The 56737-nt window shown below is 67.1% G+C and carries 50 protein-coding genes, 1 other RNA gene, 1 pseudogene and 1 riboswitch (1 of these 53 cut by a window edge); of the genes and pseudogenes, 18 read left to right on the top strand and 34 right to left on the bottom strand.

Annotated features, from left to right (window positions below; genetic code table 11):
- Together metK and N5D91_RS11955 are read left to right on the top strand one after the other, a co-directional pair.
- Positions 1-184, top strand: the end of a protein-coding gene (metK, locus tag N5D91_RS11960; protein WP_010481882.1) for a methionine adenosyltransferase. Its footprint begins 1028 nt before the window's first position; only the last 184 of its 1212 coding nucleotides appear in the window; the start codon falls outside the window, past its left edge; its stop codon occupies positions 182-184.
- Between the two features lie 139 nt (positions 185-323).
- Positions 324-830, top strand: coding sequence for an acyl-CoA thioesterase (locus tag N5D91_RS11955; RefSeq protein ID WP_010481883.1), 507 nt, complete (start codon positions 324-326; stop codon positions 828-830).
- Positions 831-855: 25 nt separating this feature from the next.
- On the opposite strand, the gene N5D91_RS11950 is transcribed toward N5D91_RS11955, so the two are convergent.
- The 3 genes from N5D91_RS11950 to N5D91_RS11940 form a co-directional block, all read right to left on the bottom strand.
- Entirely contained in the window at positions 856-1317 is a 462-nt protein-coding gene (locus N5D91_RS11950; RefSeq protein WP_180854796.1) for a hypothetical protein, read from the bottom strand.
- A 168-nt stretch (positions 1318-1485) separates the two neighbouring features.
- Positions 1486-4197 carry a phosphoenolpyruvate carboxylase gene (gene ppc / locus N5D91_RS11945; protein WP_180854799.1) on the bottom strand — a complete coding sequence of 904 codons (2712 nt, stop codon included), beginning with the start codon at positions 4195-4197 and terminating at the stop codon, positions 1486-1488.
- Positions 4198-4369: 172 nt separating this feature from the next.
- A complete protein-coding gene (locus N5D91_RS11940; RefSeq protein ID WP_180854800.1) occupies positions 4370-6886 on the bottom strand; it encodes a prolyl oligopeptidase family serine peptidase in 2517 nt (838 codons plus the stop codon).
- A 120-nt stretch (positions 6887-7006) separates the two neighbouring features.
- Positions 7007-7090: riboswitch (S-adenosyl-L-homocysteine riboswitch) on the top strand.
- Positions 7091-7126: 36 nt separating this feature from the next.
- Here N5D91_RS11940 and ahcY point away from each other — a divergent pair.
- The 3 genes from ahcY (at position 7127) to N5D91_RS11925 (ending at position 9708) form a co-directional block, all read left to right on the top strand.
- The gene (gene ahcY / locus N5D91_RS11935) at positions 7127-8572 is read left to right on the top strand and encodes an adenosylhomocysteinase (RefSeq protein ID WP_164161608.1); all 1446 of its coding nucleotides are present in this window, start codon (positions 7127-7129) and stop codon (positions 8570-8572) included.
- A gap of 177 nt (positions 8573-8749) precedes the next feature.
- Positions 8750-9223, top strand: coding sequence for a Cys-tRNA(Pro) deacylase (gene ybaK / locus N5D91_RS11930; protein WP_110714254.1), 474 nt, complete (start codon positions 8750-8752; stop codon positions 9221-9223).
- Positions 9223-9708: a hypothetical protein gene (locus N5D91_RS11925; protein WP_180854801.1), complete on the top strand. Its 486-nt coding sequence runs from the start codon at positions 9223-9225 to the stop codon at positions 9706-9708. Before ybaK ends, N5D91_RS11925 begins: the two co-directional genes overlap by 1 nt.
- Positions 9709-9736: 28 nt before the next feature.
- On the opposite strand, the gene N5D91_RS11920 is transcribed toward N5D91_RS11925, so the two are convergent.
- Positions 9737-10372, bottom strand: a complete 636-nt coding sequence (locus N5D91_RS11920) for an energy transducer TonB (RefSeq protein WP_180854802.1) — start codon at positions 10370-10372, stop codon at positions 9737-9739.
- Positions 10373-10479: 107 nt separating this feature from the next.
- Entirely contained in the window at positions 10480-11037 is a 558-nt protein-coding gene (locus N5D91_RS11915) for a DUF3228 family protein (protein ID WP_049425078.1), read from the bottom strand.
- Positions 11038-11142: 105 nt separating this feature from the next.
- Here N5D91_RS11915 and N5D91_RS11910 point away from each other — a divergent pair, with 105 nt between their 5' ends.
- The 3 genes from N5D91_RS11910 to N5D91_RS11900 are packed head-to-tail and all read left to right on the top strand — an operon-like array spanning position 11143 to position 14254.
- On the top strand, positions 11143-12273 hold the full coding sequence (locus N5D91_RS11910; protein ID WP_180854803.1) for a type 1 glutamine amidotransferase domain-containing protein: 1131 nt from the start codon (positions 11143-11145) through the stop codon (positions 12271-12273).
- 2 nt (positions 12274-12275) lie between these two features.
- On the top strand, positions 12276-12965 hold the full coding sequence (locus N5D91_RS11905) for a response regulator transcription factor (RefSeq protein WP_032129701.1): 690 nt from the start codon (positions 12276-12278) through the stop codon (positions 12963-12965).
- Positions 12962-14254, top strand: coding sequence for a HAMP domain-containing sensor histidine kinase (locus tag N5D91_RS11900; protein ID WP_164161605.1), 1293 nt, complete (start codon positions 12962-12964; stop codon positions 14252-14254). Before N5D91_RS11905 ends, N5D91_RS11900 begins: the two co-directional genes overlap by 4 nt.
- A gap of 47 nt (positions 14255-14301) precedes the next feature.
- On the opposite strand, the gene N5D91_RS11895 is transcribed toward N5D91_RS11900, so the two are convergent.
- The 3 genes from N5D91_RS11895 to N5D91_RS11885 are packed head-to-tail and all read right to left on the bottom strand — an operon-like array spanning position 14302 to position 17042.
- A complete protein-coding gene (locus tag N5D91_RS11895) occupies positions 14302-15033 on the bottom strand; it encodes a LytTR family DNA-binding domain-containing protein (RefSeq protein WP_153856301.1) in 732 nt (243 codons plus the stop codon).
- Positions 15030-16079 carry a histidine kinase gene (locus tag N5D91_RS11890; RefSeq protein ID WP_153856300.1) on the bottom strand — a complete coding sequence of 350 codons (1050 nt, stop codon included), beginning with the start codon at positions 16077-16079 and terminating at the stop codon, positions 15030-15032. The genes N5D91_RS11895 and N5D91_RS11890 overlap by 4 nt, the downstream gene beginning before the upstream one ends.
- Before the next feature lie 36 nt (positions 16080-16115).
- Complete coding sequence (locus N5D91_RS11885) at positions 16116-17042, bottom strand: alpha/beta hydrolase (RefSeq protein ID WP_180854804.1); 927 nt, start codon at positions 17040-17042, stop codon at positions 16116-16118.
- 203 nt (positions 17043-17245) lie between these two features.
- Here N5D91_RS11885 and metF point away from each other — a divergent pair, with 203 nt between their 5' ends.
- Positions 17246-18073: a methylenetetrahydrofolate reductase [NAD(P)H] gene (metF, locus tag N5D91_RS11880; RefSeq protein WP_049399801.1), complete on the top strand. Its 828-nt coding sequence runs from the start codon at positions 17246-17248 to the stop codon at positions 18071-18073.
- A 40-nt stretch (positions 18074-18113) separates the two neighbouring features.
- Entirely contained in the window at positions 18114-18698 is a 585-nt protein-coding gene (locus N5D91_RS11875) for a DUF4124 domain-containing protein (RefSeq protein ID WP_180854805.1), read from the top strand.
- Between the two features lie 100 nt (positions 18699-18798).
- Here N5D91_RS11875 and N5D91_RS11870 read toward each other — a convergent pair whose 3' ends face one another.
- The 3 genes from N5D91_RS11870 to N5D91_RS11860 all read right to left on the bottom strand — a co-directional run bounded on the left by N5D91_RS11870 (position 18799) and on the right by N5D91_RS11860 (position 23821).
- A complete protein-coding gene (locus N5D91_RS11870; RefSeq protein ID WP_110711054.1) occupies positions 18799-19755 on the bottom strand; it encodes a Nudix family hydrolase in 957 nt (318 codons plus the stop codon).
- A gap of 101 nt (positions 19756-19856) precedes the next feature.
- Positions 19857-22589, bottom strand: a complete 2733-nt coding sequence (secA, locus tag N5D91_RS11865) for a preprotein translocase subunit SecA (protein ID WP_110711053.1) — start codon at positions 22587-22589, stop codon at positions 19857-19859.
- Between the two features lie 275 nt (positions 22590-22864).
- On the bottom strand, positions 22865-23821 hold the full coding sequence (locus tag N5D91_RS11860) for a M23 family metallopeptidase (protein WP_033834438.1): 957 nt from the start codon (positions 23819-23821) through the stop codon (positions 22865-22867).
- 12 nt (positions 23822-23833) lie between these two features.
- Here N5D91_RS11860 and N5D91_RS11855 point away from each other — a divergent pair, with 12 nt between their 5' ends.
- Entirely contained in the window at positions 23834-24283 is a 450-nt protein-coding gene (locus tag N5D91_RS11855) for a DUF721 domain-containing protein (protein ID WP_005408086.1), read from the top strand.
- Positions 24284-24565: 282 nt separating this feature from the next.
- On the opposite strand, the gene lpxC is transcribed toward N5D91_RS11855, so the two are convergent.
- The 15 genes and pseudogenes from lpxC to mraZ all read right to left on the bottom strand — a co-directional run bounded on the left by lpxC (position 24566) and on the right by mraZ (position 41426).
- Positions 24566-25477 carry a UDP-3-O-acyl-N-acetylglucosamine deacetylase gene (lpxC, locus tag N5D91_RS11850; protein ID WP_004143722.1) on the bottom strand — a complete coding sequence of 304 codons (912 nt, stop codon included), beginning with the start codon at positions 25475-25477 and terminating at the stop codon, positions 24566-24568.
- 206 nt (positions 25478-25683) lie between these two features.
- A complete protein-coding gene (ftsZ, locus tag N5D91_RS11845) occupies positions 25684-26919 on the bottom strand; it encodes a cell division protein FtsZ (RefSeq protein ID WP_164161599.1) in 1236 nt (411 codons plus the stop codon).
- Positions 26920-27089: 170 nt separating this feature from the next.
- On the bottom strand, positions 27090-28325 hold the full coding sequence (ftsA, locus tag N5D91_RS11840) for a cell division protein FtsA (protein ID WP_005408083.1): 1236 nt from the start codon (positions 28323-28325) through the stop codon (positions 27090-27092).
- A 71-nt stretch (positions 28326-28396) separates the two neighbouring features.
- Positions 28397-29071: pseudogene (locus tag N5D91_RS11835) on the bottom strand (cell division protein FtsQ/DivIB); the annotation flags it as partial.
- A complete protein-coding gene (locus N5D91_RS11830) occupies positions 29068-30030 on the bottom strand; it encodes a D-alanine--D-alanine ligase (protein ID WP_180854806.1) in 963 nt (320 codons plus the stop codon). The gene N5D91_RS11830 and the pseudogene N5D91_RS11835, both read right to left, overlap by 4 nt.
- Positions 30027-31463: a UDP-N-acetylmuramate--L-alanine ligase gene (murC, locus tag N5D91_RS11825; protein ID WP_012510048.1), complete on the bottom strand. Its 1437-nt coding sequence runs from the start codon at positions 31461-31463 to the stop codon at positions 30027-30029. Before murC ends, N5D91_RS11830 begins: the two co-directional genes overlap by 4 nt.
- A 40-nt stretch (positions 31464-31503) precedes the next feature.
- The gene (gene murG / locus N5D91_RS11820; RefSeq protein ID WP_153856295.1) at positions 31504-32592 is read right to left on the bottom strand and encodes an undecaprenyldiphospho-muramoylpentapeptide beta-N-acetylglucosaminyltransferase; all 1089 of its coding nucleotides are present in this window, start codon (positions 32590-32592) and stop codon (positions 31504-31506) included.
- On the bottom strand, positions 32589-33908 hold the full coding sequence (gene ftsW, locus N5D91_RS11815) for a putative lipid II flippase FtsW (RefSeq protein WP_153856294.1): 1320 nt from the start codon (positions 33906-33908) through the stop codon (positions 32589-32591). Before ftsW ends, murG begins: the two co-directional genes overlap by 4 nt.
- Before the next feature lies 1 nt (position 33909).
- Positions 33910-34995, bottom strand: a complete 1086-nt coding sequence (mraY, locus tag N5D91_RS11810; protein WP_010481929.1) for a phospho-N-acetylmuramoyl-pentapeptide-transferase — start codon at positions 34993-34995, stop codon at positions 33910-33912.
- Positions 34985-36379 carry a UDP-N-acetylmuramoyl-tripeptide--D-alanyl-D-alanine ligase gene (murF, locus tag N5D91_RS11805; protein ID WP_180854807.1) on the bottom strand — a complete coding sequence of 465 codons (1395 nt, stop codon included), beginning with the start codon at positions 36377-36379 and terminating at the stop codon, positions 34985-34987. The genes mraY and murF overlap by 11 nt, the downstream gene beginning before the upstream one ends.
- Complete coding sequence (locus N5D91_RS11800; RefSeq protein WP_110711047.1) at positions 36376-37884, bottom strand: UDP-N-acetylmuramoyl-L-alanyl-D-glutamate--2,6-diaminopimelate ligase; 1509 nt, start codon at positions 37882-37884, stop codon at positions 36376-36378. The genes murF and N5D91_RS11800 overlap by 4 nt, the downstream gene beginning before the upstream one ends.
- Complete coding sequence (locus N5D91_RS11795; protein WP_153856291.1) at positions 37881-39725, bottom strand: penicillin-binding protein 2; 1845 nt, start codon at positions 39723-39725, stop codon at positions 37881-37883. Before N5D91_RS11795 ends, N5D91_RS11800 begins: the two co-directional genes overlap by 4 nt.
- The gene (gene ftsL, locus N5D91_RS11790; RefSeq protein ID WP_005412242.1) at positions 39722-39985 is read right to left on the bottom strand and encodes a cell division protein FtsL; all 264 of its coding nucleotides are present in this window, start codon (positions 39983-39985) and stop codon (positions 39722-39724) included. Before ftsL ends, N5D91_RS11795 begins: the two co-directional genes overlap by 4 nt.
- Positions 39982-40965 (bottom strand): 16S rRNA (cytosine(1402)-N(4))-methyltransferase RsmH, encoded by a 984-nt coding sequence (gene rsmH, locus N5D91_RS11785; RefSeq protein ID WP_110711045.1) that lies wholly within the window; start codon positions 40963-40965, stop codon positions 39982-39984. Before rsmH ends, ftsL begins: the two co-directional genes overlap by 4 nt.
- Positions 40966-40979: 14 nt before the next feature.
- Positions 40980-41426: a division/cell wall cluster transcriptional repressor MraZ gene (gene mraZ / locus N5D91_RS11780; protein WP_004143635.1), complete on the bottom strand. Its 447-nt coding sequence runs from the start codon at positions 41424-41426 to the stop codon at positions 40980-40982.
- 323 nt (positions 41427-41749) lie between these two features.
- On the opposite strand from mraZ, the gene N5D91_RS11775 reads away from it, so the two are divergent.
- Complete coding sequence (locus N5D91_RS11775; protein WP_180854808.1) at positions 41750-42538, top strand: NRDE family protein; 789 nt, start codon at positions 41750-41752, stop codon at positions 42536-42538.
- 316 nt (positions 42539-42854) lie between these two features.
- Positions 42855-43334, top strand: coding sequence for a DM13 domain-containing protein (locus N5D91_RS11770; RefSeq protein ID WP_110711043.1), 480 nt, complete (start codon positions 42855-42857; stop codon positions 43332-43334).
- Between the two features lie 114 nt (positions 43335-43448).
- Here the strand turns inward: N5D91_RS11770 and rnpB are convergent.
- Together rnpB and rsmI are read right to left on the bottom strand one after the other, a co-directional pair.
- Positions 43449-43800, bottom strand: an RNA gene (gene rnpB, locus N5D91_RS11765) — RNase P RNA component class A.
- A 155-nt stretch (positions 43801-43955) separates the two neighbouring features.
- Positions 43956-44774, bottom strand: coding sequence for a 16S rRNA (cytidine(1402)-2'-O)-methyltransferase (gene rsmI / locus N5D91_RS11760; protein ID WP_005408070.1), 819 nt, complete (start codon positions 44772-44774; stop codon positions 43956-43958).
- Positions 44775-44855: 81 nt separating this feature from the next.
- On the opposite strand from rsmI, the gene N5D91_RS11755 reads away from it, so the two are divergent.
- From N5D91_RS11755 to N5D91_RS11740, 4 genes are all read left to right on the top strand, one after another.
- Positions 44856-46577 (top strand): penicillin-binding protein activator, encoded by a 1722-nt coding sequence (locus N5D91_RS11755; protein WP_180855605.1) that lies wholly within the window; start codon positions 44856-44858, stop codon positions 46575-46577.
- Complete coding sequence (locus tag N5D91_RS11750; protein WP_180855606.1) at positions 46567-46935, top strand: YraN family protein; 369 nt, start codon at positions 46567-46569, stop codon at positions 46933-46935. Before N5D91_RS11755 ends, N5D91_RS11750 begins: the two co-directional genes overlap by 11 nt.
- Positions 46936-47045: 110 nt before the next feature.
- On the top strand, positions 47046-47690 hold the full coding sequence (locus N5D91_RS11745) for a metal-dependent hydrolase (RefSeq protein WP_180855607.1): 645 nt from the start codon (positions 47046-47048) through the stop codon (positions 47688-47690).
- The gene (locus N5D91_RS11740; protein WP_180855608.1) at positions 47687-49072 is read left to right on the top strand and encodes an FAD-linked oxidase C-terminal domain-containing protein; all 1386 of its coding nucleotides are present in this window, start codon (positions 47687-47689) and stop codon (positions 49070-49072) included. The genes N5D91_RS11745 and N5D91_RS11740 overlap by 4 nt, the downstream gene beginning before the upstream one ends.
- A gap of 100 nt (positions 49073-49172) precedes the next feature.
- Here the strand turns inward: N5D91_RS11740 and N5D91_RS11735 are convergent, their stop codons facing one another.
- The 3 genes from N5D91_RS11735 to N5D91_RS11725 form a co-directional block, all read right to left on the bottom strand.
- Positions 49173-51140 carry an acyltransferase family protein gene (locus N5D91_RS11735; protein ID WP_180855609.1) on the bottom strand — a complete coding sequence of 656 codons (1968 nt, stop codon included), beginning with the start codon at positions 51138-51140 and terminating at the stop codon, positions 49173-49175.
- Between the two features lie 262 nt (positions 51141-51402).
- Positions 51403-52152 (bottom strand): Imm52 family immunity protein, encoded by a 750-nt coding sequence (locus tag N5D91_RS11730; protein WP_164162123.1) that lies wholly within the window; start codon positions 52150-52152, stop codon positions 51403-51405.
- The gene (locus N5D91_RS11725; RefSeq protein ID WP_180855610.1) at positions 52149-52949 is read right to left on the bottom strand and encodes a Tox-REase-5 domain-containing protein; all 801 of its coding nucleotides are present in this window, start codon (positions 52947-52949) and stop codon (positions 52149-52151) included. Before N5D91_RS11725 ends, N5D91_RS11730 begins: the two co-directional genes overlap by 4 nt.
- Positions 52950-53729: 780 nt before the next feature.
- On the opposite strand from N5D91_RS11725, the gene N5D91_RS11720 reads away from it, so the two are divergent.
- Positions 53730-54140 carry a hypothetical protein gene (locus N5D91_RS11720; protein WP_153856285.1) on the top strand — a complete coding sequence of 137 codons (411 nt, stop codon included), beginning with the start codon at positions 53730-53732 and terminating at the stop codon, positions 54138-54140.
- 507 nt (positions 54141-54647) lie between these two features.
- On the opposite strand, the gene thiL is transcribed toward N5D91_RS11720, so the two are convergent.
- From thiL to ribH, 3 genes are all read right to left on the bottom strand, one after another.
- Positions 54648-55610: a thiamine-phosphate kinase gene (gene thiL, locus N5D91_RS11715; RefSeq protein ID WP_180855611.1), complete on the bottom strand. Its 963-nt coding sequence runs from the start codon at positions 55608-55610 to the stop codon at positions 54648-54650.
- Between the two features lie 120 nt (positions 55611-55730).
- Positions 55731-56210 (bottom strand): transcription antitermination factor NusB, encoded by a 480-nt coding sequence (gene nusB, locus N5D91_RS11710; protein ID WP_005408062.1) that lies wholly within the window; start codon positions 56208-56210, stop codon positions 55731-55733.
- Complete coding sequence (ribH, locus tag N5D91_RS11705) at positions 56207-56674, bottom strand: 6,7-dimethyl-8-ribityllumazine synthase (RefSeq protein WP_012479138.1); 468 nt, start codon at positions 56672-56674, stop codon at positions 56207-56209. Before ribH ends, nusB begins: the two co-directional genes overlap by 4 nt.
- Positions 56675-56737 lie beyond the last annotated feature (63 nt).

Genomic DNA, 56737 nt, shown 5'->3' with positions numbered 1-56737 from the left:
CATCAAGATGCTGGACCTGGTGCACCCGATGTACCAGCAGACTGCGGCCTACGGCCACTTCGGCCGCAAGCCGAAGGAGTTCAGCTACCTCAACGGCGAAGGCGAGACCGTCAACGCCACGGCCTTCTCCTGGGAGAAGACCGACCGCGCCGCCGCCCTGCGCGCCGATGCGAAGCTGAAGTAAGAAACACGAAGGGCCGCGCAAGCGGCCCTTCTCTTTTCTGGTAGAGCCGGCCGCTGGCCGGCTTTTTCATGGCCTCCGGAAACAGTCGCGTGGTTGCCGGCCAGCGGCCGGCACTACCGGTTGCCGATACAATCGCCGCATGTCGACCGAACTCAAAACCCACCAGCTGTCCATGACCGTGCTGATGTCGCCGGAGATGGCCAATTTCTCCGGCAAGGTCCACGGTGGCGCCATCCTGCGCCTGCTCGACCAGGTCGCCTACGCCTGCGCCAGCCGTTACGCCGGCAGCTACGTGGTCACCCTGTCGGTGGACCAGGTGATGTTCCGCCAGCCGATCGCGGTGGGCGAGCTGGTCACCTTCCTGGCCTCGGTGAACCATACCGGCACCTCGTCGATGGAGATCGGCATCAAGGTGGTGGCCGAGGACATCCTCAAGCGCAGCGTGCGCCACGCCAACAGCTGCTTCTTCACCATGGTGGCCGTGGATGAGGAAGGCCGGCCGACGCCGGTGCCGCCGTTGCAGCCGGCCACCTCCGACGAGAAGCGCCGCCAGGCCGCCGCACAGATCCGCCGCCAGCTGCGCCAGGAAATGGAGCAGCGCCATCTGGAACTGCTGGCGTCGAATCCGCCGTCGCCGGAAGAATGAGGGCTTTGCCGGCCAGCGGCCGGCACTACCCTTCCCGTTCGGGCAGATAGGGAGAGCAGAACCGCTCGATGTTCAATAACGGGTTGGCGTCTGCCAATGCGGCCGAGGCGTCCACCGACGACACCGCATACATGTAGTAGTCGTAGCCGAAGTGCACTTCGGCGTTCTGACAGACCAGCTTGCACCAGAAGGCGTTGCGCAGCACGCCGCGCGCCACCCGCTCAATCTCGTGCAGGCCGAGTTGCTGGCCCTCGTGGTACTGACACGGGCCGTGCGAAGAAAGCGACTGGATGCGAAGGGACTCGACACCAATGCCGACACAGAATCGCCTGATCGCGTCCAGATAGGCATCCTCGACAACGAGGTAATCCTCGATGCTCACGCGCTTGCCGACATCGCTGAAGTCAGTCCACTCCTCGGGCGGTGACCATAGGTACCCCTCAGGCGTCCGCTGCCAGTATTTGCTGATACGCCAGGAATGCTCCATGGGACGAGAGGATACCGGAAGGTGCCGGAGGCAGCCGTGCATCCGACATCGTGGTAGTGCCGGCCGCTGGCCGGCAACCTCGTGCGTGTTGCCAGACACCATGAGGTTGCCGGCCAGCGGCCGGCACTACCATTTCGAATTCGCCGGGCAACGCCCGGCGGATGCATTTCACCCGGTGTTCTGCACACCCTGCGAAACACCGTTCACGCAGGCCACCAGCGCGCGCAGCAGGTCCTCATCCTCGCGCCCGCTGGTCCGCCAGCGCTGCAGCAGATCCACCTGCAGCACGCTGATCGGATCGACGTAGGGATTGCGCAGGCGGATCGACAGCGCAAGCCGCGCATCGTGGTCCAGCAGCGTCCGCTGGTCCATCAGCGCCAGCAGCCAGTGCCGGGTGAGTTCCAGTTCGCGCTGCACCTGTGGGAAGAAGCGCCCGTGCAGCTCGCCGGACAGCTTCGAGAACTGCTCGGCAATGGTGATATCGCCCTTGGACAGCACCATGGCGATGTCGTCCAGGAACGTACGGAAAAACGGCCAGTCTCGCGCCATGTCGCGCAGGGTCTGTTCGTGGCCGGCATCAATCGCCGCCTGCAGGCCACTGCCCACGCCATACCAGCCGGGAATCACCGCGCGTGCCTGGCTCCAGGCGAATACCCACGGAATCGCGCGCAGGTTGCCCAGTGCTGCGTCCTGGCCGAGCCGGCGCGACGGACGCGAGCCCAGCGTCATCCGCTCGATCACATCGATCGGCGTGGCGGTGCGGAAGTAGTCCATGAAGCCTGCCTGGCCGACGAAGGCGCGGTAGACCTCGCTGCTGGAGCCAGCGACCACATCCATCACCGGTCGCCACTCATCCTCGCGGGGTTCGGCGGCACGCGGGCGCAGGCTGGCGCGCAGTACCGCGCCGGTGGCCTGTTCCAGCGAGCGCAGCGCCAGCGCACGGATGCCGTATTTGCGATGGATCACTTCGCCCTGCTCGGTCACCCGCAGGCGGCCATCAATGCTGCCGCGTGGCGAAGCATCCACCGCGTGCGTGGTCTTGCCGCCACCACGGCTGATCGAACCACCACGGCCATGGAAGAAGGTCAGGCGGATGCCGGCCTCGGCCGCCACCTCCAGCAGTTCCACCTGCGCACGCTGCAGGCCCCAACGCGAAGCGGCGATGCCACCGTCCTTGCTGCTGTCCGAATAGCCCAGCATCACCATCTGCACGTCGTCGCGTGCGCGCAGGTGCGCGCGATAGATCGGGTCGGCCAGCAGGTCACGCAGGGTGGCGGTGCCACGCTTGAGGTCGTCCACGGTTTCGAACAATGGCGCAATATCCAGCGGCACCGAACCGCCCTCTTCCACCAGGCCGCCACGGCGTGCCAGCGCCAGCACGGCCAGCACGTCACTGCGGTCGTGTGCCATCGAGATGATGTAGCTGCCCAGCGCATCGCCACCATGGCGCGCACGCGCATCGGCCAACGCCACAAATACCGCATCCAGACGCTGGTTGCCTTCGTCGTCGCCCTTCGGCAACGGCGCGTCACCACTGGCATGCGGCGCCAGCAGACGCGCACGCCCCACGGCATCGAGACGGTCCCACGCTGCGTCGCCGCCCAGCACGGTGGCCAGCGCGCGCGCATGCACGCTCGATTCCTGGCGCACGTCCAACCGCGCCAGGTGGAAGCCGAAGGTCTTCACCCGCCACAGCAGGCGCTGTACGGCAAAGCCACCGGCATGCTCCCCGCGGTTGGCGCGCAGGCTGTCGAGGATCAGCTGCAGGTCGTCGATCAGTTCATCGGGGCCGGCGTAAGCGCCTTCGCCGTCATCCAGCGTGGCCTGCAGGCGTGCACGCATGCGGTCGTTGAGCAGGCGGTAGGGCATGTCGGCATGGCGCGGGCGCGACTGCACCTGCGGCAGCAGCTGCTGGTAGTGCGCCACGCGCGCCTGCAGCGCATCGCTTACGCCCACCCGCTCGGTGGACTGGCTGAGCAGGCTGGCCAGCTGCAGCAGTTCCTTCTGGTAGCGCCCGAGCACCGCCTGCCGCTGCGCATCCAGCGTATTGCGGATGGTGTGCGCGTCCACGTTCGGGTTGCCGTCCATGTCGCCGCCCACCCAGGTACCGAAGCGCAGCAGGCGTGGCAGCGGCAGCTCTTCGCCGAAGGTATCGCGCAGCGCCTGCTGCAGCGATTCGTACAGCACTGGAATCACCCGGTACAGCACCTGCACCAGGTAGAAACCGACGTGCTCGCGCTCGTCATCGACGGTGGGCCGCACCGGCGAGGAATCGGTGGTCTGCCATGAGGCGGTCAGCGCCATGCGGAAGCGCGCGGCATCGGCGGCGGCTTCACCCGGCGTGCGCTGGCCGTCGAGGTTGTCGACCAGGCTGGCCACCATCAGCTGCTCCTTCTCCAGCAGCGCGCGCCGCACTGCTTCGGTCGGATGTGCGGTGAACACCGGTTCGATGTCGATGCGGGGCAGCCACTGCGCCAGCTCGTCCAGGCCCACGCCCTGCGCCTTCAGGTGCTGCAGTGCATCCTGCAGGCCATCGGGCTGCGCCCCTGCGGTACCGGCGCGCTGGTAGTCACGGCGGCGGCGGATGCGATGCACGCGCTCGGCGATGTTGACCACCTGGAAGTAGGTGCTGAAGGCCCGCACCATGGTCTCGGCCTGCTGCGGCGTGCGCCCGGCCAGACCATCGGCCAGCTCCGACAACGGCGCCTGGTTCTCGCGGCGGGCGATGGCGCGGGTGCGCACGTCTTCGACATCGTCGAGGAAGGCGGTAGAGACCTGTTCAACCAGCAGGTCGCCGACCAGCGCGCCGAGCCGGCGCACGTCATCGCGAAGCGGAAGATCGGGGGAAGCAAACTCGATGCTGCTGCGGTACTCGTTCATCGGCGACGCACAGGCCTCGGTCAACGGATCCAGACCCCAAGCCTAAACCAGAACGGGCATCGTGCTGCGATGCAAAAATGGTTTCATCTGGTAGTGCCGGCCGCTGGCCGGCAACCTCAGGTCGCGTGGGTCCATGAGGTTGCCGGCCAGCGGCCGGCACTACCGGGTCACGTCAGCGCTTCTTCTTCGCCTTGCCCTGCTCGGCCGGGCCGATGGTCTGCTCCAGCCAGCGCTCGCTTTCGGCCAGCATGGTCATGATCGATTCGCGTGCGCGGTAGGCGTGCGATTCGTTCGGCAGCATCACCAGCCGCGCGGTGCCACCCAGGCCCTTCACTGCGGCGAACATGCGCTCGCTCTGGATCGGGAAGGTGCCGGAGTTGTTGTCGTCCACGCCGTGGATGAAGAGGATCGGGTCCTTGATCCTGTCGGCGTAGTTGAACGGCGCCATCTTCTGGTAGACGTCCTGCGCCTGCCAGTAGTTGCGCTCCTCGGCCTGGAAGCCGAACGGCGTGAGCGTGCGGTTGTAGGCGCCGCTGCGGGCGATGCCCGCCTTGAACAGGCGCGTGTGCGCCAGCAGGTTGGCGGTCATGAACGCACCGTAGGAATGGCCACCAATGGCGATGTGATCGCGATCGGTCACGCCACGGCGCACCACTTCATCCACGGCGGCCTGCGCGTTGGCCACCAGCTGTTCGATGTAGGTGTCGTTCGGTTCCTTGTCACCCTCGCCGATGATCGGCATCGACGGGCTGGCCAACACCACATACCCCTTGGCCAGGAACGCCTGCGGGCCCCAGTAGCTGACCGCATTGAAGCGGTACGGCGAATCGGTCACCTGGCTGGCCGCAGCCGCGCTCTTGAACTCGCCCGGGTAGGCCCACATCAGCAGCGGCCGCGCGCCGTCGCGCTTCGGATCGTAGCCCGGCGGCAGCAGCAGGGTCGCGGTCAGGTCGACGCCATCCTTGCGCTTGTAGCGGATCTGCTCCTTCTGCACGCCCTTCAACTGCGGCAGCGGATGCGCGAAGTGGGTCAGCGCACGCGGCGCAGCACCAGCATCGGCCAGCGACTGCACGTAGAAGTTGGCCGGCTCGTCGGGGCTCTCGCGGCTCAGCAGCAGCGAGCTGGCCTGGTCGTCCAGCAACGCCACCGGCAGCGCGTAGCTCGGTGCCTGCGAGTGGAACAGGCGGGTGGCCTTGCCCGTGGCGACATCGAAGCGGTCCACGAACGGACGATCGCCCTCCGGCGATGCACCGGCACCGGCCAGATACAGGCTGCTGCCATCGGCGCTGGTCTGCAGCAGCGAGCGCCCGCGGTCGTCGCTGGACAACAGCGGCCGGCCCGGATCGGAATAGCGGTCCTGCCCGTCTCGATCCCATAGCAGGCGCGGCTCGGCGCTGGCATTGTCCGGGGCGATCAGCCAGGTCTTGGTCTTACGGGTCTTCCACCACGACTCGGTCAGCAGGGCCAGGTCGCCACGGCCCCAGTTGATGCCCACCAGACGGCTGCCGAGCTGGGCCAACGTCACCGGCGGCGTGTCGAACGGCGCAGCCTGCATCAGCACCGCATCGCGCACCTTGGCGTCCCTGTTCGGGTCGCCGCCGTCCTGGGCTTCGGCCCAGACCAGCGTTGCGTCGGCATCACCACGCCAGCTGATATCGCGCACGCCGGTCACTTCAGCGTCGTTGCCGGTCGGCAGACCTTCCACCAGCGGACGCACAGCCACGGTGTGCACCAGCTTGCCGCTGGCCCGGTCGATCACTTCGATACGGCGCGGGAAACTGCTCACCGGCACCACGTAGGAATACGGCCGCTGCACCGGCTGGCGCAGCACGAAGCGGCCATCCGGCGACACCGAGAAACCCATGAAGATGCCGGCCGCGCCGATCGCGCGGGTGTTGCCATCCAGGCTGACTTCCATCGGCTGGGTGGTGGCGTAGTAATCGAACTGGCGCGCGTCGGCTTCGTTCTTCAGCAGGTCCTGGTAGGTACGGATCGACACCACGCCGCCGCCCTGGCTGGTCTGCTGCACGGCCGGGCCGGTCGGAACGCCATCGGCGGCCGGGGCCGCACCAAGGTTGGCCGGGCGCGTGAACACCACCAGGCCGCGGCTGTCCGGCAGCCACTGGTAGCCACTGCCGATCACCGTGTTCAGGCCGGCGACCAGACGACGGGCGCTGCCGCCGGCGACATCCACCAGCCACAGCTCATTCGCGCCGCTGGCGGCGTCGACCTGGTTGAAGGCCAGCCACTTCTGGTCCGGCGACCACATCACGCTGGCGATCGACAGCTTGGCCGGCAGGCCGCTGATCTGCCGTTCCTTGCCGTCGGCCACGTTCATCAGCCACAGCTTCTCGCCGAAGCTGAAGCGGCTGTCGGAGAAGGTGCGCGGGTTGATGCGCAGTCCGGCCAGCTTCAGTTCCGGCTGCGCCACCACCTGGATCGACGGCAGCGACGGCATCTGCATCATCGCGGCGACATCGCGGCGCGGCGACAGGTACAGCGAGGGCGCGCGCGGCGCGTCCACCACCGCCTGCAGCGCCGCCGAAGGCAGTTCGTAGCCATTGACGCCCTGGGCCTGTACCTGGGCGGGCTGCGGGGCCGCGGCCCAGGCCAGCGGGGCCACCGCCAGCAGTCCCATCGACAGGACCAGGCCGGTCCAACGCCGTGTGCGGCGCGCGTGCATGCTCATCGTTCCACCTGTGTGATGCGTGAAAACACCGACCTTAACAGGCCGTGCACGCCGCCCCATCTGCCGATGGTTGGGTCATCCGGATGTCATGCCGGGGCCGCGATATAATGGGGGTTCTCCCCTGCCGAGGGGCGCTGCGACCGGATCCCATGAGGCCCGGCCAGGCTCGGTAAGGTGGCTTTGTAACAACGGCGCCCGGCTAGATGCGAGCACCCGCTCGCCCACAACCGGAGCACACGAATGAACGCTGTTGCCAAGACCTTCTCCACCGAAGGTGATTACAAGATCCGCGACATCACGCTGGCCGACTGGGGCCGCAAGGAACTGGACATCGCCGAGCACGAAATGCCGGGCCTGATGTCGATCCGCCGCAAGTACCAGGCCGAGCTGCCGCTGAAGGGCGTGCGCGTGACCGGCTCGCTGCACATGACCATCCAGACCGCCGTGCTGATCGAGACCCTGAAGGACATCGGCGCCGACGTGCGCTGGGCCTCGTGCAACATCTTCTCGACCCAGGACCACGCCGCTGCCGCCATCGCCGCCACCGGCACCCCGGTGTTCGCTTGGAAGGGCGAGACCCTGGAAGAGTACTGGGACTGCACCCTGGACGCGCTGACCTTCACCCTGGCCGACGGCACCCTGACCGGCCCGGAGCTGGTGGTCGACGACGGCGGTGACGTGACCCTGCTGATCCACAAGGGCTACGAGCTCGAGAACGGCAGCACCTGGGTTGACGAGCCGGCTGCATCGCACGAAGAGCAGGTCATCAAGAACCTGCTCAAGCGCGTCGCCAAGGAGCGCCCGGGTTACTGGGGCCGCGTGGTCAAGGACTGGAAGGGCGTCTCCGAAGAGACCACCACCGGCGTGCACCGCCTGTACCAGCTCGCCCAGGCCGGCACCCTGCTGATCCCGGCGATCAACGTCAACGATTCGGTCACCAAGAGCAAGTTCGACAACCTGTACGGCTGCCGCGAGTCGCTGGCCGATGGCCTGAAGCGCGCGATGGACGTGATGCTGGCCGGCAAGGTGGCCGTGGTCTGCGGCTACGGCGACGTCGGCAAGGGCTGCGCGGCCTCGCTGCGTGCCTACGGCGCGCGCGTGATCGTCACCGAGATCGACCCGATCTGCGCCCTGCAGGCGGCGATGGAAGGCTATGAAGTCAACACCATCGAATCGACCCTGGGCCGTGCCGACCTGTACGTTACCACCACCGGCAACAAGGACATCATCCGCATCGAGCACCTGAGCGCGATGAAGGACCAGGCCATCGTCTGCAACATCGGCCACTTCGACAACGAGATCCAGGTCGATGCGCTGGTGTCGTTCGCCGGCATCAAGCACGTCAACATCAAGCCGCAGGTGGACAAGTACATCTTCCCGAACGGCAACGCGATCTTCCTGCTGGCCGAAGGCCGCCTGGTGAACCTGGGCTGCGCCACCGGCCACCCGAGCTTCGTGATGTCCAACAGCTTCGCCAACCAGACCTTGGCACAGATCGACCTGTGGGCGAACAAGGACAGCTACGAGAAGAAGGTCTACCTGCTGCCGAAGAAGCTGGACGAAGAAGTGGCCCGCCTGCACCTGGAAAAGATCGGCGTGAAGCTGACCACCCTGAGCCAGGAACAGGCCGACTACATCGGCGTGCCGGTGGAAGGCCCGTTCAAGCCGGACCACTACCGCTACTGATGCCTGCGGGGGGTCGGATCCCTTTCCGCAGGAAAGGGCTCTGACCCCAGCAATGGAAGCAGAAAGAACGGGCGCCTTCGGGCGCCCGTTCTGCGTTTGCGCGTGGCCATGCACCGCGCATCCACCCGCAATAGCCTCGGTCAAGGCAACGCCGCCGTGCCGCGCTACGATGCCTACATGACTCCGGCCATCAACCTGCTCAAGCGCGAGAAGATCGCCCATACCGTGCGCAGCTACGTGCACGATGCTCACGCCGAATCCTATGGCGGCGAAGCCGTCGACAAGCTCGGCCTCGACCCGGCCCAGGTGTTCAAGACCCTGCTGGCCAGCACCGAGACCCACGAACTGCTGGTCGCGATCGTGCCGGTGGCCGGCCAGCTGGACCTGAAGGCCCTGGCCGAAGCGGCCGGCTGCAAGAAGTGCGAGATGGCCGCCGCTGACGCTGCACAGCGCGCGACCGGTTACCTGGTCGGCGGCATCAGCCCACTGGGGCAGAAGAAGCGCCTGCGCACGTTCCTGGACGCCAGCGCGCAGGCATTGCCCGCACTGCATGTCAGCGCCGGGCGCCGCGGCCTCGAGGTGGAACTGGCGCCGACCGACCTGCTGCGATTGACGGCCGGCCACTACGCCGCCATCGGCAAGGCCCGCTGATGCGCTGGCCCTGGTCTGCAGCGCCGATACCCCGGCTCGACGATGCACAGGCCGATGTGCTGCTGCAGGACCTGCTGTCGCGCGACGCAGCGCGCATCACCGATGCTGCACGCACGGTCGCACGGCTGTTCAGCGCGTCCTCGCTGGATGCATTGGCCGCGCACGCGGACCTGATCGAACAGCGCTGTCAGGGCGTCGCGCTCGGCGGCATGCTGATCAGCAACCAGGCGCATCTGAAGGCCGCCCTGCGTCGGCTGCGTTACTGGCGTGCACGCGAGGGTTGCCTGTGCGCGCTCAATCCCGGCTACCCGTTCTTCGATCCCCGTCGCCTGATCGAACAAGGACAGATGCAGCTGCTCGCGGTGGAAGAGGCCGAGGGCAGCTGGGGCGACTGCCACACCGTTGCCTGCACCCAGTGCGGCCAGCATTGGCAGGCCATCGACCGCGAGTACCACTACCCATGGTGGGAGTGGAACCCCGCCTGACGCGTCCTCCGCCACGCGTGGATGGCGGTCACTCCACCCACTCGTACCGCATGGGTACACGCACGATGGTCAGCTCCGGTGCCGAGCCCGCCGCATCGGTGCGGATGAAAGGCCAGCGGCGCAGTTCTTCCACCGCTGCCTCATCCAGCAACGCGTGGCCACTGGACGTCTCCACGATCACGGCCGCAATCGTCCCCTGCGCGTCAATCAATGCCTTGAGCAGGCTGCGCCCGGAAAGTCCCTGTTGCATGGCCTCCGGTGGATAGCGCGGCGACACGCCGCGCGCCGGTGCCCACGAAACACCGTCGCCCGCGAACAGATCCCGGCTGCTGCGCGCCGCGCAGTGCTTCGGCAGGCGCAATTGCAGGGTTAGCCGCGCGTCGTCGATGGTCACCTCCGCGGGCGCCGCGCAGGCGTGTTGCGCGAGCACCTCCAGCATCTGCTGCTGCCGAAGCAACGCCTTGCCATTGGCCGCCGTCACCTCGACCATGCAACGACCGTCGCTGGGCTGCATCGACAGCGCGGTCACCCCGGCATCGCGCAGCCCGGGCAGGGCCGCCAATGGCGCGCACGCCATGTCAGCAGCGGGCTTGGCCGCCAGCGCCGTGGCGCAAGGCAACACGCCAACCAGCAACACCGGAATCATCCTTGCCCAGATATCCATGCCCCGTCCCTGCTGGGTTGGCCTGGTCCAAGCATAGTGGGCGCCCAGGGCCTGGTTCAAACGATCGGGTCAGAGCCCCGCGCTGCGGGGATCCGACCCGGGCCGGCTCACGGCCGCCAGTTGGCGTTGTTCTCCCAAAACGCGACGGAGCGCTGGTAAGCCTCGCGATCCAGCGGCACACCGGAACCGCCCTCCTCCACGCCCAGTGCATTGCGCATCATGGTGATCGGCGCCATCGGTACCTCTTCGGGTTCGGCGGTGTAGATACAGCCGACGATGCCCCAGTCGGCCTCGATCGGTGAACCCTCCTTCGCCAGCTGCCCGGCGCTGTACAGGATCACCACCAGATAGTTCGCGCGCGGCGACTCCACCCCCTCGAACCAACGCACCAGCACCGGCAGTTCCTCGCGGTTGCGCGCTTCGTAGCCGCTGCGCAGCTGGTGGCGGTTGGCCTCGGTGACCGGCACCGTCAGGCAGCGCGTGCTGGTCCAGTTCTCGTAGACGAACAACTTGCAGAACGGGGCGTAGCCGTCGAGCACCTTCAGCGGCGCATGCGCGTTGAGGTGTGCCTCGAACTGCTCGGCAGTGCAGTCCTGGATGGTGTTGCCGCGCGGCACACGCGGGAACAGGCGGGGACGGGCGAAATCGGTGAGGACGATGGACATGGCATGCACGAACGGGAACAGGCCCTCAGGGTAACCGTCGATGCGCTTGAAGTCTGCTTCACATTTGCCGGCCACAGTGCGCGCACATCTCCCGGAGAGTCCTGCATGAACCGCTTCCGCCCCCCCCTGCTGTCCGGCCTGCTGGCCGTCCTTCTCCTCCCTGCCATGGCCCCATCTTCCGCGTCTGCCGCACCATCGCGCGTGCTGCTCGTCGTCAGCAGCGAAGGCCGGGACCAAGGGAAGACCCGTCCGGGCTTCGAGATGGACGAATTCGCCCAGGCCTGGCTCATCCTCAAGCAGAACGGCTTCGACATCGACGTGGCAAGTCCGCGTGGCGGCGCCGTCGAGGCTGACAAGTACAACCCCTCCGAGGCCTTCAACGCAGCCGTCCTTGCCGATTCCCAGGCCATGGGCAAGCTTGCCGCGACCGTGCCCACTGCACAACTGCGTGCCAGCGACTACCAGGGCGTCCTGGTGATCGGCGGCAAGGGTGCCATGTTCGACCTTCCGGCCGACAAGGCCCTGCATGCCACGATTGCCGGAATCTGGCAGCAGGGAGGACTGGTCGCGGCGGTATGCCATGGTCCGGCCGCACTGGCGGGTGTTCGCCTTCCCGATGGCCGGGCCATGGTGGAAGGCCGCGCCATGACCGGATTCACGGAAGAGGAAGAAGCACTGTTCGGCAAACGTTGGGCGAAGGAATTCGCGTTCCAGCTTGAACCGCGCATGCGCGAGCTGGGCGCACGCTGGCAGGAGGCACCGCTGATGATGCCCAAGGTCGTAGTCGATGGACGCCTGCTGACCGGTCAGAACCCGTTCTCGACCGCCGCACTGGCTGACGCCTTCGTGCGCGCCAGCGGGCGTGTGCCACTGGCACGCCAGGCATGGCGCGATGAGCGCAGCATGGCGCTGGTGGAGCAGCACCTGCAGCAGCGTGATGGTCAGGCGGCGCAGATACTGGCGCAGCGCCCGTCCGACCATCACGTCGAGCTGATCGGCATGCTGGGTTTCTACCAGCTGAAAGCAGCAAAGGACGCCACTGCAACCGCCGACGCGCTGTCCATCATGCAGTTGGCCAGCCCGCATATGGACGAGCCGAGGCTGCAGGTCGCGATGGCAGAAGCGCACTGGCGCCTGGGCCGGACCGATCTGGCCCGTTCGCAGGTACTGGCTGTGCTGGAAAAGCAGCCCGGTCTGGACGAAGCTAACGCTCTCCTGGCCCGCATGCAGCCCTGACCATGGACGCCGAGCGCCTGCGCCTGCTGTTGATTGAAGACAACCTGCCGCTGGCCTCGGCCATCATCGACATGCTGCAGGCGCATGGCCATCTGGTCGATTTCGCCGCTGGCGGACACGTCGGGCTGCAGTTGGCGCTGGCGTCACCGCCGGATGTGCTGCTGCTCGATATCGGGTTGCCGGGCACCGATGGTACGACGGTCTGCCGTCGGTTGCGCGAGTGCAGTGATCGGCACGTCCCCATCCTGATGCTGACCGCACGCGATGCGATCGACGACAAGCTGCAGGGCTTCGCTGCGGGCGCGGATGACTATCTGGTCAAGCCCTTCGACGATGCCGAGCTGCTCGCCCGCTGTCTCGCCCTCGCCCGCCGCCATCGCGTGGGTCAACCGAACCTCCTGCAGATTGGGCCGCTGAGCATCGACCGCCGCAGCGGCCAGGCCTGGCGCGCGGGATTGCTGCTGGAGCTGGCACAGGTTCCGCAGCGCATCCTGCTCGTACTGGCCGAGGCCTGGCCGCGAACCGTCACCCGCAGCGAGCTCGTTCAACGCCTGTGGGGGGATGAAGCACCTCCTTCCGATCCGCTGCGCTCGCATCTGTACCTGTTGCGGCAGGTACTGGACAGGCCGTTCGAAGGCGAGATGCTGCGCACCGTCCACGGTGTCGGCTTCCGTCTGGAAGCTTCGCCATGAAACCGCGGCCCACCCAGCACCTGCGCCGTCGACTGCTGATCACATTCACAGCCTTCGCGCTGTTCACCGCCACGGTGTTCGGCACCTACTCGCTGGTGTTCATGTATGTGGTGGAAGACAGCATCTTCAACGCCCAACTGGACCGTGAAGCACGGGCTCAGCTCGCCCGGCACGCGCTCGAAGGGGACTGGCGTACACCTGCCGATGCCGCAATCCAGCTGCATCGTTCACCCTCTACCTTCCCCGACGATCTGCGCAGCGAGTTCGCAAAGGAACCGTGGCGCTCGGAGTTCGCGGGTGTCGATGGTCGGCACTACCATCTCAAGCGGATCGATCCCCCGGCCGGCGCCCGCCCTGCTTGGCTTGTGTCGGAGGTCAGTGCGCAACTGGTGGTCCGGCCGATCCGCGATCGGGTCGTAATGCTGCTTGCCGGCACAGCACTGCTGGTCCTGATCGCGGCGATCTTCCTCGGCATCTGGCTCGCCCATCGCAGCACACGCTCGCTCTATGCGCTGGTCGAGGAGGTTGAAGCGCTGCAGCCGGAACCAGGCCCCGGCGTGCGCCTGGCAGCACGTTTCGACGATGACGAGATTGGCGTGCTCGCGCGCGCCCTCGATGGATTGTCCGCACGCGTCGCTGCCTTCGTTGCCCGCGAACACGCGTTCACGCGCGATGCCAGCCACGAACTGCGCACACCCTTGAGCGTCATCTCCAGTGCGGCAGGCCAGTTGGCCAGCGAGTCGGGCCTGTCCGAGCGTGGCCGCCAGCATGTGCAGCATATCCGTCTTTCGGCACTGCAGCTGCAGCAGGCCATTGCGGCGCTGCTGGCGCTGGCTCGCGAGGAAACCGCCAGCCACGGCGCTCCGCCGGTCAAACTTGTGCCGCTGCTGGAACGGGTGATCATCGAGCAGTCTCCGTTGCTGGCTGCACGGCCGGTCGAGGTACAGCTGACCGTGCCCGACGGGGCCACGCTGCGCGCGCCCGAGGCGGCCCTGCGCGTAGTCCTGGCCAATCTGGTCGGCAATGCGTTCGCGCATACCGCGCAGGGCCAGGTCCTGATTGCATGGCAGGACGCTCAGCTGCTGGTGCACAACACGGCAGGTGCTTCACCCTTCCTTGGCAACTGGCCCGAGCCGCGGCCATTCGACAAGCGTGATGGCAGCGAGGGCAACGGCCTGGGCCTGGATATCATGCGGCGACTGTGCAGCCACTACGGGCTCGAACTGGTCATCCAGCACGGCGGTGGCGGGGTGATGGCCCGCTTGAGGGGGCAGCCAGCCGAGGCATGAAGCGCCTCCGGCGGTCCAGCCCGGTCAGTGCCGAGCTGTAGCGGCAGCTACAACGCCATCCGCTCGCGCAGTTCACGCGCCTGCCGGCGCGACACCTCCACCTCGCTGCCGTCATCCAGCGCCAGGTCATAACCATCAGCGATGCTGGGCGTCACGCCACGGATGCGGCGCAGGTTGACCAGCGTATTGCGGTTGGCACGGAAGAACAGATCCGGCGGCAGGCGTGCTTCCAGCGCGCTCAGGCTGCGGGTCAGCAGGGCGTTCTGGTCGCGGAACCACAGCCGCGTGTAGTTGCCATCCACCACCAGCCGGCGGATCTCGGAGACCGCCACGAACCAGCAGCGTTCGCCCTCGCGCACGAACACCTGGTCCTGCGCACCCAGCGTGCCGCGCGACTCCGGCGTTTCGGCCGCCACCACTTCGCGCTGGCGCGCCCGCTCCAGCGCCTCCAGCAAGCGCGGCGCCTCCACCGGCTTCACCAGATAATCCAGCGCATTGGCCTGGAACGCACGCACCGCGTAGGTGTCGTAGGCAGTAACGAAGACCACGGCCGGCACCACCTCCAGGCCGTCCAGCACGTCGAAGCCGCTGCCGGAGGGCATCTGCACATCCAGCAGCACCAGGTCCGGGGCCAGCGTGGCGATCGCCTCGCGCGCGGCCGGCACATCGTCGGCCTCGCCCACGCACTGCACCCACGGCAGCGCCGACAACAGCGTGCGCAGCTCCTGCCGCGCCAGCCGCGCATCATCAACGATCAACACGCGCAGCACGCCATTCATTGCGGAATCTCCAGCAGGGCCTGCATGCGGTCGCCGACCGGCTGCAGGGTGAAACGACCTTGCGTACCGAGCTGCGCACGCAGGTAGGCCAGGCCGACGCCATGTCCGTGGGTGGGCTCGCTGACGCTGGCCAGCGGATTGTCCACCTGCAGGCGCAGCACGTCATTGTCCAGCGTGGCATGGATCTGCACCTCGCCGCCGCCCGGGCGGCTGGCGATGCCGTGCTTGATCGCGTTCTCCACCAGCAGCTGCAACGCCATCGCCGGCAGCTGCGCCTGCATGGCATCGGCATCGATCTGCTGCCGCACCTGCAGGCGCTGTTCAAAATGGACCGCCTCGATGGCCAGGTAGTCGTCGACCACCGCCAGTTCCTCGGCCAGCGTGACCTGCTCGCTGCGGTTGTGCGCCAGCGCCTGGCGCAGCGTGCGCGACAAGCGGGTGACCATGTCGCGGGCCCGTTCCGGGTCTTCCAGGATCAGCGCACGCAGGTTGTTCAGCGCATTGAACATGAAGTGCGGGTTGAGCCGCGCACGCAGCGCATCGCGCTCCAGGGCGCTGCGTTCGGCCTCGGCGCGCAGGCGGGCCAGCTCACTGTGGCGTGCCCGCCGCAGGCCGTGCAGGCCCGCCCACAAGCCGGTCCACATCAGCAGGAACAACGCGGTGTTCATCCAGTACACCAGCAGCGAAGACCACTGGTAATCGGCATGGCCGCCAGGCAGCTGCACCCAGCCCAGCGCCAGTGCCGGCAGCAGCAGCGCCGCCGTTACCGCCTGAGCGACGCTGGCCCCGAGCACCACACCGGCGGCCAGCTTCAGTACCAGGCTGGCCAGGCTCGCATCCCACCAGCGCTGGCGCAGTGCAATCGAACGCAGTGCGCCGCTGCACAACCAGAGTGAGACCGCCACGCTGACGGTGATCAACACGATGCCACTGAACACCGCACCGCCGCCGATCCGCGTGCCGACCCACAGCCCGTACATCGCATAGCCAGCCCATGCCAGTGCGTTGAGCGTCCAGAAGCGGCGGGATGACGTGGTGGCGTCCATGCGGGCTCTCGGCGATGGCAGGAGGGCGGACAACGGTCAGGGATGCGCGGCGAGGAAACGCTGCACCTGTTCCTGCAACCAGCGCGGATCATCCCACATCAGGAAGTGGAAACCCTGCGCGCTCATCGCGATCTGCACGCCCCGCAGTTTCGCGTACTCCGACTGGAATACCGCCCGGGTGCCGTCCTCGGTGCCACCCATGGGCTGGTAGCCGACCCAGCTGCCCAGCACCAGCGTCGGTGCGGAGATCGAAGCGATGCTGTCACGCAGATCGGTGGTCATCACCGCATGCATGGCATCGGCCGTGGTCTGGCGGTCGCTGTCTTCGCCCCAGCGGCCCAGTTCGGCCTGGCGTTGCGGATCGCGGGTCATCCCCGGCAGGCCCGCCTTCAACTGCGCCTGCCATTGCGCGGCGTCGGCGGCCAGCATGCCCTTGCGCAGCTGGTCGGCCATCGACCGCACGCTGTCAGCGGTGGCCTTCGGGTCACGCGCGGCCGGCAGGAATGGCAGGGCGTCAACCACCACCAGCGCGCTGACCGCCTTCGGCTCGGCCTGCGCCATCTGCAGGCCCAGCAGGCCACCGAGGCTGTGGCCAACCACCACCACCGGCCCCAGGTGCTGGTCATGCAGGTAGGCCAGCAGTTGCCCGCGCATCGCCGGCAGGAACTCGGCCGGGCGCGGATCAGCGGCTGCGGCGCCGGCAAAGCCCGGCAGCTGCACCAGATGGCACTGCACATCCTTCAGGGCCAGGCAGGTCTCGCGCCAGACCTCGGCACTGCTGTTGAGACCGGGGATCATGAGCAGCGGGCGGCCCTTGCCGACCACCTCGACCTGCACCTTGCCCGCCGCCGGGGCGCTGGCGGCGTGCGCCGAGCCGGAACCGAGCACGGCCATCGCCATGCCGATCATCGCCAGCCGGGCCAGCGCCTTCATTGCATACCAGAGTGCCAGGAAGATCTTCATCGTCTGCTCCTTCGTCGGGTGGGTGTTGCCGGGATGGGAACAGCGTGCCGCCGGCCACGGCACCCGGGTTGCGATTTCGGAGCAGCGGCCGATCGCCGGGGCGAACGGTCGCAGGCGACGGACGGTGCGCATCCGCACAAATTGACAACATCCATCTTGATGAAGCGATATACTGATCCGCACCCGCCGCTGCCGCCCGTGCCATGACCGCCATCAGCTTCGAGTTCTATCCGCCCAAGACCGACGAACAGCGCAGCCAGCTGGACCGCGCCGCGGCCAGGTTGAAGGACTACGGCCCCGAGTACGTGTCGTGCACCTTCGGTGCCGGTGGCTCGACCCTGAGCTACACCTCCGAGACCGTGCGCCACCTCAACCAGCACCATGGCTTCGATGCCGCACCGCACCTGTCCTGCGTCGGTGGCACCCGTCAGGAAATTCGCGAGCTGCTCAAGCTGTACCGCGCCATCGGCTGCCGCCGCCTGGTCGCGCTGCGCGGCGATCTGCCGTCGGGCATGGGCTTCCCCGGTGACATGCGCTATGCCGCCGAACTGATCGACTTCATCCGCGCCGAGCACGGCGATGCGTTCCATATCGAAGTGGGCGCGTACCCCGAAACGCACCCGCAGGCTTCCGACGCACTGGCCGACCTGAAGCACTTCAAGGCCAAGATCGACGCCGGTGCCGATGCGGCGATCACCCAGTACTTCTTCAACCCGGACGCGTACTTCCATTTCGTCGACGAAGTGCGGCGGCTGGGTGTGCAGGTGCCGATCACGCCCGGCATCATGCCGATCGCCAACTTCAGCCAGCTGCGCCGCTTCTCCGAACAGTGCGGTGCGGAGATCCCGCGCTGGATCAGCCGCAAGATGCAGGCCTATGGCGATGATGCGGAGTCGGTGCGTGCATTCGGCACTGAAGTGGTGGCCAAGCTGTGCCAGCGCCTGATCGAGGGCGGCGCCCCCGGCCTGCACTTCTACACCTTGAACCTGGCCAAGCCGACCACCTCGGTACTGAAGCTGCTGCAGGGCTGAAAGCACGGCGCGCAAGCGTGATCGGCGCTACCCTGCGAGGATGATCCGGCTTTCCTTCCTGCTGTTGCTGCTGCCGCTGTGCGTGCTATCGAGCGATGTCCACGCGCAGGCTACGCGCCTGAACCGCTGCACCGATGCCCAGGGCCAAAGCGTGTATACCGACCGTCCCTGCGACAGCCTGGGTGCGCAGTCGCGGCTGCCACCGCCTGCGCCCGCCGGCAATACCCTGCAGCGCGACACCCTCGGGGCACGCTGCCCACGGCGGCTGAGCGAACTGGTGGATGCACTGCGTACTGGCATCCTCAGCAACGACGTGAACCGGCTGTCCTCGCTGTACCTGTGGGGCGCCGTTTCCGATGCGGGCGCGCAGCGCATCCTCGGCCAGCTGGAATCGTTGGCGCGGCGGCCGCTGGTGGACGTGGTGCCGGTGTATCCCTCGCAGGCGCTGCCGCAATCGCAGGATGAGGGTCAGAGCCCTGCGGCGCAGGGATCCGACCCTGAGCCCCCGGCCGTGCGCCATCCGATCGGCCTGCGCCTGGAGCAGACCCTGCCCGGCAGCGCGTCGCGCGCTTCGACGGTGCTGGGGTTGCGACGGCAATACGGGTGCTTCTGGATCACACTGTGATCGCCAGGGGTCGGATCCCTTTCCTGCGGAAAGGGCTCTGACCCCCGATTCCAGCGATGGGGTCAGAGCCCCGCGTTGCGGGGATCCGACCCTGTTTGCATCACGCCGGCCACAGCGCGCGGATGGCGGCGATGCCCTGCCCGCCATGGCGGCGCGCCTCGGAGACATGGCCACTGCCCATGCCACCCAGCGCGTAGATCGGTAGTGACACCTGCGCACGCAGCTCGGCGAAGGCATCCCAGCCCAGCGGCACGGCATCGGGATGGCTGGCCGTGGCCTGCACCGGACCCAGCACGGCGAAGTCGCAGCCCAGCCGCTGTGCGGCCTGCAGCTGCTGCAGGTCATGGCAGGACGCGGCCACCAGCTGGCCTTCGGGCAGTGGACGCTGCGACAGCTCCAGCAGCTGTTCGCTGCCCAGGTGCACCCCCACGCCCAATGCGCGTGCCAGCTCGATATCGCGGTTGAGCAACCACTGCACCCCGCTGCGACGATGCGCGCGCACGACCTGTTCGACCATCGCCTGGCGCTGCGGATGCGCCATCGGCAACCGCAGCTGGATGCGCTGCTGGCCCGCCGCCACCACACGCTGAAGCTGCTCATGCCAATGCTGCACGCCGTCGGCGTCATCGGCCGGCGCCGGGGTGATCAGGTAGCTGTCGGGCTGGCGCAGGGCGGCCACCACCGGCAGGTCGGCCGGTGGCATCGAATAGCGGCCCAGCTTGTCCGGCGCCACCCAGGTGATCGCCTGCCCCTCACGTCCGCGTGGGGTGCCCTTCCAGCTGCGCACGTGGCGCACCTCCAGGGTCAGGTGCTTGTCCGGATAGCGCTGCGGCACGTCCATCAGCCACTCGCCGACATCGGCCTCGATGCCCAGCTCCTCGCGCAGCTCGCGCACCAGCGCCTGTTCGGAGGTCTCGCCGGATTCGCGCTTGCCGCCGGGGAATTCCCACAGGCCGGCCATGTCGCGGTTCTCGGTACGGCGGTTGAGCAGCACGCGGCCACGGGCATCGGTGATGACGGCCGCTACAACGTGGATCGATCGGGTGGGGGAAGCCATGGGGGAAGCATGCCCAGAACAGGGCGACCGGCGCAATCACGGATCCGTTGCGGTTGCCCCGCCACAAACGAAAAGCCCCGCTTTCGCGGGGCTCTTCGGGATCAGCTCAGCTGGCCGTGGCAGTGCTTGTACTTCTTGCCACTGCCGCACGGGCACGGATCGTTGCGGCCGATCTTCGGCTCGTCGCGCTGCATCTGCGCCACGCCCTGCTGGGCAGCCTGCACCTGCGCGGCTTCCTCGTCGGCGCTGTAGCCGCCCACGTCCTGGTGCTGGAACTGCGACTGGCTCAGGCGTGCTTCGGCCTGCTGGCGCTCGGCGGCTTCCAGCGCCTGCACTTCCTCGTCGCTGCGGATGCGCACGCGCGACAGCAGGGTCACCACTTCGCGCTTGACGTTCTCCAGCATGTCCGAGAACAGCTCGAAGGCTTCCTTCTTGTATTCCTGCTTGGGCTGCTTCTGCGCGTAACCACGCAGGTAGATGCCCTGGCGCAGGTAATCCATGCGGGCCAGGTGCTCCTTCCAGCTCTGGTCCAGCACGGTCAGCATCACGTGCTTCTCCAGCGCGCGCATGGTCTCTTCGCCCACGCCGGCTTCCTTCTCGGCGAAGTGCTGGTTGACGCGCTCCTGCACCTTGGCGGCAATCGCCTCGGCGTCCAGTTCCTCGTGTTCCTTGACCAGGTCGGTCAGCGACATCTGCAGGCCGAAGTCCGACTCCAGGGTCGCTTCCAGGCCACGCAGGTCCCACTGCTCGTCGATCGAGTTCGGCGGCACGAAGCGGGCCACCACGTCGAAGATCACGTCGTCGCGGATACCGTCGACGTTGTCCTTGACCGACTCGGCGTCCAGCAGTTCGTCACGCTGGGCGTAAATCACCTTGCGCTGGTCGTTGTTGACGTCGTCGAAGTCCAGCAGGTTCTTGCGGATGTCGAAGTTGTGGGCCTCGACCTTGCGCTGCGCCTTCTCGATCTGGCGGCTGACCAGGCGGTCCTCGATGACGTCGTCTTCCTTCATGCCCATCATGCGCATGGCCTTCTGCACCCAGTCGGAGGCGAAGATGCGCATCAGGTTGTCTTCCAGCGACAGGTAGAAGCGGGACGAACCCGGGTCACCCTGGCGGCCGGAACGGCCACGCAGCTGGTTATCGATACGACGCGATTCATGGCGCTCGGTACCGACGATGTGCAGGCCGCCCGCAGCCTTCACCGCCTCGTGGCGCTTCTGCCATTCGGCCTTGACCGCAGCCTTCTGCTCATCGGTCGCGCCCTCGCCCAGCTCGTGGATCTCCGCTTCCAGCGAACCGCCCAGCACGATGTCGGTACCGCGGCCGGCCATGTTGGTGGCGATGGTCACGGCCGCCGGACGGCCGGCATTGGCGACGATGGTCGCTTCGCGGTCATGCTGCTTGGCGTTGAGCACTTCGTGCTTCACGCCGGCCTTGCGCAGGTGCTCGGACAGCATTTCCGAGGTTTCGATCGAGGTGGTACCCACCAGCACCGGCTGGCCGCGCTTGGCGCACTCCTCGATGTCGGCCAGCACCGCATTGAACTTGCCCTTGCGGTTCAGGAACACCTGGTCCGGGCTGTCCTTGCGGATGGTCGGGCGGTTGGTCGGGATCACCACCACTTCCAGGCCATAGATGCTCTGGAACTCGAAGGCTTCGGTATCGGCCGTACCGGTCATGCCGGACAGCTTCTTGTACATGCGGAACAGGTTCTGGAAGGTGATGCTCGCCAGCGTCTGGTTCTCGCGCTGGACCGGCACGCCTTCCTTCGCTTCCACCGCCTGGTGCAGGCCATCGGACCAGCGGCGGCCGGACAGGGTGCGGCCGGTGAACTCATCGACGATGACCACTTCGCCATCGCGCACGATGTAGTCCACGTCACGCTGGTAGATCGCGTGCGCGCGCAGTGCGGCGTTGAGGTGGTGGACCACGGTCAGGTTCTGCGGCGCGTACAGGCCTTCGGTCTCGCCGTCGAGGATGCCGGCCTCGACCAGCAGCTGCTCGGCGTGCTCCATGCCCGCTTCGGACAGGTGCACCTGCTTGCCCTTCTCGTCGACCCAGAAGTCGCCTTCGCCGTCTTCCGCTTCCTGCTTGACCAGGTTCGGCACGACACGGTTGACGCGGATGTACAGCTCCGGGGAGTCGTCGGCCGGGCCGGAGATGATCAGCGGGGTACGCGCTTCGTCGATCAGGATGGAGTCGACTTCGTCGACGATGGCGTAGTGCAGGCCGCGCTGGTAGCGGTCGGCCTTGGACAGCGCCATGTTGTCGCGCAGGTAGTCGAAGCCGAATTCGTTGTTGGTGCCGTAGGTGATGTCCGAGGCGTAGGCCTCGCGCTTGTCGCTGTGCGGCATGCCCGGGTACACCACGCCCACGCTCAGGCCCAGCCAGTTGTACAGCTTGCCCATCTGCGCGGCGTCGCGACGGGCCAGGTAGTCGTTCACGGTGACCACATGCACGCCCTTGCCTTCCAGCGCGTTGAGGTACACCGGCAGGGTCGCCACCAGGGTCTTGCCTTCACCGGTGCGCATTTCTGCGATCTTGCCCAGGTGAAGCACCATGCCACCGATCAGCTGCACGTCGTAGTGGCGCATGCCCAGCACGCGGCGACCGGCTTCGCGGCAGACCGCGAACGCTTCCGGCAGCACCTTGTCCAGGGCTTCACCGTCGGCGATGCGCTGCTTGAACTCCGGCGTCTTGGCCTGAAGCTGCTCGTCGGAAAGCTTCTCGATCTCCGGCTCCAGCGCATTGATCTTGGCGACGATGCGGTTGAGCTGGCGCAGCTGTCGTTCGTTACGACTGCCAAATACGCGGGTAAGCAGGCTGTTGATCATTGAAGGAACCGGGTTGGATGGACACGACGCCCGGCCTCCCCCTTGGGATCCGTCCGCCGCAAACGAAACAGGGCGCCTGGCGCCCTGTCGATGGCAACACCCATTGTAGCTTGGGACGGCCGCAAGGGGTTTCAACCCCGTGGGGTAGTGCCGGCCGCTGGCCGGCAACCTCGTTCGGACCCCTCAAAGGAATTGCCGGCCAGCGGCCGGCACTACCAGATCACCCGCATCGGGTCAGAACCCTCCCGCGGCGCGGAAGGGATCCGACCCGGGCATCAGCCGCGGCTGACGCGGCCGACCGGCGTGTTGCCGCCGTCGCCGAGGAACTTGCGCGGGTTGACCACGTTGCCGTTTTCCCACACTTCGAAGTGCACGTGGGCACCGGTCGAACGCCCGGTGGAACCGGCCTTGGCCACTTCCTGGCCGGCACGGACCAGGTCACCGGCCTTCACCACCAGGCGCGAATTGTGGGCGTAGCGGGTGACGTAGCCGTTACCGTGGTCGACATCGACCACGTTGCCGTAGCCGCCCTTCACGCCGGCAAAGCTGACCACGCCTTCGGCGACGGCCATCACCGGGTCACCGACCTTGGCGTGGAAGTCCATGCCCTTGTGGGTGGCGGCACCGCGGCCGAACGGGTCGGCACGGGTGCCGAAACCGGAGGTCACGTAGCTGTTGCGGATCGGCATGCGCGACGGCACGGCGTTCTGCTGCAGCTGGTGGTCGAACATCAGCGATTCCATCACCGACAACTGGCGGCCTGAAGCAGCGAAGCGCTGCTCCAGCACCTGTAAGTCGGCGTTGACGTCCTTGACCGGGATGTCGCTGGTCGGGCCGCCGGCGTCGCCGTCACCGAGACCGGGGGTCTCGTTGAAGTCGAACTCGCCGTCTTCCAGCTTGCCCATCTGGGTCAGCCGTTCGCCAAGGGCGTTGAGGCGGGTGGCCTGGGCCTGCAGCTCGCCGAGGCGGGCCGCCAGCGCGTTGACCTGGGTCTGCGCATCGCGCTTGACCTTGGCCAGCTCCGCATCCTGGCGCTCGACCTTGGCCTGCAGCCGGGAATCATTCAGCGCGCTGGCGCCAATGCCGCCGGCAAGGCCGATAATGCAGCCTACCCCGAGCACGCTGCCCAGCAGGGCGCGGGGGCGGTCCTCGAAATAGAACCGCAAACGCGCGATCGGCGACGACTTGGCCTGTCCTTCACGCGTTTTGATTACGATCTTTTTGAATGCCATCAGTGAGTTTTCATGTCTGAGCCGAAATCCAGCGTTCGCCCCGCGTCAGTGCCGAAGCCGGCGCTGGATGCGGTGATGGCGGACAAAAGCGGGAACCCGCTGCGGCGTGCCTTGTGGCTCGACGCGCTGGACCGTCAGTTGCGCCCCCAGTTGCCGCCACCTCTGCGCAGCCGTTGCCGGCTGGCCAATGTGGACGGGGAACACCTCGTTTTTCTCGTCGAGTCCCCGGTCTGGCATGCCAAGTTGCGGCTTGCCGAAGCCCAGTTGCTCGACGCGGCCCGTTCCATCGGGCTGAAGGCCACCAGGGTGACCATCAAGACTGCGTCTCCCACTCCCACGCGCTCCCCAGCGCTCGACAACCGGAATGGACCCCACGCAGTTTCAGCCGCCACGCACAAAGGGCTACGCGACGCCTTGGCTTGCCTGCAGGACGTTCCTTCGAAACCGAAGAAGCGGTCCTGACGACAACGGAGCATCCAGCTCCGCTCCCCGTCGCGCGTGTCACCACGGCGTGAAACATTTCGGGGGCCGGGTCGCATCCTAGCTGCCAACCGGGGGCCTGTCGTTAGATTGTTGTTAAAACTACGTTAAATTCAGGCTTCCGATCCAACAGGTTCACAAAACCGTGACCTCGAACCGGCCTTGAGACTTTCAAAGTACGCTGAATGCGCCGTCGGCGCCGGAAACGACAACGCCGCCCTTTCAGGCGGCGTTTTTGTCTTTTGTTTCAATGACCTGGAATGATCAGGCGTAGGCCGGGGTAGCGTATTCGACCGGATCCGGGGTGGCCGGCGAGTCGAAGCTGACCCATTCCCAGGCGGTCGCGTCGGCCATCAGCGCCCGCACCAGCTTGTTGTTGAGCGCGTGGCCGGACTTGAAGCCTTCGTAGGCGCCCAGCACCTGGCCACCGGCCAGATAGAGGTCGCCGATCGCGTCGAGGATCTTGTGGCGCACGAATTCGTCGGCGTAGCGCAGGCCGTCTTCGTTGAGCACGCGGAACTCGTCCAGCACGATGGCGTTGTCCATCGAACCGCCCAGGCCCAGGTTGCGCTCGCGCATGTATTCCAGGTCGCGCATGAAACCGAAGGTGCGCGCGCGGGAGATTTCCTTGGTGTAGGCCAGCGTCGAGAACTCGATTTCCTGGCGCGACTGCTTGGCCGGGATCATCGGGTGGTCGAACTGGATGGTGAAGCCCAGCTTGTAGCCCTCGTACGGGGTGAAGCGGGCCACCTTGTCGCCCTCGGTCACTTCCACGGTCTTCAGCACGCGGATGAAGCGCTTGGGCGCATCCTGTTCCACGATGCCCGCCGACTGCAGCAGGAACACGAACGGGCCAGCCGAACCGTCCATGATCGGCAGCTCGGCCGAGGACAGTTCAACGATGATGTTGTCCACACCCAGGCCGGCCAGCGCCGACATCAGGTGTTCGACGGTCTGGATCTTGGCGTCGTTGCAGGTCAGGCCGGTGCACAGGGTCACTTCGGTGACCAGCTCGGCCTTGGCCGGCACTTCCACCACCGGGTCCAGGTCCACGCGGCGGAACACGATGCCATGGTTGACCGGTGCCGGGCGCAGGGTCATGTAGACCTTGTCACCGCTGTGCAGGCCAACGCCGGTGGCGCGGATCGTGTTCTTGAGGGTGCGTTGCTGGATCATGGGGGATGGACCGGAAGTGACACATTAGATTAACACGCGCCCTCCCCTACCCTGGCTGAAACGCCAGTGAAAGCCGCCGGCAGGACGCACCGGCACGCCGCGGGGACGCGCGTGAAGCAGGGCGGCCGGGCCCATCCTGGCCCGGCGCCCGCGTTTTCAGGACATGGTGGCGCAACCCGGGGAGGACAAGCCCCGGGCAGCCCCGCTCAGTCCGCCTGGCGGCGCAGGAAGGCCGGGATGTCCAGGTAATCGTTCGGCAGTTCCGCTGCAGCCGGGGCCGACGCCGCCGGGGCCGACGCAGTGGACGCTGCCGCGGTGTCGCTGCTGGCACGACGCAGGCCCAGGCCCATGCCGCCGACAGCCTTGGACACGGCGTCGCCACCGTTGTCGAACTCGCCGAACTCCGGCTGGCCGGTGGTGGCATTGCGGACCAGCTTGATCGGCGCACGCTCGCCCGGACGCTGGGTCTTGCTGGCCGAGACGCGGTTCAGGCCGGTGGCGACCACGGTCACGCGCACTTCGTCCTGCATGTCCGGATCCAGCACCGTACCGACCACCACGGTGGCATCTTCGGAAGCGAAGCCATCGATGGTGCGGCCGATCTCGTCGAACTCGGCCATGGTGAAGTCGGCGCCGGCGGTGATGTTGACCAGGATGCCGTTGGCACCGGCCAGGTTCACGTCGTCCAGCAACGGGTTCTGGATCGCCGACTCGGCAGCGGCCTGGGCGCGGTCATCGCCACGGGCGGTGCCGGTACCCATCATCGCCAGGCCCATTTCGGACATGACGGTGCGCACGTCGGCGAAGTCGACGTTGATCAGGCCCGGACGCACGATCAGGTCGGCGATGCCCTGCACGGCGCCCTGCAGCACGTCGTTGGCGGCACGGAAGGCCTGGATCATGGTCGCGTTGCGACCCAGCACGGTGATCAGCTTCTCGTTCGGGATGGTGATCAGCGAGTCGCAGTGCTGGCTCAGTTCCTCGATGCCCTTCAGCGCCACCTGCATGCGGCGACGGCCTTCGAACGGGAACGGCTTGGTGACCACGGCCACGGTCAGGATGCCCATTTCCTTGGCCAGCTGTGCCACCACCGGCGCAGCGCCGGTGCCGGTGCCACCGCCCATGCCGGCGGTGATGAACACCATGTCCGCACCCTGCAGCGCGTCCATGATGCGCTCACGGTCTTCCAGCGCGGCCTGGCGGCCGACTTCCGGGTTCGCGCCTGCGCCCAGGCCCTTGGTCACGTTGGTACCCAGCTGCAGCTGCAGCTTGGCGCCACAATTCTTGATGGCCTGCGAGTCGGTGTTGGCAGTGATGAATTCCACGCCATCCACCGCCGAGTTGACCATGTGCGCCACGGCATTGCCGCCGCCGCCGCCCACGCCAACCACCTTGATCACCGCATTGGGTGCCATCTTTTCGATCAGTTCAAAATGCGCCATGTCCGTGTCCTCGTTGTATCCGCTTTGGCGGGCATGGGCATTCGGGCGTCCTGCCGTCCTGCTGCATGCCGACGTTGCGGCTGTGTGGGTTGTGTGTTGCCGGTGTTGCGTTGTGATGCGGGTACTGCGGGTGTTGCGCCCTGGCGATGCCGGGGGTTTCGGGTTCCGCGTCAGAACTCGCCGCGGAACCAGGTCTTGAGTTTCTTGAACATGCTTCCAGCGCGCCCGGTCGGCAGCGACGGCCGCCGCGGGTGCTCGATCTGGCTGCCCATCAGCAGCAAGCCCACGCCGGTGGCGTGCACCGGGTTGCCGACCACTTCGCCGAGGCCGGTGACGTGCTGCGGGATACCCACGCGCACCGGCATCTGCAGCATTTCCTCGGCCAGTTCGACCACGCCTTCCATCTTCGAGGCACCACCGGTCAGCACCATGCCGGCGCGCACCAGTTCCTCGAAGCCGGAGCGGCGCAGTTCGGCCTGCACCATCTCGAAGATTTCCTCGTAGCGGCCCTGCACGGCCTGCGCCAGCGAATGGCGCGGCATGCGGCGCGGCGGGCGGTCGCCCACCGACGGCACCTGGATGCTTTCCTCGGCGGTGGCCAGCTGGGCCAGGGCGCAGGCATAGCGCACCTTGATCTGCTCGGCTTCCGGGGTCGGCGTGCGCAGCATGTGCGCGATGTCATTGGTGACGTGGTCGCCGGCGATCGGCAGCGAAGCCGTGTGGCAGATCGCGCCCTGCACGAACACCGCGATATCGGTGGTACCGGCGCCCATATCGACCAGCACCACGCCCAGCTCGCGCTCGTCGGCGGTCAGCACGGCCACGCTGGAGGCCAGCGAGGACAGCACCAGGTCGTCCACCTGCAGGCCACAGCGCTGCACGCACTTGCTGATGTTGGCCGCAGCGGACTGCGCGCAGACCACCAGGTGCGCGTGCACCTCCAGGCGCACGCCGGTCATGCCGACCGGGTTGCGGATGCCTTCCTGCGAATCGTCCAGGACGTACTCGCGCGGGATCGCGTGCAGGATCTTCTGGTCGGCCGGAATCGCCACGGCCTTGGCCGCATCGAGCACGCGATCCAGGTCGCCCCAGGTCACTTCGCCGTCGCGGATCGGCACGATGCCGGGCGAATTCTTGCACTGCACGTGGTTGCCGGAGATCGAGGCATACACCGAGCGGATCTCGCAGCCGGCCATCAGCTCGGCTTCTTCCACCGCGCGCTGGATCGACTGCACGGTCGATTCGATGTCCACCACCACGCCACGCTTGAGCCCGCGCGACTCGTGCGAGCCGATGCCGATCACTTCGATCGGGTTGCCCGGCGAGTACTCGCCCACCAGCGCCACCACCTTGGAGGTGCCGATGTCCAGGCCAACGATCAGCGATTTGTCACCCTTGCGATTCATGTCCTTTCCTGCGTCCTGCTGGCTGGGGTCGCCGGCGTTTTCGCCGGCGTGGCCGGGGTACCCCAGCTCAGCGTGAAACCATTGGTGTAACGGAGATCGGCGCGCTCGATCGGCGCGTCCTGACGGTTGAGCTGCGGCAGCACCTTGACGAAGCGCTGCATGCGCGAGCGCGCGTCGTCGCGGCCGACCACCACTTCGGTACCGTTGCTCAGCACCAGCGACCAGCTGCCGCGCGCATCCATCGTCACCCGGCGCACGTCGACGCCGGCCGGTGCGAACAATGCACGCGAGTCGCTGTACAGCTTCATCACTTCTTCGGTCTGGCTGTCGGGGCCGTCCAGTTCGGGCAGCGCCAGATCGGCCAGCTTCTTCGGCGTGGGGAACAGCTTGCCCTGCTCGGAAACCAGGCGGTCGTTGCCCCAGCGCGCGAACGGCTTGTGCTCGACCAGGGTCACTTCCAGCACGTCCGGCCACTGCTTGCGCACCTGCGCGCTTTCCACCCACGGCAGCTGTTCCAGTGCATCCTGCGCGTCCTGCAGCTTGACCGCGAAGAAGCCCGCATGCGCGTACGGCAGCAGCACCTGCTGCAACTGCTCGGCCGGCACCCGCTTGAACTCACCATGCACGCGCAGCTTCGCCAGCGGCCAGCGCTCGGCGCCGACCCAGCCATTGACCACGGCCACCACCGGCAGTGCAACCACCGACAGCGCCAACAGCCAGACGAAGATGCGCAGCACCGCGTTCATGCGTGCGAGGCCTCCAGGGTCTGTTCCAGCACGCGCCACACCAGCTCCTCGAAACCGATGCCGGCCTGGCGGGCCGCCTTGGGCACCAGCGAATGGCTGGTCATGCCCGGCGCGGTATTCACTTCCAGCAGGAAGAAACGGCCGCTGCTGCGGTCACGCATCACGTCCACGCGGCCCCAGCCACGGCAGCCAGCGGCACGGAATGCGGCCAGCGCGATGCGGCGGATTTCCTCTTCGTCGTCACCGTCCAGTCCTGGGCACAGGTACTGGGTGTCCTCGGCAATGTACTTGGCGTTGTAGTCGTACCACTGGCCCTTGGGCACGATGCGGATCGACGGCAGCGCGACATCGCCGAGGATGGCCACCGTCAGTTCGTCGCCCACCACCATCTGCTCCATCAGCAGCTGGCCGTCGTAGCGCGCGGCCAGGGCCACCGCCTCGTCCAGGCCGGCGTCATCGGTGACCCGGCTGATGCCCACGCTGGAGCCTTCATTGGCCGGCTTCACCACTACCGGCAGGCCCAGTTCGGCTGCCAGTGCATGCACCGTGGTCGCGTCCACCTTCCGGTACTGCGGGGTGGGCAGGCCCAGCGACAGCCACACCTGCTTGGTGCGGATCTTGTCCATGCTCAGCGCCGAGCCCAGCACGTTCGAGCCGGTGTACGGCACGCCGAAGGCGTCCATCAGGCCCTGCACGATGCCGTCCTCACCGCCACCGTTGTGGCCATGCAGGATGTTGAACACGCGATCGATGCCACCGGCGGCGAGCGCCTTGGCCAGCGCCGGAATGCCATCCACCGCGAACGCATCGACGCCACGCGACTGCAGGGCTTCGAGCACGTTGCGGCCGGAATCCAGCGACACCTCGCGTTCGCTGGAACTGCCGCCGAGCAGCACGGCGACGCGACCGAACACGGCCGGGTCGGTCACGCGCAGCGGCGGGAAGGTCAGCGCGCTCACGCCTCGCCCTCCCCCTTGAAGCCTTCCACCGCGATATGGGTGGCCACGGCACCGATGTCGCCGGCGCCCATCATCAGCAGCAGGTCACCGTCCTGCAGCACGTCCGGCAGCACGCTGGCCAGCTCGGCGGCCTTGCCCACCACCACCGGTTCGCTGCGGCCGCGCGCGCGGATGGCGCGGGCCAGCGCATGCGAATCGGCACCGGCAATCGGTTCCTCGCCGGCCGGGTAGACCTCGCTCAGCACCAGCGCATCGACGCTGGACAGCACCGCGGCGAACTTGTCGAACTGGTCGCGGGTACGGCTGTAGCGGTGCGGCTGGAAGGCCACCACCAGGCGCTTGTCGGCCCAGCCGCCGCGGGCCGCGGCGAACACCGCCTCCAGCTCGCTCGGGTGATGGCCGTAGTCGTCGATGATGCGCACCTTGGCGCCGCTGGCGGTGGTCACTTCGCCCAGATCGTTGAAGCGACGACCGACACCGGCAAAGCCTTCCAGTGCGCGCGCGATCGCATCCGGGGCCACGCCCAGCTGCCAGCCCACTGCGGCGGCGGCCAGTGCATTCAGCACGTTGTGCTTGCCCGGCAGCGCCAGCACCACTTCCTGGCTGGTGCCCTGCGGCAGGCGCAGGGTGAAGCGCATGCGCGAGCCTTCCTGCACCACGTTCTCGGCGCGCACGTCGGCCTGCGGGCTCATGCCGTAGCTCATCACGTGGCGCGGGGTCTTGGCAGCCAGAGCCGCCACTTCCGGATCGTCGATGCACAGCACCGCCAGGCCGTAGAACGGCAGGCGCTGCAGGAACTCGGCGAACGCCGCCTGCACGCGGGCGAAGTCGTTGCCGTAGTTCTCCAGGTGGTCTGCATCGATGTTGGTGATGATCGACATCAGCGGGTTCAGGCGCAGGAAGCTGCCATCGCTTTCGTCGGCCTCGGCCACCAGCCATTGCCCACCACCCAGCTTGGCGTTGGCGCCGGCGGCCAGCAGCTGGCCACCGATCACGAAGGTCGGGTCCAGGCCGCCTTCGCTCAGCACCGCGGCGGTGAGGCTGGTGGTGGTGGTCTTGCCATGGGTACCGGCCACCGCGATGCCACGGCGGAAGCGCATCAGCTCGGCCAGCATCGCCGCACGCGGCATGATCGGAATGCGCTGGCTGCGCGCTTCCATCAGTTCCGGGTTGTCTTCGCGGATGGCACTGGAGACCACCACGCAATCGGTGCCCAGCACGTTGGCCGCGGAGTGGCCGCGCATGATGCGCGCACCCAGGCTGGCCAGGCGACGGGTCGCCACGTTGTCGGCGTTGTCCGAGCCGGACACTTCATAGCCCAGCGTCAGCATCACTTCGGCGATGCCGCTCATGCCGGTGCCGCCGATGCCGACGAAATGCACGCGCGGGAACGCGCGCACCAGGTCGTTGGTGTCGTGCAGGCGACGGATCATGCGCAGCCTCGCGCAGGGCAGGCGCGGTGGCATGCCTTCTTCATACAGCTTCCTCGAGAATGATATCGGCGATGCGCTCGGCGGCATCGACCTTGGCCAGGGCACGCGCGGCTTGCGCCATCTGCATGCGGCGGGCGGGATTTTCGGACAGATCGCGCAGCAGTGCGGCAATGCCGTCGGCCAGCGTTCCGTCCTGCTTCAGCAAAACCGCCGCGCCGCGCTCGACCAGGTACTCCGCATTGCGGGTCTGGTGATCGTCGACGGCAGCGGGGAAAGGCACCAGCACGCTGCCGACACCCACCGCACACAGCTCGGCCAATGTCGAGGCGCCCGCGCGACACACCACCAGGTCCGCCCAGGCAAAGGCCTCGGCCATGTCGGCGATGAACGGCGTGATTTCTGCCTGCACGCCGGCCTTGGCATAGGCCTCGACCGCTTCGGCATGCATCTTCTCGCCGCTCTGGTGGCGCACCTGCACCGGAACCCCGGTACCCAGTGCGGCGATCGCCTGCGGCACGCCGGTGTTGAGTGCGCGCGCGCCCTGGCTGCCGCCCACCACCAGCACGCGCAGCGGGCCATGACGGTCGGCGAAGCGTTGTTCCGGCGGTGCGATGGCGGCGATTTCGGCGCGCACCGGGTTACCGACGAACTCCTCGCCCTTGGCGAAGGTGCCCGGGAAACCGGTCAGCAGCCGGCGTGCATAGCGCGACAGGATGCGGTTGGTCATGCCCGGCGCACGGTTCTGCTCATGCACCAGCAGCGGCAAGCCATGCAGGCGCGCGGCCATGCCACCCGGCCCGGACGCGAAGCCACCAAAGGCGACCACGGCACGCGGCTGGCGCTTGCGGATGATCATGCCGGCCGCGCGCAGCGCGCGCATCAGCCGCCACGGCGCGCCGAGCAGAGCCAGCTTGCCCTTGCCACGCAGGCCGGTGATGGCCAGCGTGTCGATCGGAATGTCGTGCTGCGGCACCAGGCGGGTTTCCATCGCACCGTCGGCGCCCATCCAGGTGACCGGCACGCCGCGCTCGCGCAGCACGCGGGCCACGGCGAGGCCGGGGAAGATGTGCCCGCCGGTGCCACCGGCGAGGATCATCACTGGACGTGCAGTGTGGGCGGCTGCGTTCATGACAGCCTCCCGAAGGTCGGTTCGACGCGCGACTGCAGGCGGCTGGTGCCGCGTGCAGCGTTCGGCGCAGCGGCCGCCGTCGGCTCGGCGCTCATCGGCACGCTGGCGGCCACCGGTGCGGCGGGCTCGTCCATCGGCTCGGCAGCGGCGTCTTCGGCGCCACCGATGCGCACGGCCTGGCGGCGCTCGGCGCGCTTGAGTTCATACGACACGCGCAGCAGCAGGCCCATCGCCACGCAGGTCATCAGCACCGACGAACCGCCGGAGGAGATCAGCGGCAGGGTCAGGCCCTTGGTCGGCAGGATGCCCAGGTTCACGCCGATCGAGACGAAGGTCTGCATGCTGATCCACAGGCCGATGCCGAAGGCGATGTAGCCGGAGAAGTGACGCTTCATTTCCACGCAGCGCATGCCCAGCCAGAACGTGCGGCCGACCAGCAGCGCGTACAGCGCCACGATCACGCAGGTGCCCAGGAAGCCGAACTCCTCTGCGGTGACCGAGAAGATGAAGTCGGTATGCGCTTCCGGCAGGTAGTACAGCTTCTGCACCGAGTTGCCCAGGCCGACGCCGGTCCACTCGCCACGGCCCACCGCCATCAGCGCGTTGGACAGCTGGTAGCCGTCGCCCTGCTGGTCGGCCCACGGGTCCAGGAAGGAGGTGATGCGGCGCATGCGGTACGGCTCGATGATCGCCAGCGCGCTCATCCCGACCAGGCCGATGATCACCGGCATCGACATGCGCGGCATGTTCACCCCGCCCAGCACCAGCATGCCGGCGGTGATCGCCAGCAGCAGGGTCGAGGAACCGAAGTCCGGCTGCAGCAGCAGCAGCACCACCAGCGCACCGGCCACGCCCAGCGGCTTGAGCATCGCCGGCCAGGTCGCGTTGACCTCGTCGCGGAAGCGCACCAGGTAGCTGGACAGCCACACGATGTAGAGCACCTTCACCGCTTCGACCGTCTGGAACTTGGAGATGCCCAGGTTGATCCAGCGGCGCGCGCCGTTGACGGTGCTGCCCAGGCCCGGCGTGAACACTGCCAGCAGCAGCACGAAGCAGCCCAGCAGCAGCATCTGGTTGTACTGCTCGATGGACTTCAGCTCGGTGCGGGCGGCGATGACCGCCAGCACGATACCGACCGCCAGGAAGATCAGGTGGCGGTTGAGGTAGTAGAACGGGCTGCTCATCAATGCGATCGAGCTGGACGCCACCATCACCACGCCGACACCGGTGAGCGCGATGATCGCGCCCAGCAGCCACTTGTCGTAGCTGCCTTCGATGGCTTCAAGGCGTGTTGCCTGGCGGGACAGGTCGTTCATCTCAGCGCACCTTCAACGTGGCCAGGCCGATCAGCACGAGCACGACGGAGATGATCCAGAAGCGCACGATCACGCGCGGCTCGGGCCAGCCCTTCAGTTCGAAATGGTGGTGGATCGGCGCCATGCGGAACACGCGCTTGCCGGTCAGCTTGAACGAGGCGACCTGGATCATCACCGACAGCGTTTCGATGACGAACACGCCGCCCATGATCACCAGCACCAGCTCCTGGCGGGTGATCACCGCGATCGTGCCCAGCACCGCGCCCAGCGCCAGCGCGCCGATGTCGCCCATGAACACCATGGCCGGATAGGTGTTGAACCACAGGAAGCCGAGGCCCGCACCGGCGATGGCCGCGCAGATGATGACCAGCTCGCCGGCGCCCGGGATCTGCGGTATCTGCAGGTAGTTGGCGAACACCACGTTGCCCGAGGCGTAGGCGAACACGCCCAGTGCGCAGGCCACCAGCACGGTCGGCATGATCGCCAGGCCGTCCAGGCCGTCGGTGAGGTTCACCGCATTGGAGAAGCCGACGATCCAGAAGTAGGCGATGGCCACGAAACCGATGCCGGCCAGCGGCAGCGCGATCGACTTGAACATCGGGATGTAGAAGGTCAGCGCTGCCGGCACGTCGGCCGTGTAGAACAGGAACAGGCCCGCGGCCAGGCCGAAGATCGACTGCAGCAGGTACTTCCAGCGCGACTTCAGGCCGTTCGGGTCGCGGCGGACGATCTTGATCCAGTCGTCATACCAGCCGATGGCGCCGAAGCACAGCATCACCGCCAGCACCAGCCACACGTAGCGGTTGCGCAGGTCGGCCCACATCAGCACCGACAGGGTGATGGTGAGCAGGATCAGCGAACCGCCCATGGTCGGCGTACCGGCCTTGGAGAAATGGGTCTGCGGACCGTCCTTGCGGATCGGCTGGCCGCCCTTGAACTGGGCAAGCTTGCGGATCATCGCCGGGCCGAGCCACAGCGACAGGAACAGGGCCGTCAGCGCGGCAAGGATGGCGCGGAACGTCTGGTAGTTGAACAGCCCGAACAGGCTCTCCAACTGCTGCAACCATCGAGCCAGTTCATACAACATGCGGGGATTCCTCTCCTTGCGCCAGCAGCGCTTTGACAATCGTGTCCATGGCGCTGCCACGGGAACCCTTGACCAGGCAGCGCACGCCAGCGTGCAGCTCGTCCTTCAGCGCCTGCGACAGCGCGTCATGGGTGGCGAAATGACGACCGCCGTCGCCGAAGGCGGCGGCAGCGACGGCGCTGAGCGGACCCAGCGCATACAGGCGCTTCAGGCCGGCGGCGCGTGCACGGATGCCGGCCTGCGCATGCAGCGCCTCGCCGTCCGGGCCCAGCTCGCGCATGTCGCCCAGCACCAGCCAGCCCTCTTCCGGCGCGGCGGCCAGGGCATCGATGGCCGCAGCCAGCGAACCCGGGTTGGCGTTGTAGCTGTCATCCACCAGCACCGCGCCATTGCGCAGCTGATGGGCGATCTGGCGACCCGGCACCGGCTGCGCTTCGGCCAGGCCGGCGGCAATCAGCGCCAGATCAACACCGGCGGCCAGCGCCAGGCTGGCAGCGGCCAGCGCATTGCTGACGTTGTGGCGACCCGGCAGGCCCAGCACCACGCGGGCTTCGCCGGTCGGTGCGACCAGGGTGAACTGGCTGCCCTGCGCGCCGGCGCGGATGTCGCGTGCGGTCACGTCCGCCGAGTGTTCCAGGCCATAGCGCAGCACACGGCTGCGCGCCGGCGTGCCGACGAAATGCTGTTCGAACCAGCGGCCGTAGGCATCGTCGACGTTGATCACCGCCACGCCATCGGCCGGCAGCGCGGCATAGATCGCGCCCTTGGTCACTGCCACGCCGAGCAGGCTGCCCATGCGTTCCAGGTGCGCCGGGGCGATGTTGTTGACCAGCGCATAGCGCGGGCGGGCGATGTCGGTCAGGTAGGCGATGTCGCCCGGCTTGCCCGCGCCCATCTCGTAGACGGCGTAGTCGGCATCTTCGGGAGCATCGATCACTGCCAGCGGCAGGCCGATCTCGTTGTTGCGGTTGCCCGGGTTGGCGTAGACCACCTTGTGCGCGTGCTGGGCCACCTGCTGCAGGATCGACAGCAGCAGGCTCTTCACGCTGGTCTTGCCATTGCTGCCGGTGATCGCGAACACCTCGGTATCGCGGTCGCGCTGCATGCCGGTGGCGATCTTCGCCAGCGCCAGTTCGCTGTCGGCCACCAGCACCTGCGGCAGTTCGATCGGCAGCAGGCGCTCGACCAGCAGCGCGCTGGCACCGCGCGCCTGCGCGTCGGCGGCAAAGTCATGGCCATCGAAACGCTCGCCGCGCAGCGCCACATACAGGCTGCCCGGGCCGAGGCTGCGGGTGTCATTGCTGACCGCATCGATGGCCACGTCGTCGCCGTGGATCTCGCCGCCGGCCCAGTGTGCGATCAGCGAAAGCAGGGTGCGCTTCATGCGGTGCCCTCCCCGGCCTGCGCGGCCAACACGCCAGCCTTGGCAGCCAACGCAGCGGCAGCCACTTCGGTGTCGTCGAAGTCATGGCGCACGCCGTTCACTTCCTGGTACGGCTCGTGGCCCTTGCCGGCGATCAGGATGATGTCGCCGGCACCGGCACGCTTCACCGCCAGGCCGATCGCACGCGCGCGGCTGCGCTGCACGGTCACGGCGGAGGCATCGGTGAAGCCGGCCAGGATGTCGGCCACGATCACGTCGCCATCTTCGCCACGCGGATTGTCGTCGGTGACGATGACCTGGTTGGCCAGGCGCTCGGCAATCGCCGCCATCTGCGGGCGCTTGCCGGTATCGCGCTCGCCACCGCAGCCGAACACGCAGAACAGCGCACCGTGCAGGTGGCCATGCAGGCTGTCCAGCGCCTGTTCCAACGCATCCGGGGTATGCGCGTAGTCGACCACCACGGTCGGCAGGCCGTCTTCGCCGCCCAGGCGGTTCATGCGGCCACGGATCGGCTGCAGCGCCGACAGCACCTCGGCAATGCGCGGCAGCGGCTGGCCCTGCGCGTGCAGGGTGCCGGCCACGGCCAGCAGGTTGTCCACGTTGAAGCGGCCCAGCAGCGGCGACTGCACCGCCGCGCGCTGGCCGTCGATGACCAGTTCGAAGGCAATGCCACGGCCGTCCAGCTGCAGCGCCTCGGCGCGCACGCTGGCGTCGGTGGCACCGCGCGAGCTCAGGCCGATCGGCTGCACGCCCGCCGGCAGGCCGGCGAACAGCTGGCGACCGAACGCGTCGTCAAGATTGATCACCGCGGCCTTCAGGCCCGGACGATGGAACAGCCGCGCCTTGGCCGCGCCGTAGCTGGCCATGTCGCCGTGGTAGTCCAGATGGTCGCGGGTGAGATTGGTGAACACCGCCACGTCATAGTGCACGGCATCCACGCGGCCCTGGTCCAGCGCGTGCGAGCTGACTTCCATCGCCACCGCGCGCGCACCGGCGTCGCGCAGCTGTGCCAGCAACGCATGCATCTGCAGCACCAGCGGCGTAGTGAAACCGGTCGGCTCAACTGCACCGTAAAGTCCGGCGCCCAACGTGCCGATACTGCCACTGGGCGTTCCGAGCAGGTGCCAGGCCTGGGCCAGCAGCTGCACGGTGGAAGTCTTGCCGTTGGTGCCGGTCACACCCACCATCGCCATCGCCCGCGACGGTGCGCCATGGAACTGGTCGGCCATCGCACCCATGCGCGCGCGCAGGCCCGGCACGGCGATCGCATCGTCCGGTGCCGGCAGTTCGGCCGGTGCCGGCGGTTCGAACAGGATGGCGCCGGCGCCGGCCGCACGGGCCTGCTCGACAAAGCCCAGGCCATGCGCGCCGAAACCGGCGATGGCGACGAAGGCATTGCCGGGGCGCACGGCGCGGCTGTCCAGCACCAGGCCGGTCAGAACGGGATCGTGGCCCGCCAGGGCCACATCCGGAAGCAACTGCGAAAGCAACATCGAAGGACTCATTGCGTGCCTCCCGTAGCGGGCGGCGTCTGGGCTTGCGCGCTGGGCAGCGCAGCATCGAATTCAGCGGCGGCATCCACCGGCAGCGCGGCTTCGGCCGGCGGCGCGGGCAGGATCGAGGCCGAGTGACCGACCTTGCCGGACTGCTGTGCGGCCAGCCACGACTGCAGGTCGTCCAGCGGCACGTCCATCAGGCGCAGGGTGCCTTCCATCACGTTGTGGTAGACCGGCGCCGACACCAGGCCGCCGTAGAACTTGCCGGCCTGCGGGTCGTTGATGACGATGACGGTGGCGAAGCGCGGGTTGGTGGCTGGCACCACGCCGGCGAACAGCGCGTTGTAATGGCCACGCTCGTAACCGCCGGGGCCGGCCTTGCGCGCGGTACCGGTCTTGCCGGCCACGCGGTAACCCAGCACCGCTGCCTGCTTGGCGCCGCCCTGGGTGACCACGGTTTCCATCATCGCCACCACCTGTTTGGCGACGTTCTCATCGATGATCTGCTGGCCTTCGTTGCGCTGGCCCTTGACGAAGGTCGGCGCGATCAACTTGCCGCCATTGGCCAACGCCGAATAGGCAGTAGCGATCTGCAGAGGGGTGACGTTCAGGCCGTAGCCGTAGGACATGGTGGTCTTGGTGGTGCCCGACCAGCGTGCCGGGCGCAGTACGACGCCGCCGGATTCACCCGGGAAGCCGCTGTGCGGCACCGAGCCGTAGCCGAAGCGACGCACGCCGTCGTAGAACACCTGGTCCGGCATCTTCGCCGCGACCTTGGCCGCGCCCACGTTCGAACTGCGGGTGATCACGCCGGTCACGTTCAGCACGCCGTTGTTGCGCGGCACGTCGCGGATGGTGAAGCGGCCCAGGGTCATGTAACCCGGGTTGGTATCGATGATGGTGTCCTTGGTCACCGCACCGGCCTGCAGCGCGGTGGCGATGGTCAACGGCTTCATCGTCGAACCCGGCTCGACCAGGTCGGTCACTGCACGGTTGCGGCGCGCATCGGGCAGCGCGCCGGTCAGCGAATTCGGGTTGTAGGTCGGCAGGTTGACCATGGCCAGGATCTCGCCGGTGGTCACGTCCATGATCACCATCGAACCGCCAGCCGCCTTGTTGGCCACCAGCGCGTTGCGCAGTTCCTTGAAGGCCAGGTACTGGATGCGGCGGTCGATGCTGAGGGTCAGGTCCTTGCCCGGCTCGGCGGCGCGCAGCAGATCGCTCTCGACCGTCTCGCCCTTGCGGTTGCGGATCACCCGCTTGGCGCCGGCCTTGCCGCGCAGCCATTCGTCGAACGCCAGTTCCAGGCCTTCCTGGCCGCGGTCGTCGATGTTGGTAAAGCCCAGCACATGCGCCATCGCCTCACCCTGCGGGTAGAAGCGGCGGAACTCGCGCTGCGCGGCCACGCCCGGAATCTTCAGCGCGACCACCTTCTCTGCCTCGTCCGGATTGATCCGGCGGCGCAGGTACATGAATTCCTTGTCCGACTTCTGCGACAGGCGGCTGCTCAGCTCATCCACCGACATGCCGACCGCCTGGGCCAGCTCGGGAATCCGCTCGGGCGAACGCAGCAGGTCCTGCGGGTTGACCCAGATCGAGGCGACCGGGGTCGACACCGCCAGTGGCTCGCCGTTGCGGTCGGTGATCATGCCGCGCGAGGTCTTGATCGGCAGCTCGCGCAGGTAGCGGGCCTCGCCCTGGCGCTGGTAGAAGTCGCTGTTGATGATCTGCACGTAGGCCGCGCGGCCGACCAGCGACACCGAACACAGGCCGAGCGCCAACGCCACCCAGCGCAGGCGCTGGCGCAGGTTGAAGGCGTTGCGCGGGCGGTTGCGGCCGGCCTTGCTCATGGGCGCACCACCACGATGTCGGCGGCCTCGGGGAACTTCATGCCGAGCTTCTCGCGGGCGATGCGATCGACACGGTTGGCTTCGGCCAGCGTTGCCTGTTCCAGCTGCAGGCGGCCGAATTCCAGATTGATGTCATCGCGCTTGCGCTCAGCGCGCGACAGCTCGATGAACGTCTGCCGGTGACGGTGACGCACGAACACGACGCCGATCGCCGAGGCCACGGTCGAGGCCAACAGGATGATCAGCAGCAGCCGGCTCATGCATCGGCCTCCCGCTTCTGGGCCACACGCAGCACGGCGCTGCGGGCGCGCGGGTTGGCAGCCAGCTCTTCGTCGGTGGCCTTGATGGCACCGCCGATCAGGTCCAGCGTCGGCACGAACACCTCCGCCTCGGGCAGGCGGCGGTTGGCCGGCGGGGCCTTGGCCAGGCGGTTCATGTACTGCTTGACGATGCGGTCTTCCAGCGAGTGGAAGCTGATGATCGCCAGGCGGCCACCGGGCTTGAGCCGTTCCACGGCCGCATCGAGGCCGGCTTCCAGATCGGCCAGCTCGCGGTTGATGTGGATGCGGATGGCCTGGAAGCTGCGCGTGGCCGGGTGGATCCGGCTCTTATCGGATCCCGACTTGCTGCGCGGCATCACCGAGCTAATCAGCTCGGCCAGCTCGGCGGTACGGGAGAACGGCTGCTTCTCGCGGCGGGCCACGATGGCGCGCGCGATACGGCGGCTCTGGCGCTCTTCGCCATAGGTCCACAGCACATCGGCAATCTCGCGCTCTTCAACGCGGTTGATCCACTGTGCGGCGCTTTCACCGTTGTCCGGATCCATGCGCATGTCCAGCGGGCCGTCCTTGCCGAAGCTGAAGCCTCGTTCGGCCACGTCCAGCTGCGGCGACGACACGCCCAGGTCGAACAGGACGCCGTCCAGGCCTTCAGCCGTCGCATCCCACTGCAGCAGCTGGGCGAAGCTGCCACGGAAGATGGACACGCGCGGGTCCGGCGCGAAATCGCGCTCGGCTACGGCGATGGCTTCCGGATCCTTGTCCATGACCAGCAGGCGCCCCTCGGGACCGAGCTGGGTGAGCACGCCACGTGCATGACCGCCACGACCGAACGTGCCATCCAGATAACGTCCGTTTTCGATCACCCTCAGGCCTTCAAGGACCTGGGTGTACAGGACCGGCAGGTGCACCGCCGGCGACTGCGACACCGGAAGGTGACCGGCCTGCGCTTCTGGGCGCATCCGGGCACCCCGGCTCACAACTTCAGGTCGAGCAACCCATCACCCAGATCCTCGTCAGACAACGTCTGCTGGATCAGGGCCCGATGCGCCTGCTCGCTCCACAATTCGAACTTGTCGCCCATACCGAGCAATACCGCCTTCTTCTCAATGCCCACCGCACCGCGGTGGCTGGCGGGGATGCTGATGCGACCGTTGCCGTCCAGCTCCAGATGGGCGGCCGAGCCGACCAGCTTCTGCTGCAACAGGCGCACGACGCGCTGGGTGTTGGGCTTGGACATCACGTCGTCGCGGACCCGCTCCCATTCCGACTCTGCATACAGCCACAGGCAGCCGGCTTCGAACGGGTTGTAGGTCAGCACGAGACGGTTGTTGCTGGCGCGCGCGACGAGGTCGCGGTAAGCGGTGGGAACCGCCATGCGCCCTTTATCGTCAACTGTGATGGCCGTCTCGCCCTGGAACACGACGCGTGCACCTATCCTTCGCCCGGTGAAACATTGAACCACGAAAACCCACAAAACACCCGGATTTCCCTCTGATGCCCACCTTAGCAGCGGCCCGAGGGTTGTCAACAACTTTTCCGCAGGGAAATCGCCAGCTGCATCAATGGCTTGCAACAACCTTTAGAGAATTGTTCAAGGCTTATCCACAAGTTGCTGATCCGTCTCAATTTTTGAGATTGAACGGAAGTTCAGGGGCGTGGAGAGGGCGTGAAACATCCGCCGCGCATTCATCCAGAACGCGCCGGAAACGGCGCCGGACTGCGCAAACCGTGCACAATGAGGCCATGTGCCTACTCGCTCTTGGCTGGATGCACCACCCGCGCTGGCGGCTGGTGATGACCGGCAACCGTGATGAGTTCCACGCCCGCCCGACGGCGGCGCTGGCCCCCTGGCAAGATGAGACCTCCGTCATCGGGGGGCGCGACCTGCGCTCCGGCGGTGGCTGGGCCGGCGTCGGTGCCACGGGCCGGATGGCGGTGGTCACCAATGTGCGTGATCCGCTGGCCGCGCAGACCGGCCCTTCACGGGGCGCGCTGGTCGCCGACTTCCTGCGCGGCCGCGACCCCGCCGCCGTGCATATCGACCGGTTGGCGACCGTGGCCGGCGCCTACGCCCCGTTCAACCTCCTGCTGGCCGATAGCGACAGCCTTGAGTACCTGGGCAACCATCCCGCCGAACGGCAGACCCTCGGCCCGGGCGTGCACGGCATGTCCAACGGCGCGCTGGACGCGCCCTGGCCGAAGACCCGGCGGCTGATGGCCGCGCTTGAAGCCTGGTTGAAGGAAGACGGGGTCAGATCCCTTTCGCAAGGCGAAAGGGATCTGACCCCAGACCTGACCCCGCTCTGGGCCGCCCTGGCTGACGAACACCGCCCCGCCGACAGCGACCTGCCCGACACCGGCATCGGCCTGGAGCGCGAACGCTGGCTGAGCCCGGCCTTCATCCGCGGCGACGACTACGGCACCCGTGCCAGCACCGTGCTGCTGATCGACGCCGATGGCCACGGCGAGATCCACGAGCGCCGCTTCGGCCCGCAGGGTGTACCCAGCGGACAGAGCCACGTCATTTTCTGACCCGGTCGTGCCGGCCGCTGGCCGGCAACCTCTGGATCTTCGGATGCGCCATGAAGCGGCCGGCCGGCGGTCGGCACTACCGGGCGTCGCGTTGTCGTGATCCACGCGACGGTAGTCGTCATCGCACCGGGCGCGAAACGTCATTCAGCTTCCAACCGTAACCGCGATCCGCCCGTACCACAGGGGCTCCGGCATCACCGTCCGCCCACTGTGTCCTTTTCGCATCCGGCACTGTGTCTATAAATGTCGCCCGCAACCTTCCAGGGTGGTCATGCCCGGCGCCATGCCGCGCGATCCACACCCACAAGGAGGCCCCATGCGCCGCATCCTCATCCTGCTTGCCACCCATCTGCTCACCCTCGGCCTTGGCTTCGGCCTGGGCGTCTATCTGCTGCCGATCCTGATCGCCCCCGATGACCCGCCGGTCGCGCAGGTGCAGGCCGCCATGACTGATGCCACCTACCGCACCACCTTCCGTCGCGACCTCAAGGGCAGCGATGCGGTGCACTGGGCCGAAGGCAAGGTCAGCGTCAGCCCGCGCCAGGTCGCCTTCGACGGCAAGATGGGCCCGGGCCCCGACTACAAGGTCTATCTGGTCCGCGACTTCGTCGACAACAAAGCCGATTTCCTGAAGATCAAGGCACAGGCGCAGCGCATTGGTGAAGTGAAGACCTTCAACCGTTTCCTGGTGGATGTGCCCGACACCGTGGACGTGGACGACTACACCACGGTGGTGGTGTGGTGCGAGCGCTTCTCGCAGTTCATCTCCGCAGGGCAGTACCGTACGCCGGGCTGACCGAGGCATGGGGTCGGATCCCTTTCCTCCGGAAAGGGATCCGACCCCGCAATCACGAAGCTGCCGGCCAGCGGCCGGCACTACCGATGCGCGGTTCACGCATATAGAAGAAGGAGGCGGAGCCGGCCGATAAGCCGGGTTCTGTCGTGGACAGTCATTCCTCTAGGCGTTACGTCACCGCAACGCTCAAGCAACCTACCCGGATCCAACGCGGGCCGCGCCAAAGGATCCCTATTTGGTCTTGCTCCAGGTGGGGTTTGCCGTGCCGGTCTGTTGCCAGACTCGCGGTGCGCTCTTACCGCACCATTTCACCCTTACCGGCCTTCCGAAGAAGACGTAGGCGGTATCTTTCTGTTGCACTTTCCGTCGGCTTGCGCCGCCCAGGCGTTACCTGGCACCTTGCCCTATGGAGCCCGGACTTTCCTCGGCACCCCCGAAGGGATGACGCGACTGTCTGGCCGGCTCCGCCAGCGCATATTCTAGCCTACGCACGCCCTTCCTGCCGTGCTGATCGCGGCGTCGGGTTCATCCATCCACGCATGGCGTGGATCTACCAATTCCGCTGCCCTGGTGGGTGCGGATTCCGCTTTGGTGGGTGCGGACCTCGGTCCGCACGATCCATCAACTGCCGTACAACGCCTTGCGCGGTGCGCCAGTCAGCTCGGCAGCCAGCTTGGCGGCAGTCGACGGCGGCAGATGCTCGCTCAGCTTGGCATAGACGCGGCGGCCATGCGCCAGTTGCGCTTCTTCGTCATCACCCGCGCCCTGCACCATCACCACGAACTCGCCCTTGCGCTGGTTCTCGTCGGCTTCCACCTTCGCCAGCAGACCGGCCAGGTCACCATCAAGCACGGTCTCGAACAGCTTGGTCAGCTCGCGGGCCAGCACCGCCGGTCGTTCGCCGCCGAAGATTGCCGCCATGTCGGCCAGCGACTCGGCAATGCGGTGCGAGGATTCATAGAACACCATCGTGCGCACTTCGCCGGCCAATGCCTGCAAGCGGTCGCGGCGGCCGCTGGCCTTGGCCGGCAGGAAGCCCTCGAAGCTGAAGCGGTCGCTGGGCAGGCCGGCCACGCTCAGCGCGGCGATGGCGGCACAGGCACCGGGAATCGGGCTGACCTTGATGCCGGCCGCGCGCGCGGCACGCACCAGCCGGAAACCAGGATCGCTGACCAGCGGGGTGCCGGCATCGCTGACCAGCGCCAGCGATTCGCCAGCCTGCAGGCGCGAGACCAGGCGCTGTGACAGCGCCTCCTCATTGTGTTCGTGCAGGGCCACCAGCGGCTGCTGGATGCCGAAATGGGACAGCAGCTGGCCACTGCGGCGGGTGTCTTCGGCACAGATGGCCGCCACCGAACGCAGCACCTCCTGCGCGCGCGGGCTCAGATCGGCCAGGTTGCCGATCGGGGTGGCGACGACGTACAGGGTTGGCACACTCATTTCAGCGGTACTCACGGGGCAAGGGTAGAATCGTAGCGTGTACCCGGCCAAGGCCGCTGCCCTCATCGCATGGACCCGATCATGAACAAGCCCGCCGCACGGATCTCCGCCCTGTCGTTGTCGCTGATGCTGCTGGCCGGCTGTGCCACCACCAGCCTGACCAGCACGCCCGATTCGCCGGCCCAGAGCCAGGCGCTGGCGCTGATCGAACAGGGCAAGCCGCGCGACGCCGCACTGCAGCTGGAAGGCCTGGCCGCCACCCTGCGCGGCGGTGCCCGCAGCAATGCGCTGGCCGATGCCGCCTGGGCCTGGCACCTGGCCGGTGACAGTGCGCGCGCACGCAGCCTGCTGGGCCAGCTCACCGCCCGCCAGCTGTCCGGTGCCAGCCTGCAGCGCTACCAGCTGACCGGCGCCGAGCTGGCGCTGGCCGACAAGCAGCCGGCGCAGGCACTGGCACTGCTGAAGGACCATGCCGACAGTGTTGCTGCCAGCCTGCGCACACGCTGGCTGCTGGCCCGCGCCCAGGCCCTGCAGGCCACTGGCGATGCCTTCGGCGCCGCCAACGAGCGGGCCCGCGCCCATGCCGGCCTGACCGGCAGCGCGCGCAGTGAAAACCAGGCTGCAATCTCCGGCCTGCTCGGCACCCTTGACGATGCCAGCCTGCGCAGCCGTGCCGCCGCATTGCCGGCCAACGATCCGCTGTACAACTTCGCCGGCCGTGCGCTGATCGCCCGCGGCCTGCCGCTGCCGCGCCCGTTCGACCGCGATGGCGCAGCCCAGTTCGACACCAGCAAGCGACCGCCGGCGATGAGCGACGGCTACCGACCGCCGGCCAAGCTGGCCGTGCTGCTGCCACTCAGCGGCCGCCTGGCCACCGCCGCGCAGCCGGTCCGTGACGGCCTGCTGGCCGCGTACTACGGCGAGACCCGCCGTCGCCCGGAGATCAACTTCATCGACACCGCCGGCACCCCGGCCGGTGCCCTCGCCGCCTACGACAAGGCCGTCGCCTCCGGTGCCGACTTCGTGGTCGGCCCGCTGGGCCGCGACGAAGTGGACGCCGTGTACGGCCGCCAGCAGCTGCAGGTACCGGTGCTGGCGCTGAACCGCGGCAAGGATGCACCGCCGGCCGGCAGCGCCGGTTTCTCACTGGCACCGGAAGACGACGGCATCGTCGCCGCCGAGTACCTGCGTGGACGCGAACGCAACCGCGCACTGGTGATCAGCAGCAATGACGACACCGGCCGCCGTTCCGCTGCCGCCTTCGCCCAGCGCTTCGCGCAGCGCGGCGGCCAGGTCGCGGCCACCTTCAACGTCAGCGATGCCGTGGGCGATGTCGGCGCGCAGGTGCGCAATGCCGGCCAGGTCGATGCCGTGTTCCTCGCCGTGCGCGCCCCGCAGGCGCGACTGCTGGCGCCGCAGCTGGCGCTGGCTGGTGCCGGTGGTGCCACCCGCGTCGGTACCTCGCAGCTGACCGTCGGCAGCGGCAAGGTGGAAGAAGACGTGGCCCTGGACGGCATCGTCTACCCGAACGAAGCCTGGAACGTGCGCAGCGTGTCCGGCCTGCCGTCGGCCAGCCAGGTGGCCAGCACCCTGCCCAGCGCTCGCGGTGCGGCCGGCCGCCTGTTCGCCTTCGGCGCCGATGCCTGGAAGATCACCGCCTACCTGGACAAGCTGTCCAACGAAGGCGGCCTGGACGGTGCCACCGGCACCCTGTTCCTGGACAGCAACGGCAACATCCTGCGCCAGCCGGCGTGGTCCACCTTCAATGGCGGCCGGCCGATGCCGATCGTCGGTGGTCGCTGAGCGCAGCCAACGTGGCTCGGCGGTGGAAGCCGCCGCCGAGCAGCACCTGCAACAGGCCGGACTGCAGCCGCATGCGCGCAACGTGCGTTACCGCGGCGGTGAACTGGACCTGGTGATGGACGATGCCGGCACCGTGGTGTTCGTGGAAGTGCGCTATCGCGCGCGCTCCGATTTCGGTGGCGGCGCCGCCTCGGTCGATGCCCGCAAGTGCCGGCGCCTGGCGCATGCCGCGCAGCTGTTCCTGCAGGACAACCCGACGCTGGCCAATGCACCCTGCCGTTTTGATGTGGTCGACGCCACGGGCGAGCCGCCGCAGCTGCGGTGGCTGCGTGATGCGTTCCGGCTGGATGACTGCTGATGGTTTCCGTCCGCTCTGGTAGAGGCCGACCTTGGTCGGCGCTTCTGTGCCAACCAAGGTTGGCACCTACCAGAGCGCAGCCTGGCCGGCACGACCACGGTGCGTGACTGATGCCGTCGATCATCACCCATGCCGCTGTGCCGTTGGCGCTCTGGTGCGCCGCTGATCGTGGCCGCATCCCACCACGCCTGCTTGCTGCCGGTGTGATCGCTGCGATGCTGCCCGATGCCGACGTGCTGGCCTTTGCCCTGCACATTCCCTACGCCGATGCCTTCGGCCATCGCGGCGCCAGTCATTCGTTGCTGTTTGCCTGCGTGCTGGCGGCGGTGGCCGCGGTGTTGGCGTTCTTTGGTAGCCGCCGACCTTGGTCGACACACCGCAGTTCCGGTAGTCGCCGACCTTGGTCGGCGGTTCTGTGCCAACCAAGGTTGGCACCTACCAAGGCAGGGTCAACGGTGGCATCGACCCTACAAACGGCGGTGTTCGTCTTCGTCTGCGCCGCCAGCCATCCGTTGCTGGATGCGATGACCTCCGGCGGCCTCGGTGTCGCCCTGGCCTGGCCATGGAGTGAGCAGCGCTTCTTCGCACCGTGGCGACCCATCCGCGTTTCTCCGTTCGCGCCACAGTTCTTCAGCGCGCGCGGCGTGTCCACCCTGCTCTCTGAACTGCGCTGGGTGTGGCTGCCGCTGGCTACCGCCGTTGTTGCCTGGAAACTGATCCAACCCGCTCCTGCTGCCCCACGAGACCTGTCATGAGTACTGCCCTGCCCGCCCCCCTGGTTGCCGAACTGTCTGCCCTGCTGGGCGCGGAGGGCTGGCGCATGGATGACAACACGCTGGAGGCGAACGCCCAGGACAACTCATGGCGCCACCAGCGCCCGGCGGCGGTGGCGCTGCCAGCCGACATCGAACAGGTACAGGCGCTGGTGCGTGCCTGCCGCGCGCATGGCGTGGCACTGGTCGCACGTGGCGCTGGTACCGGCACCACCGGCGCGGCGGTGCCGCTGCCCGGCAGTATCGTGCTGTCGTTCACCCGCATGGACCGCATCGTCGAGATCCGCGCCGGTGACCGTTGCGCGGTCGTGCAACCCGGCGTGCTCAACGGCACCCTGCAGCAGGCGCTGGCCCCGCATGGCCTGTTCTGGGCACCAGACCCTTCCAGCGCCGAGATCTGCAGCATCGGTGGCAATCTTGCCTGCAATGCCGGTGGCCCGCGCGCAGTGAAGTACGGCACCAGCCGCGATAACGTGCTGGGGCTGGTGGCGGTGACCGGCACCGGTGACGTGATCCGCTGCGGTGGCGCCTACACCAAGGACGCCACCGGCTACGACCTCACCCACCTGCTGGTGGGCAGCGAAGGTACGCTGGCATTGATCGTGGAAGCCACGCTCAAACTGACCCCGTTGCCGGTCAGCCAGGCCGGGCTGCGCGTGCTGTACCGCGATGCCGATGCCGCCGCGGCCGCCGTATCGCGATTGATGTCGCAACCGGCGGTACCGACCCGCCTGGAGTTCATGGATGCGCGCAGCCTGGAGTTGCTGCGGCTGAATGGTGCCGACGTACCGGAGGCCGGCGCGATGCTGCTGGTCGAAGCCGATGGTGACCACGACACCCTGCCCTACCTGCTGCAGGCACTGGCCAGCGCTGCCGAGGGTGACGGCATGATCGAACTGGACGTGGCGATGGAAGGCCGTGCACGCGACCAGCTGTGGGCCGCACGCAAGGCGCTGTCGCCCGCGCTGCGCAGCGTTGCACCGGGCAAGATCAATGAGGATGTGGTGGTCCCGGTGTCGCGCATTCCGGAACTGGTGGCCGGCGTGCAGGCATTGGCGCGTGACTACACGCTGACCATCGTCACCTTCGGCCATGCCGGCAACGGCAACCTGCACGTCAACATCCTCTATCACCCGGACGATGCCGACGAGAACGCACGCGCGCATGCCGCGCTGCCGAAGATCTTCGAGCTGACGCTGGCGCTGGGTGGCACGCTGTCCGGCGAACACGGGATTGGCCTGGCCAAGCGCGATTTCATGGCGCAGGCGTTCACTGCGGAAACGCTGGCGACGATGCGCGCAATCAAGGCCGCACTGGACCCGGACGGCATCCTCAACCCCGGCAAGGTGCTGCCGCCGGCATAGACCGCGCACCTACCTGTAGAGCCGAGCCATGCTCGGCTCACCGCGCGAAGCGCGGGCTTCCTGCCTGCGGAACGCAGAGCAGCCGAGCGCGGGCTCGGCTCTACACCGGCTTGTCGCTCGCGATATCGACCAAGGTCTGCCGGAAGCTGGGCAGCAGCACGCGGTTGCCATGCCCGCTCAGGTGATCGTTGTCGAAGAACAGCGGCTCACCCTCTTCCACCGCCGAACAGGCCTGCGGTCCGCACAGCAGCGGCAACGGGTCCCACACAGTCAACGCCGGATAGCGCGCCGCCAGCTCAGCCAGCAACACCATCTGCGGCGCACGCAGCCTTTCCAGATCGGCACGCGGCATGCTCAGGCCACCGGCACAGGCAGGATTGCGGCGGTTGAACCAATCCGAGCACCGGTACGCACCGGCCTTGAACAACGGCAGCGGTGCATCCACAACCACGTGCACGCCCAGCTTCTGCAAACGCCCAAGAACACGATCGGCTTCATCGCGTGCGGCCTGCGCGTGGGCCGGCGTGCGCTCGTCCAGCAGCTGTTGATAGATCTGCTGTGCATCCTGGCGCTGCCAATCGAACCCACGCAGCTCCGGCATACGCAGGGCCGCCAGCAACACGATGTCGCCCGGACGCGCCTCGTGCTCGATGTTCGACAGCGCGTCTTCAATGAAGTCCTGGCAATCGACCGGGCTCGCCCGCAACAGATTGACGAAGCTGCAGCCGCCGCGATCCTGCTGGCGCACCTCCATGCCGGTCTGCCGCGCCACCATGCTGGTCATGGTGCGGTAGGCCGCTGCATGCGAGTCGCCCACTACGAACAGGCGCCGCCCTTCAAGCGCCGGCGCACTCACCGGTTCCAGCGGCCGCCAAGCGGGATAGCGGCGCGCCTGCCATGCATAGCCATCGCGGGTAACGCTGAGCGAGATCTGCTCGTGGTATTCCACCGTAGCCCACGCTCCTGCGCCGCATAGCGCCACCACTGGCAGCGCCATCGCCAGCACCTTGGCCGGCGCCAGGCGCAGCAGCGGTACGGCGCTGCGCAGCGGACGTTCGATGAAGTGATAAGACCCGGCGGATATCGCCAGCAGCAGCACCGGATACAGCCACAGCGCGGCGCCGTGCAGGCCGTAGGTCCAGCGCAGCAGCACCAGCAACGGCCAGTGCCACAGGTACAGCGAATAGGACAGCCGGCCCAGATACGCCAGCGGCGCGCACCCCAATGCGTGGCCGATGCGCGATGTCCCCGGCACCGACACACTCGCCAGCAGCATCAACGTGCCAGCCACGGTAGCCAGTACACCCGGCACCGGCATCGCCAGCTGAGGTGCGATCACCACGCCCGCGGCCAGCAGCGCCAGACCGGCCACGGCAACCGCATCCCCTTTCTGGCGCGGCGTACGCGTACGCATCCACTTGTACAGCAGCGCGCCCGCGGCCAGCTCCCAGAACCGCGCCGGCAGCAGATAGAACGCCTCCGCCGGTGCCGTCTGTGCCTGCCGGGCCGCCCACGCCAACGACAGCACGGTGAGCACCGGCAACAACCAACGCGACCACGGCCAGCGCTCACGCCCGCGCAGCCAGACGAAGAACAGCAGCGGGAAGAGCAGATAGAACTGCTCCTCCACGCCCAGCGTCCACGTGTGCAGGAACGGGTTGAGTTCCGCGCCGGGCGAGAAGTAGTCGTCCTGCTGGCCAGCCAGCACGATGTTGCTGAAGCCGACCAGCGCGGCCCAGCCGGTCTGGTCGAACTGCTCGTTGCGCCACGCGCGGGGAATGAACAACGCCGACAGCACGAAGGTGGCCATCAGCATCACCAGCAATGCCGGCAACAGGCGCAGCACGCGGCGGCGGTAGAAGTCGAGCAGCATCGCGCCCAGCGACGCATGGGTGCGCGAGGCCAGCGACTGGCTGATCACGAAGCCGGACACCACGAAGAACAGGTCAACGCCGGTGAAGCCACCGGGCAGCCACGTTGCGTTGGTGTGGAAGACGACGACGGCCAGCACCGCCAATGCACGCAGGCCATCGATGGCGGCGTTGTGGGAACGTTCGGGCGCGGACATGTGGGATGCGGAAGTGAGCGATCCGGCAGCATCACCAGCCACCCCGCAGTCATTCAATGGACGATCGCGACAGAGCAGGTATGTGTTTAGGTTCGATCCAGCCTGTGAGCCAGAGTAGAGCCGAGCCATGCTCGGCTGCTCTTCGTGCAGATCGCGATGAGCCGAGCGTGGGCTCGGCGCTCCGTGCGTTTCAGGCCGTGCTCTGTTGTCTGGGGCCTGATTCCAGGTTCGCTCGAGCTCTCCCGAGCCTGCAATTGATCCCTCACCCCATGAGATTCGGGTCCGTCACCGGCAACAGGTCATAACTGGCCAGATCCATCTCAACGCGGTGAACCTTGTCTACCTGCGCGTCGTCGCAAGGATCGAAAACACCCGGCACCGAAACGATCACCGTGCCCAAGCCATCGACCGGGTGCACAGCGTGCGCATCGCGCAACTGCGGGTGCGTTATCTGCACGGGGACGAAGCCCATCCAGCCAAAGAACTGCCGGTGTTGGTATAGGCGCCGGTTGATCTGGTAATAAATCAACTCACTTCCAGGCGTTCTAGCTTTGACATCTGTACAGGCAAAGTCGGGCTGGATTGCCTTCACCGACTCGATCATCGCGTTGAGCATGACCGGGGAAATTGTCTCGCCAAACGGGGCGATCCCTTTCACGCTCAGGCTATTGCGCCCCGTTGTTGGGTTCAAGTCGAGCACGACCACCCCCGGCCTGCGCCAATCCCGATCATTGTCAACGTTGGCCAGCATCAGGGAAGCTCCAAGCTCTTCATAGTCGCCGTACCGTTCTCGACTCCTTTCAATGCCTAACTTCATTGAGGCAAGCAAAGCACCCGCATCTTCCAGCGATACGTACCTGTCCTTGGGCCCCCTGGGCAGCGCATACCAACGCTTCATCAACGGGTGCATCCGCGCCAAGCTTTGGGTGAGCCCCACTGCCTTGCTCAACACCTCTTCAGGCGTGCGGGAAACAGGCCTTGTCCATAGATTGGTTTGAGCGCCAAGGATCATGCATTTGCTCCAGGAAATGGCTCGTATCTGCAGATAAGAGGGTCGAGGTAATTCATCGCTATCGCTGCGGCCATTGCCCGCGGTTGCATGAAGCACCATAAGAGTTTGGCTGGCGCACCACCAATCGCAATCGCGGCGCGCTGCCTAGCCATCTGTTCACTCCATGCACCAAACACACCATGCCGGACGAACCCATACTTTTCGTCGCCATCTTCATCAATGAAATGGTCATATCTCCCCTTCGCCTCCACTACCGTGCATTCCCGCAACCAGAACCCATCAAACTCGCAGGCGTTGAAATGCCATTCCTGCACGGTGCGTGAGAACCCATCACGGTTGAGATAGTCGAATAGGGTATCCACCGAGAACAACCGCCGCGCGGGATCCGTCTTGTCAGCAACCAGGAAGCCAAAACGCAGCGGTGCCGAGCGCAGATTGGCGATATAGAGCTGGTACTCGTAGTTGACCAGATTGCGTTGGGTGACATAGCGCGGCGTGAGGGGTGGACCCATGAAGCCCTGCTTCAGCAGGCACTCGTTGCATGCGGTCTCGTCGGGCATTTCCGAACAATCCACTTCCCGAGCCTTGCTCTGCGGCTCGGTACGCGCCTCGGGTTTGGCTTCGCCGCGCACCCGTTGATGGATGCCGTCCACCACATCGCGAATGCCATCCATCACGTCAGCGGTGGTCGGCCCACCGTATGGATCCACCGGATGGCCATCTCCATCCACGCCACCGGCGCCACCTCCAACGCCGGGCCCAAGCCAGGGCCGGGGTCCGATGATTCTGGTGCCCATGTGCAGCTCCTTGCTGTTCTGCCAGATTCAAAAGCAAATCCGCCGCTGGCCGCTTGGAGTTCTTTCATTCGGCGTACCAGGTACATCGCGTCTGGGCGGCAAGCGACGGGTATGGCCGAACGTATCAACGCCCCCCTGCCGCGTGCACTCTCATGCAGCATGCACTGTGCGCCTGGCTCTGCAGCGACACGCGCATGCGCAGGTGGCGCAAGCCCTGGCCTCTTCACGACGTGTGGCCAGGGTACGCCGACCGCTATTACCCACCTAAGCAGATTGCGACAGATCGCGCGCTGACAGACGGCTGCGAGCGCTGGCGCTTTCCTGGCCCGATAGGGGCGATAGGGGATTGCCTACTGGGCCTTGGCGGGGCATGCAGTTGCGCGCGAAGCGTAGCCGAGCGTGGGCTCGGCTCTACAGGAATGTCGCGATTGCCACGCTGAGGCGCGCGCCACGCGTCTGCAACACTTTCCAGCTTTCCAACAATTCTCATTGGCAGCATTGGCGCTTCATGCAAATCATGTAGCGCCACCGACAACGGGTGGCACGGGCTTCCAATCCCGTTAGGTTGATGTGTTGGTTACGCTTGCCTGCCGGCGTCGCTCTTTCCTTGTTGAGTGGCGTCGGCAGGCATTCTGTCCGCGCTTACATGGCGGGCGGTGCGTGGGGGCCTCGCGCCCGCCGGCGCTTCTACATCGACCTCCGGTATTGGAACCACGCACCGTCCGCCACCCTCGCTGTTAAGCGGGGTGGCTTCTTCGTCGCCAGCACAAGGAAGCCACCATGACTGCCACACACTACCCGTACCTGTTCGCCACCCTCGGCGAGGCTGCCAACGATCTGCCCGAAGCCATCGCCCGCGCACTGGAAACCACACTCAGCGCTGCGCACGGCAGCGGCGCGCCCTCCAGCACCGCACTGTTGGCATGCCTGCAGCGCATCCGCCAGGTCGAGGCCGCCGACGGCCAGCCCTGGCCAGAGAAGGACCGTACATCGGGACACCGCATGGCCATGGCGCGTGCCAACCGCGCCAATGCCGGGCTGACCGTGCTGCTGGAACTGCTGCACGCGACCGAACGCGTGCGCGTGGATGGCGCTGATGACCAGCAGGTGGGTGACGACGTGCGCGAGGGATTGCTGCTGGCCTGTCGTGGCCTGGCCGAGTATGTGGATGTGCAGTTGCACGCGGCGTAGCGCCGGGCGATGCCGGTGCACCTCCACCTGGGTAGGTGTCGACCTTGGTCGACACACTCGTGCCAACCAAGGTTGGCACCCACCAGAGCAATGCCGATGCGCCCCTGCTTCGGTAGGTGTCGACCTTGGTCGACACACTCGTGCCAACCAAGGTTGGCACCCACCAGGGCAATGCCGATGCGCCCCTGCTTCGGTAGGTGCCGACCTTGGTCGACGCGTTCGTGCCAACCAAGGTTGGCAGCTACCAGAGCAATGCCGATGCGCCCCCGCTTTGGTAGGTGTCGACCTTGGTCGACACACTCGTGCCAACCAAGGTTGGCACCCACCAGAGCAGTACCGATGCGCCCCTGCTTCGGTAGGTGTCGACCTTGGTCGACACACTCGTGCCAACCAAGGTTGGCACCCACCAGGGCAGTACCGCTGCGCCCCTGCTTCGGTAGGTGTCGACCTTGGTCGACACACTCGTGCCAACCAAGGTTGGCACCCACCAGGGCAGTACCGCTGCGGCTACGCGAAGTGCTGGTAACCGCCGTCGGCGGCTTCGCCATCCACGTGCACGCCCTGCCCTTCGGCGATGCGGCCGATTCGGGTGAGCGGCACGTCCAGCGATTCGGCCAGGTAGTGCAGCGCATCGCGCTGGTCGGCGGCGGCGGTGAAGCACAGCTCGTAGTCGTCACCACCGCGCAGTGCGCAGTCGCGCGCGCCATCGCGGCCGAGCAGTTCACGCAGCGCGTGCGAGATCGGAAGCGAATCGGCATCCACATGCGCGGCCACGTTGCTGCGCGTGGCGATGTGACCCAGATCGGCCAGCAGGCCATCGGATACATCCACTGCCGCGTGCGCGAACGCACGCAGGCGCAGGCCCAGGGTCACACGCGGCGTCGGCCGCAGCAGACGCAGGCGCAGGCTTTCGTAGTCGGCCAGCAGCGTGGCGGTGGCGATGCTCAGCGCAGCTTGTTGCCACAGGCGCAGCGTACCGGCGGCATCGCCGAGCGTGCCGCTCACCCAGATATCATCGCCCACCTGCGCGCGGTCGCGACGCAGGGCCTGCCCACGCCCAACCTGGCCCATCGCTGTGACCGACAGCGACAGCGGGCCACGCGTGGTGTCGCCACCGATCAGCGCGATGTCGTGCTGGTCGGCCAGGGCGAAGAAGCCATCGGCGAAGGCATCGATCCAGTCTTCAGTGGCTTCCGGCAGCGACAACGCCAACGTGCACCACGCCGGGCGCGCGCCCATCGCAGCCAGGTCCGACAGGTTGACCGCCAGGGTCTTCCAGCCGATGTCGAAGGCCGGGGTTTCCACCGGGAAGTGCACGCCGCTGTTGAGCGTGTCGGCGGTGACCACCAGTTGCTCATTGGCACGCGGCTGCAGCAGCGCAGCGTCGTCGCCGATGCCAAGCAGGATGTCGTCGCGCTCGAGGGTGCGGGCGCGGATGCGGTCAATGAGGGCGAATTCGGCCAGGGACATGGGGCGCTCCCGCTGTTGTACGTGCCGCGCAGGGCGCGGTGGGCGGTAGTGCCGGCCGCTGGCCGGCAACCTCAGGATCCCTGCAGCTGCCGGCCAGCGGCCGGCACTACCACAGGTGGGTCAGTGACCCGATTCGACCTTGCGCCATTCCACGGCGGCACGATCCAGCACGCCGTTGACGTAGGTATGGCCGTGCTCGGAACCGAAGCGCTTGGCCGATTCGATGGCTTCGTTGATCACCACACGGTACGGCACGTCCAGGCGGTAGCGCAGCTCGTAGGCGGCCAGGCGCAGCACCGCGCGTTCGATCGCGTCCACTTCCTCGATGCCACGGTCCAGGTACGGGCCGAGCGCTTCGTCGATGTCGCGGCGGTTGTCGAGCACGCCGTGCAGCAGTGCTTCGAAGTACGCCAGGTCGGCGATTTCGCGGGCCTGCTCGTGGGCGAACTGAGCGATCAGCGACTGGGCGTTGCCGCCGGAGATCTGCCAGGCGTAGATGGCCTGCACAGCACGACGGCGCGCGCGCGAGCGCAGCACCGGATCGACGCCATCACGGCGGACGGGTTTACCGGAGGGCTTGCCCTGGGTGTTCTTGTTCATGGCAGCTGCTCCAGAAGATTGACCATTTCCAATGCGGCGAGTGCGACTTCCTCGCCCTTGTTGCCGTGGCTGCCGCCTGCGCGGGCCTCGGCGTCTTCAACGCGTTCCACCGCCAGCACGCCGTTCAGCACCGGCACGCCGAAGTCCAGCTGCACACGCATCAGGCCTTCGGCGCAGCGGTCGGCCACGTGTTCGTAGTGGCGGGTATCGCCACGGATCACGCAGCCCAGGGTGAGGATGGCGGCGTGCTCATGGGCCGCAGCCAGGCGCGCGGCGACCAGCGGCAGTTCCCAGGCACCCGGCACGCGGATCACGTCGATGTTGGCTTCGGCAATGCCGTTGCCGGCCAGGCTCTGGCGGGCGCCAGCGACCAGCGTGTCGGTGATGCGGGCATTCCAGCGGCTGGCCAGGATGGCGAAGCGCGCCGATTCGGGAGTGCGAAGATCGCCTTCGTAGTGGCTCATATGCGGCTTGGGGGACTCGATAAGGGGGTAATTCTAGCGTGGATGGGCCCCGGCCGTGATCGG

The organism is Stenotrophomonas sp. GD03794 (genome assembly GCF_029842145.1).
Taxonomy (GTDB): Bacteria; Pseudomonadota; Gammaproteobacteria; order Xanthomonadales; family Xanthomonadaceae; genus Stenotrophomonas; species Stenotrophomonas riyadhensis.
This window is presented reverse-complemented; position numbering and strand designations above follow the sequence as displayed.

Excerpts from the sequence above, each read along its gene's own strand:
- N5D91_RS11875 (WP_180854805.1), top strand. The coding sequence starts at position 18,114 with ATGATCCGGCTTTCCTTCCTGCTGTTGCTGCTGCCGCTGTGCGTGCTA.
- secA (WP_110711053.1), bottom strand. The coding sequence starts at position 22,589 with ATGATCAACAGCCTGCTTACCCGCGTATTTGGCAGTCGTAACGAACGA.
- ftsL (WP_005412242.1), bottom strand. The coding sequence starts at position 39,985 with ATGAGCCGGCTGCTGCTGATCATCCTGTTGGCCTCGACCGTGGCCTCG.
- N5D91_RS11910 (WP_180854803.1), top strand. The coding sequence starts at position 11,143 with ATGAACCGCTTCCGCCCCCCCCTGCTGTCCGGCCTGCTGGCCGTCCTT.
- N5D91_RS11905 (WP_032129701.1), top strand. The coding sequence starts at position 12,276 with ATGGACGCCGAGCGCCTGCGCCTGCTGTTGATTGAAGACAACCTGCCG.
- N5D91_RS11870 (WP_110711054.1), bottom strand. The coding sequence starts at position 19,755 with ATGGCTTCCCCCACCCGATCGATCCACGTTGTAGCGGCCGTCATCACC.
- N5D91_RS11925 (WP_180854801.1), top strand. The coding sequence starts at position 9,223 with ATGCGCTGGCCCTGGTCTGCAGCGCCGATACCCCGGCTCGACGATGCA.
- lpxC (WP_004143722.1), bottom strand. The coding sequence starts at position 25,477 with ATGATCCAGCAACGCACCCTCAAGAACACGATCCGCGCCACCGGCGTT.
- N5D91_RS11800 (WP_110711047.1), bottom strand. The coding sequence starts at position 37,884 with ATGAGTCCTTCGATGTTGCTTTCGCAGTTGCTTCCGGATGTGGCCCTG.
- N5D91_RS11915 (WP_049425078.1), bottom strand. The coding sequence starts at position 11,037 with ATGTCCATCGTCCTCACCGATTTCGCCCGTCCCCGCCTGTTCCCGCGT.
- ftsZ (WP_164161599.1), bottom strand. The coding sequence starts at position 26,919 with ATGGCGCATTTTGAACTGATCGAAAAGATGGCACCCAATGCGGTGATC.
- N5D91_RS11900 (WP_164161605.1), top strand. The coding sequence starts at position 12,962 with ATGAAACCGCGGCCCACCCAGCACCTGCGCCGTCGACTGCTGATCACA.
- thiL (WP_180855611.1), bottom strand. The coding sequence starts at position 55,610 with ATGTCCCTGGCCGAATTCGCCCTCATTGACCGCATCCGCGCCCGCACC.
- N5D91_RS11755 (WP_180855605.1), top strand. The coding sequence starts at position 44,856 with ATGAACAAGCCCGCCGCACGGATCTCCGCCCTGTCGTTGTCGCTGATG.
- N5D91_RS11890 (WP_153856300.1), bottom strand. The coding sequence starts at position 16,079 with ATGGACGCCACCACGTCATCCCGCCGCTTCTGGACGCTCAACGCACTG.
- ftsW (WP_153856294.1), bottom strand. The coding sequence starts at position 33,908 with ATGAACGACCTGTCCCGCCAGGCAACACGCCTTGAAGCCATCGAAGGC.
- N5D91_RS11745 (WP_180855607.1), top strand. The coding sequence starts at position 47,046 with ATGCCGTCGATCATCACCCATGCCGCTGTGCCGTTGGCGCTCTGGTGC.
- N5D91_RS11770 (WP_110711043.1), top strand. The coding sequence starts at position 42,855 with ATGCGCCGCATCCTCATCCTGCTTGCCACCCATCTGCTCACCCTCGGC.
- ribH (WP_012479138.1), bottom strand. The coding sequence starts at position 56,674 with ATGAGCCACTACGAAGGCGATCTTCGCACTCCCGAATCGGCGCGCTTC.
- N5D91_RS11775 (WP_180854808.1), top strand. The coding sequence starts at position 41,750 with ATGTGCCTACTCGCTCTTGGCTGGATGCACCACCCGCGCTGGCGGCTG.
- rsmH (WP_110711045.1), bottom strand. The coding sequence starts at position 40,965 with ATGCGCCCAGAAGCGCAGGCCGGTCACCTTCCGGTGTCGCAGTCGCCG.
- ybaK (WP_110714254.1), top strand. The coding sequence starts at position 8,750 with ATGACTCCGGCCATCAACCTGCTCAAGCGCGAGAAGATCGCCCATACC.
- murC (WP_012510048.1), bottom strand. The coding sequence starts at position 31,463 with ATGATCCGTCGCCTGCACGACACCAACGACCTGGTGCGCGCGTTCCCG.
- ahcY (WP_164161608.1), top strand. The coding sequence starts at position 7,127 with ATGAACGCTGTTGCCAAGACCTTCTCCACCGAAGGTGATTACAAGATC.
- murG (WP_153856295.1), bottom strand. The coding sequence starts at position 32,592 with ATGAACGCAGCCGCCCACACTGCACGTCCAGTGATGATCCTCGCCGGT.
- N5D91_RS11940 (WP_180854800.1), bottom strand. The coding sequence starts at position 6,886 with ATGAGCATGCACGCGCGCCGCACACGGCGTTGGACCGGCCTGGTCCTG.
- N5D91_RS11885 (WP_180854804.1), bottom strand. The coding sequence starts at position 17,042 with ATGAAGATCTTCCTGGCACTCTGGTATGCAATGAAGGCGCTGGCCCGG.
- N5D91_RS11730 (WP_164162123.1), bottom strand. The coding sequence starts at position 52,152 with ATGATCCTTGGCGCTCAAACCAATCTATGGACAAGGCCTGTTTCCCGC.
- murF (WP_180854807.1), bottom strand. The coding sequence starts at position 36,379 with ATGAAGCGCACCCTGCTTTCGCTGATCGCACACTGGGCCGGCGGCGAG.
- N5D91_RS11735 (WP_180855609.1), bottom strand. The coding sequence starts at position 51,140 with ATGTCCGCGCCCGAACGTTCCCACAACGCCGCCATCGATGGCCTGCGT.
- N5D91_RS11855 (WP_005408086.1), top strand. The coding sequence starts at position 23,834 with ATGTCTGAGCCGAAATCCAGCGTTCGCCCCGCGTCAGTGCCGAAGCCG.
- N5D91_RS11740 (WP_180855608.1), top strand. The coding sequence starts at position 47,687 with ATGAGTACTGCCCTGCCCGCCCCCCTGGTTGCCGAACTGTCTGCCCTG.
- N5D91_RS11955 (WP_010481883.1), top strand. The coding sequence starts at position 324 with ATGTCGACCGAACTCAAAACCCACCAGCTGTCCATGACCGTGCTGATG.
- N5D91_RS11895 (WP_153856301.1), bottom strand. The coding sequence starts at position 15,033 with ATGAATGGCGTGCTGCGCGTGTTGATCGTTGATGATGCGCGGCTGGCG.
- N5D91_RS11860 (WP_033834438.1), bottom strand. The coding sequence starts at position 23,821 with ATGGCATTCAAAAAGATCGTAATCAAAACGCGTGAAGGACAGGCCAAG.
- metF (WP_049399801.1), top strand. The coding sequence starts at position 17,246 with ATGACCGCCATCAGCTTCGAGTTCTATCCGCCCAAGACCGACGAACAG.
- mraY (WP_010481929.1), bottom strand. The coding sequence starts at position 34,995 with ATGTTGTATGAACTGGCTCGATGGTTGCAGCAGTTGGAGAGCCTGTTC.
- ftsA (WP_005408083.1), bottom strand. The coding sequence starts at position 28,325 with ATGAATCGCAAGGGTGACAAATCGCTGATCGTTGGCCTGGACATCGGC.
- ppc (WP_180854799.1), bottom strand. The coding sequence starts at position 4,197 with ATGAACGAGTACCGCAGCAGCATCGAGTTTGCTTCCCCCGATCTTCCG.
- N5D91_RS11725 (WP_180855610.1), bottom strand. The coding sequence starts at position 52,949 with ATGGGCACCAGAATCATCGGACCCCGGCCCTGGCTTGGGCCCGGCGTT.
- N5D91_RS11950 (WP_180854796.1), bottom strand. The coding sequence starts at position 1,317 with ATGGAGCATTCCTGGCGTATCAGCAAATACTGGCAGCGGACGCCTGAG.
- rsmI (WP_005408070.1), bottom strand. The coding sequence starts at position 44,774 with ATGAGTGTGCCAACCCTGTACGTCGTCGCCACCCCGATCGGCAACCTG.
- N5D91_RS11795 (WP_153856291.1), bottom strand. The coding sequence starts at position 39,725 with ATGAGCAAGGCCGGCCGCAACCGCCCGCGCAACGCCTTCAACCTGCGC.
- nusB (WP_005408062.1), bottom strand. The coding sequence starts at position 56,210 with ATGAACAAGAACACCCAGGGCAAGCCCTCCGGTAAACCCGTCCGCCGT.
- N5D91_RS11920 (WP_180854802.1), bottom strand. The coding sequence starts at position 10,372 with ATGGATATCTGGGCAAGGATGATTCCGGTGTTGCTGGTTGGCGTGTTG.
- N5D91_RS11720 (WP_153856285.1), top strand. The coding sequence starts at position 53,730 with ATGACTGCCACACACTACCCGTACCTGTTCGCCACCCTCGGCGAGGCT.